General features: G+C 72.7%; 50 protein-coding genes (1 of these 50 cut by a window edge). 33 read left to right on the top strand and 17 right to left on the bottom strand.

Annotation, left to right across the window (positions count from 1 at the left end; genetic code table 11):
• The 5 genes in view from AB0J53_RS35075 to AB0J53_RS35055 are tightly spaced (at most 49 nt apart) and all read left to right on the top strand, a layout consistent with a single transcriptional unit that may run on beyond the window.
• On the top strand, positions 1-323 hold the 3' portion of the coding sequence (locus AB0J53_RS35075) for an ABC transporter ATP-binding protein (RefSeq protein WP_364180303.1). It extends 748 nt beyond the left edge of the window; the window shows 323 of its 1,071 coding nt (coding positions 749-1,071); its start codon lies beyond the left edge, outside the window; its stop codon occupies positions 321-323.
• Entirely contained in the window at positions 320-1,501 is a 1,182-nt protein-coding gene (locus tag AB0J53_RS35070; protein ID WP_364180301.1) for a CehA/McbA family metallohydrolase, read from the top strand. The genes AB0J53_RS35075 and AB0J53_RS35070 overlap by 4 nt, the downstream gene beginning before the upstream one ends.
• The gene (locus AB0J53_RS35065; RefSeq protein ID WP_364180299.1) at positions 1,492-2,385 is read left to right on the top strand and encodes a TIM barrel protein; all 894 of its coding nucleotides are present in this window, start codon (positions 1,492-1,494) and stop codon (positions 2,383-2,385) included. Before AB0J53_RS35070 ends, AB0J53_RS35065 begins: the two co-directional genes overlap by 10 nt.
• 49 nt (positions 2,386-2,434) lie before the next feature.
• On the top strand, positions 2,435-3,514 hold the full coding sequence (locus AB0J53_RS35060; protein WP_364180297.1) for a Gfo/Idh/MocA family oxidoreductase: 1,080 nt from the start codon (positions 2,435-2,437) through the stop codon (positions 3,512-3,514).
• Positions 3,511-6,195, top strand: coding sequence for an alpha-mannosidase (locus AB0J53_RS35055; protein WP_364180295.1), 2,685 nt, complete (start codon positions 3,511-3,513; stop codon positions 6,193-6,195). The genes AB0J53_RS35060 and AB0J53_RS35055 overlap by 4 nt, the downstream gene beginning before the upstream one ends.
• On the opposite strand, the gene AB0J53_RS35050 is transcribed toward AB0J53_RS35055, so the two are convergent.
• The gene (locus AB0J53_RS35050; RefSeq protein ID WP_364180293.1) at positions 6,192-7,649 is read right to left on the bottom strand and encodes a PucR family transcriptional regulator ligand-binding domain-containing protein; all 1,458 of its coding nucleotides are present in this window, start codon (positions 7,647-7,649) and stop codon (positions 6,192-6,194) included. The two genes, AB0J53_RS35055 and AB0J53_RS35050, sit on opposite strands and share 4 nt — an antisense overlap.
• A 69-nt stretch (positions 7,650-7,718) precedes the next feature.
• On the opposite strand from AB0J53_RS35050, the gene speB reads away from it, so the two are divergent.
• From speB to AB0J53_RS35035, 3 genes are read left to right on the top strand one after another with little or no spacing between them, the layout of a single operon-like run.
• Complete coding sequence (gene speB, locus AB0J53_RS35045) at positions 7,719-8,651, top strand: agmatinase (protein WP_357590396.1); 933 nt, start codon at positions 7,719-7,721, stop codon at positions 8,649-8,651.
• The gene (locus AB0J53_RS35040) at positions 8,648-10,156 is read left to right on the top strand and encodes a cytosine permease (protein ID WP_364180291.1); all 1,509 of its coding nucleotides are present in this window, start codon (positions 8,648-8,650) and stop codon (positions 10,154-10,156) included. Before speB ends, AB0J53_RS35040 begins: the two co-directional genes overlap by 4 nt.
• Positions 10,153-10,821: a cyclase family protein gene (locus AB0J53_RS35035; RefSeq protein ID WP_364180289.1), complete on the top strand. Its 669-nt coding sequence runs from the start codon at positions 10,153-10,155 to the stop codon at positions 10,819-10,821. Before AB0J53_RS35040 ends, AB0J53_RS35035 begins: the two co-directional genes overlap by 4 nt.
• Here the strand turns inward: AB0J53_RS35035 and AB0J53_RS35030 are convergent.
• Positions 10,800-11,294, bottom strand: a complete 495-nt coding sequence (locus AB0J53_RS35030) for an Lrp/AsnC family transcriptional regulator (protein ID WP_219509977.1) — start codon at positions 11,292-11,294, stop codon at positions 10,800-10,802. The genes AB0J53_RS35035 and AB0J53_RS35030 overlap by 22 nt on opposite strands.
• 202 nt (positions 11,295-11,496) lie before the next feature.
• Here AB0J53_RS35030 and AB0J53_RS35025 point away from each other — a divergent pair, with 202 nt between their 5' ends.
• From AB0J53_RS35025 to AB0J53_RS34985, 9 genes are all read left to right on the top strand, one after another.
• Positions 11,497-12,930, top strand: coding sequence for a gamma-aminobutyraldehyde dehydrogenase (locus tag AB0J53_RS35025; RefSeq protein WP_364180286.1), 1,434 nt, complete (start codon positions 11,497-11,499; stop codon positions 12,928-12,930).
• A gap of 38 nt (positions 12,931-12,968) precedes the next feature.
• Positions 12,969-14,039: an ABC transporter ATP-binding protein gene (locus AB0J53_RS35020; protein ID WP_364180284.1), complete on the top strand. Its 1,071-nt coding sequence runs from the start codon at positions 12,969-12,971 to the stop codon at positions 14,037-14,039.
• A 6-nt stretch (positions 14,040-14,045) separates the two neighbouring features.
• Entirely contained in the window at positions 14,046-15,275 is a 1,230-nt protein-coding gene (locus AB0J53_RS35015; protein ID WP_364180282.1) for a spermidine/putrescine ABC transporter substrate-binding protein, read from the top strand.
• Positions 15,276-15,279: 4 nt separating this feature from the next.
• Positions 15,280-16,131: an ABC transporter permease gene (locus AB0J53_RS35010; protein WP_219509973.1), complete on the top strand. Its 852-nt coding sequence runs from the start codon at positions 15,280-15,282 to the stop codon at positions 16,129-16,131.
• The gene (locus AB0J53_RS35005; RefSeq protein WP_219509971.1) at positions 16,128-16,913 is read left to right on the top strand and encodes an ABC transporter permease; all 786 of its coding nucleotides are present in this window, start codon (positions 16,128-16,130) and stop codon (positions 16,911-16,913) included. Before AB0J53_RS35010 ends, AB0J53_RS35005 begins: the two co-directional genes overlap by 4 nt.
• A gap of 139 nt (positions 16,914-17,052) precedes the next feature.
• Positions 17,053-18,447: an FAD-dependent oxidoreductase gene (locus tag AB0J53_RS35000; protein ID WP_364180494.1), complete on the top strand. Its 1,395-nt coding sequence runs from the start codon at positions 17,053-17,055 to the stop codon at positions 18,445-18,447.
• A 51-nt stretch (positions 18,448-18,498) separates the two neighbouring features.
• A complete protein-coding gene (locus tag AB0J53_RS34995; protein WP_364180279.1) occupies positions 18,499-19,371 on the top strand; it encodes an alpha/beta hydrolase in 873 nt (290 codons plus the stop codon).
• Between the two features lie 90 nt (positions 19,372-19,461).
• Positions 19,462-20,361 (top strand): serine hydrolase, encoded by a 900-nt coding sequence (locus tag AB0J53_RS34990; RefSeq protein ID WP_357590384.1) that lies wholly within the window; start codon positions 19,462-19,464, stop codon positions 20,359-20,361.
• Positions 20,362-20,500: 139 nt separating this feature from the next.
• Entirely contained in the window at positions 20,501-21,733 is a 1,233-nt protein-coding gene (locus AB0J53_RS34985) for an MFS transporter (RefSeq protein ID WP_364180276.1), read from the top strand.
• On the opposite strand, the gene AB0J53_RS34980 is transcribed toward AB0J53_RS34985, so the two are convergent.
• From AB0J53_RS34980 to AB0J53_RS34945, 8 genes are all read right to left on the bottom strand, one after another.
• On the bottom strand, positions 21,696-23,204 hold the full coding sequence (locus AB0J53_RS34980; protein ID WP_364180274.1) for a DHA2 family efflux MFS transporter permease subunit: 1,509 nt from the start codon (positions 23,202-23,204) through the stop codon (positions 21,696-21,698). The genes AB0J53_RS34985 and AB0J53_RS34980 overlap by 38 nt on opposite strands.
• A 34-nt stretch (positions 23,205-23,238) precedes the next feature.
• A complete protein-coding gene (locus tag AB0J53_RS34975; RefSeq protein WP_364180272.1) occupies positions 23,239-26,049 on the bottom strand; it encodes a BTAD domain-containing putative transcriptional regulator in 2,811 nt (936 codons plus the stop codon).
• A 7-nt stretch (positions 26,050-26,056) separates the two neighbouring features.
• A complete protein-coding gene (locus AB0J53_RS34970) occupies positions 26,057-26,809 on the bottom strand; it encodes an isocitrate lyase/phosphoenolpyruvate mutase family protein (RefSeq protein WP_364180270.1) in 753 nt (250 codons plus the stop codon).
• Positions 26,806-27,603 (bottom strand): cytochrome P450, encoded by a 798-nt coding sequence (locus AB0J53_RS34965; protein WP_364180268.1) that lies wholly within the window; start codon positions 27,601-27,603, stop codon positions 26,806-26,808. Before AB0J53_RS34965 ends, AB0J53_RS34970 begins: the two co-directional genes overlap by 4 nt.
• Before the next feature lie 62 nt (positions 27,604-27,665).
• A complete protein-coding gene (locus AB0J53_RS34960; protein WP_364180266.1) occupies positions 27,666-28,373 on the bottom strand; it encodes a DUF998 domain-containing protein in 708 nt (235 codons plus the stop codon).
• Positions 28,370-29,575, bottom strand: a complete 1,206-nt coding sequence (locus AB0J53_RS34955) for a glycosyltransferase (RefSeq protein ID WP_364180492.1) — start codon at positions 29,573-29,575, stop codon at positions 28,370-28,372. The genes AB0J53_RS34960 and AB0J53_RS34955 overlap by 4 nt, the downstream gene beginning before the upstream one ends.
• A gap of 68 nt (positions 29,576-29,643) precedes the next feature.
• Complete coding sequence (locus tag AB0J53_RS34950) at positions 29,644-30,447, bottom strand: DMT family transporter (RefSeq protein ID WP_364180264.1); 804 nt, start codon at positions 30,445-30,447, stop codon at positions 29,644-29,646.
• A gap of 37 nt (positions 30,448-30,484) precedes the next feature.
• Complete coding sequence (locus AB0J53_RS34945) at positions 30,485-31,102, bottom strand: DedA family protein (RefSeq protein ID WP_364180262.1); 618 nt, start codon at positions 31,100-31,102, stop codon at positions 30,485-30,487.
• 383 nt (positions 31,103-31,485) lie between these two features.
• Here AB0J53_RS34945 and AB0J53_RS34940 point away from each other — a divergent pair, with 383 nt between their 5' ends.
• Together AB0J53_RS34940 and AB0J53_RS34935 are read left to right on the top strand one after the other, a co-directional pair.
• The gene (locus AB0J53_RS34940; RefSeq protein ID WP_364180260.1) at positions 31,486-32,619 is read left to right on the top strand and encodes a histidine kinase; all 1,134 of its coding nucleotides are present in this window, start codon (positions 31,486-31,488) and stop codon (positions 32,617-32,619) included.
• Between the two features lie 205 nt (positions 32,620-32,824).
• Positions 32,825-33,805, top strand: a complete 981-nt coding sequence (locus AB0J53_RS34935) for a hypothetical protein (RefSeq protein ID WP_364180258.1) — start codon at positions 32,825-32,827, stop codon at positions 33,803-33,805.
• On the opposite strand, the gene AB0J53_RS34930 is transcribed toward AB0J53_RS34935, so the two are convergent.
• The 4 genes from AB0J53_RS34930 to AB0J53_RS34915 all read right to left on the bottom strand — a co-directional run bounded on the left by AB0J53_RS34930 (position 33,713) and on the right by AB0J53_RS34915 (position 36,694).
• Entirely contained in the window at positions 33,713-34,339 is a 627-nt protein-coding gene (locus tag AB0J53_RS34930) for a VC0807 family protein (RefSeq protein ID WP_219517247.1), read from the bottom strand. The genes AB0J53_RS34935 and AB0J53_RS34930 overlap by 93 nt on opposite strands.
• Before the next feature lie 269 nt (positions 34,340-34,608).
• Positions 34,609-35,262 (bottom strand): leucine efflux protein LeuE, encoded by a 654-nt coding sequence (gene leuE / locus AB0J53_RS34925; RefSeq protein WP_364180256.1) that lies wholly within the window; start codon positions 35,260-35,262, stop codon positions 34,609-34,611.
• A gap of 55 nt (positions 35,263-35,317) precedes the next feature.
• On the bottom strand, positions 35,318-36,181 hold the full coding sequence (locus AB0J53_RS34920) for a hypothetical protein (RefSeq protein WP_364180254.1): 864 nt from the start codon (positions 36,179-36,181) through the stop codon (positions 35,318-35,320).
• Positions 36,182-36,199: 18 nt separating this feature from the next.
• Complete coding sequence (locus AB0J53_RS34915; protein ID WP_364180252.1) at positions 36,200-36,694, bottom strand: Lrp/AsnC family transcriptional regulator; 495 nt, start codon at positions 36,692-36,694, stop codon at positions 36,200-36,202.
• Between the two features lie 94 nt (positions 36,695-36,788).
• Here AB0J53_RS34915 and AB0J53_RS34910 point away from each other — a divergent pair, with 94 nt between their 5' ends.
• The 5 genes from AB0J53_RS34910 (at position 36,789) to AB0J53_RS34890 (ending at position 44,510) form a co-directional block, all read left to right on the top strand.
• Positions 36,789-37,475 carry a nitroreductase family protein gene (locus tag AB0J53_RS34910; RefSeq protein ID WP_364180250.1) on the top strand — a complete coding sequence of 229 codons (687 nt, stop codon included), beginning with the start codon at positions 36,789-36,791 and terminating at the stop codon, positions 37,473-37,475.
• A 70-nt stretch (positions 37,476-37,545) separates the two neighbouring features.
• The gene (locus AB0J53_RS34905; protein ID WP_364180248.1) at positions 37,546-39,372 is read left to right on the top strand and encodes a M14 family zinc carboxypeptidase; all 1,827 of its coding nucleotides are present in this window, start codon (positions 37,546-37,548) and stop codon (positions 39,370-39,372) included.
• Positions 39,373-39,615: 243 nt separating this feature from the next.
• Complete coding sequence (locus AB0J53_RS34900) at positions 39,616-41,190, top strand: cellulose binding domain-containing protein (protein WP_364180246.1); 1,575 nt, start codon at positions 39,616-39,618, stop codon at positions 41,188-41,190.
• A complete protein-coding gene (locus AB0J53_RS34895; protein ID WP_364180244.1) occupies positions 41,187-42,635 on the top strand; it encodes a carbohydrate-binding protein in 1,449 nt (482 codons plus the stop codon). Before AB0J53_RS34900 ends, AB0J53_RS34895 begins: the two co-directional genes overlap by 4 nt.
• A 78-nt stretch (positions 42,636-42,713) precedes the next feature.
• The gene (locus AB0J53_RS34890) at positions 42,714-44,510 is read left to right on the top strand and encodes a glycosyl hydrolase family 18 protein (protein WP_364180242.1); all 1,797 of its coding nucleotides are present in this window, start codon (positions 42,714-42,716) and stop codon (positions 44,508-44,510) included.
• Positions 44,511-44,513: 3 nt separating this feature from the next.
• Here AB0J53_RS34890 and AB0J53_RS34885 read toward each other — a convergent pair whose 3' ends face one another.
• Entirely contained in the window at positions 44,514-46,133 is a 1,620-nt protein-coding gene (locus tag AB0J53_RS34885; RefSeq protein ID WP_364180240.1) for a molybdopterin-dependent oxidoreductase, read from the bottom strand.
• 106 nt (positions 46,134-46,239) lie between these two features.
• On the opposite strand from AB0J53_RS34885, the gene AB0J53_RS34880 reads away from it, so the two are divergent.
• A complete protein-coding gene (locus AB0J53_RS34880; RefSeq protein WP_364180238.1) occupies positions 46,240-47,622 on the top strand; it encodes a hypothetical protein in 1,383 nt (460 codons plus the stop codon).
• Here the strand turns inward: AB0J53_RS34880 and erm are convergent.
• Positions 47,597-48,418 carry an ErmE/ErmH/ErmO/ErmR family 23S rRNA (adenine(2058)-N(6))-methyltransferase gene (gene erm, locus AB0J53_RS34875; RefSeq protein WP_364180236.1) on the bottom strand — a complete coding sequence of 274 codons (822 nt, stop codon included), beginning with the start codon at positions 48,416-48,418 and terminating at the stop codon, positions 47,597-47,599. The genes AB0J53_RS34880 and erm overlap by 26 nt on opposite strands.
• Positions 48,419-48,643: 225 nt before the next feature.
• On the opposite strand from erm, the gene AB0J53_RS34870 reads away from it, so the two are divergent.
• From AB0J53_RS34870 to AB0J53_RS34835, 8 genes are read left to right on the top strand one after another with little or no spacing between them, the layout of a single operon-like run.
• Positions 48,644-49,324 carry a response regulator transcription factor gene (locus AB0J53_RS34870; protein WP_219517227.1) on the top strand — a complete coding sequence of 227 codons (681 nt, stop codon included), beginning with the start codon at positions 48,644-48,646 and terminating at the stop codon, positions 49,322-49,324.
• Positions 49,321-50,712, top strand: coding sequence for an ATP-binding protein (locus AB0J53_RS34865; protein WP_364180234.1), 1,392 nt, complete (start codon positions 49,321-49,323; stop codon positions 50,710-50,712). The genes AB0J53_RS34870 and AB0J53_RS34865 overlap by 4 nt, the downstream gene beginning before the upstream one ends.
• 24 nt (positions 50,713-50,736) lie before the next feature.
• Positions 50,737-51,252 carry a hypothetical protein gene (locus tag AB0J53_RS34860; protein WP_357590351.1) on the top strand — a complete coding sequence of 172 codons (516 nt, stop codon included), beginning with the start codon at positions 50,737-50,739 and terminating at the stop codon, positions 51,250-51,252.
• A gap of 5 nt (positions 51,253-51,257) precedes the next feature.
• The gene (locus AB0J53_RS34855) at positions 51,258-52,331 is read left to right on the top strand and encodes a peptidoglycan-binding protein (RefSeq protein WP_364180231.1); all 1,074 of its coding nucleotides are present in this window, start codon (positions 51,258-51,260) and stop codon (positions 52,329-52,331) included.
• Positions 52,331-52,993 carry an ABC transporter ATP-binding protein gene (locus AB0J53_RS34850; RefSeq protein WP_308126161.1) on the top strand — a complete coding sequence of 221 codons (663 nt, stop codon included), beginning with the start codon at positions 52,331-52,333 and terminating at the stop codon, positions 52,991-52,993. The genes AB0J53_RS34855 and AB0J53_RS34850 overlap by 1 nt, the downstream gene beginning before the upstream one ends.
• The gene (locus AB0J53_RS34845) at positions 52,990-54,186 is read left to right on the top strand and encodes an ABC transporter permease (protein ID WP_364180229.1); all 1,197 of its coding nucleotides are present in this window, start codon (positions 52,990-52,992) and stop codon (positions 54,184-54,186) included. Before AB0J53_RS34850 ends, AB0J53_RS34845 begins: the two co-directional genes overlap by 4 nt.
• Positions 54,187-54,240: 54 nt before the next feature.
• The gene (locus AB0J53_RS34840; protein WP_364180227.1) at positions 54,241-55,086 is read left to right on the top strand and encodes a hypothetical protein; all 846 of its coding nucleotides are present in this window, start codon (positions 54,241-54,243) and stop codon (positions 55,084-55,086) included.
• Between the two features lie 33 nt (positions 55,087-55,119).
• Positions 55,120-55,806, top strand: a complete 687-nt coding sequence (locus AB0J53_RS34835; protein ID WP_364180225.1) for a helix-turn-helix transcriptional regulator — start codon at positions 55,120-55,122, stop codon at positions 55,804-55,806.
• A gap of 13 nt (positions 55,807-55,819) precedes the next feature.
• Here the strand turns inward: AB0J53_RS34835 and AB0J53_RS34830 are convergent, their stop codons facing one another.
• A complete protein-coding gene (locus AB0J53_RS34830; protein WP_308126160.1) occupies positions 55,820-56,866 on the bottom strand; it encodes an AI-2E family transporter in 1,047 nt (348 codons plus the stop codon).
• Positions 56,867-57,196 lie beyond the last annotated feature (330 nt).

The raw sequence follows: 57,196 nt of genomic DNA, 5'->3' as shown, positions 1-57,196 counted from the left end.
ACACGCTGGAGGTGGCCGGGTGCAAGCTGCCCGTCCCCGCCTCCGCGGAAGGACTCCTGACCGAGGGGGAGAAACTGGTGTACGGGGTGCGTCCCGAATACATGACCTACTCGGCGCAGCCGGTCGACGGGTCGCTGACCGGCGGCGTCGTCATCCTGGAGAACCTGGGGGCCTCCCATCTGGTCACCCTGGACGTGTCGGGCGTGCTCGTGCAGGCCGTCGTCCCCGAGGGGCACGAGCCGGCGCTGGGCGAGCAGGGCTACGCGGTGCCCCGGGGCGACCGGGCGCTGGTCTACCGTGACGGCGAGCTGGTGACGGCATGAGCGTGATCCGCGGGCACTGGAGCCTGGACGACCGGCTGGAGCGCATCCTGCGCGAGGTGCCCTTCGAGGTGCCCGAGGGCGCCCCGGCGGTCACCGTACGGCTGTCCTACGACCGGTCGCAGGGCGTGCTCGACCTCGGCTGCGGCGGCCCCGGCGGGTTCCGCGGCTGGTCGGGCGGCGCCCGCGACTCCTACACGATCACCCCGGGCTGGGCCACGCCCGGCTACCTGCCCGGCGCGCTCGAAGCGGGCCAGTGGCGGGTGTGGCTGCGGCTGCACCGCGTCCCGCCGCAGGGCCTCGACTACACGCTGGAGATCGACACCGCGCCCGTGCCCGAGCCGGAGAGCGCCGAGCCGCCGCACGGGGAGCGCCCGCCGCGCCGCGACATCCCGGACGTCGGCGGGCTGCGCTGGTTCGCCGGCGACTTCCACGCCCACACGCTGCACAGCGACGGGGCGCTCACCGTCGCCGAGCTGGCGGAGCTGGCCCTGGGGCGCGGCCTGGACTTCCTCGCCGTCACCGACCACAACACCGTCAGCCACCACCCCGAGCTGGCCAAGGCCGGCCGGGCCATCACGCTGCTGCCCGGCCAGGAGGTCACCACCGACCGGGGGCACGCCAACGTGTTCGGCGACGTCGGCTGGGTCGACTTCCGTCAGCCCGCCGACTCCTGGGTCGAGCACGCCGATCGGGCGGGCGGGCTGATCTCCATCAACCACCCGCTCGGCGGCGACTGCGCCTGGCTGCAGCCGCTCACCGAACGGCCCAGGATCGCCGAGGTCTGGCACTCCGGCTGGTGGGACCGCCGCTGGGGCGCGCCCCTGGCCTGGGCCGACGCCTGGCACCCCGACCTGGTGGCGATCGGCGCCAGCGACTTCCACCGGCCCGGCTCCGACGGGCTGCCCGGCTCGCCCACCACGTGGGTGCTGGCCGAGGACCCCGGCGCGGCGTTCGACGCCGTAGCGGCGGGCCGTACGGCGATCTCCGCCGGGCCCGGCGCGCCGCTGCTCCTGCGGCTGGGCGACGAACTGCTCGCCCTGGACGCCGACGGGCTCATCCTGGTCCGCCCCGGCGGCGCCCGCCAGGTGATCCGCGGCGACCGCGTGCTGCTGCCCGCCGCCGAAGGGCGGCACCGACTCGAAACCTACGAGAACGAGGTGATGGCTCTATGCGCCTGATCAGTGTCGCCAACGCCCCGGTGAGCTTCGGCGTGTTCGAGCTGAGCGACGCCCCGCCGCCGCTGACCGCCGCCGAGATGGTCGGCGCGATCGCCGGCGCCGGCTACGCGGGCATCGACCTCGGCCCCATCGGCTACCTCGGCACCAAGGACGACCTGGCCGAGCGGCTGGGCGGGCTGCTGCTCGCGGGCGGCTGGGCCGACCTGCGCTACAGCGACGCCGAGGCGTTCAAGCAGGGGCTGGCCGCGCTCGACGCGACGCTCGACGTGTTCGACGCCGCCCCGGCCGCGCCCGCGCACCTGGCGCCCCGGCCCACGCTCGGCTGCTCCGGCTCGCCCGCGCGCTTCGCCCGCCCCGGCGGGAACGCGCCCGGGCTGGAGGCGTCCGAATGGGCCGGTTACGCCTCCCGCGTCCAAGAAGCGGCCCAGCGCTGCCGCGACCGCGGCTACGAGCCCGCCTTCCACCACCACCTCGGCACGTACGTCGAGACGCCCGAGGACGTCGAGCGGCTGCTGGAGCTGACCGACGTGCAGCTCTGCCTCGACACCGGCCACCTGCTGCTGGCCGGCGGCGACCCGGTGACCGCGCTGCGCGACTGGTCGGGCCGCGTCGGCCACGTCCACGTCAAGGACGGCGACCGCGCGATCCTCGCCCAGGCCCTGGCCGACGGCGTGGACCTGCGCGAGCTGATGGGCCGCGGCGGCTTCGCGCCGCTCGGCGAGGGCGAGCTCGACCTGCCCGGAGTGATCAGCACGCTCGGCGAGATCGGCTACCAGGGCTGGGTCATCATCGAGCAGGACACGCTGCCCGGACGCCGGTCAGTTGAGCGGAACATCGCCGATCAAGCTGCCAATCGCGAGAAGCTACGGGAACTCGGACTTTGAGGCCACGCCGGAGGGGCTGGCTGGTTGAGACCATGCTGGAGGAGCGGGTTTGAAGATCGCGCTTGTCGGGTGCGGAGCCGTCACGCAAGCGGTGTACGTGCCGTTGCTGTCGCGCCGCCGAGATCTGTTCGAGGTGACGGCCGTCTGCGACCTGTCGCGGACGCTCGCCGACGCCGTGGGTGACCGGCTCGGCGCCCCCGGCCGCTACACCGAACTCGCCCGGATGCTGGAGGCCGGCGGCTTCGACGCCGTGCTCGTGCTCGCCTCCGGCTCCCACGGCGAGACCGTGCGGCAGGCGCTCGCGGCCGGCTACGCCGTGCTGTGCGAGAAGCCGCTGGCGCTGACCCGCGCCGAGGTGGACGCGCTGCCCGAGGGGCGGCTCATGGTCGGCTACATGAAGCAGTACGACCCGGCCGTGCGCCGGGCTGAGGAGTTGCTGGCCGAGCTCGGCGGCCCGGGGCGGATCCGGTCGGTCGAGGTGACCGTGCTGCACCCGAGCGGGGAGTCGCAGCTCGCCTTCGCCAACCTGACCCAGGCCCGCGACGTGTCCCCGGAGCTGCTCGCCTCGCTGCGGGCGGCCGAGGACGGCCTGGTGTCGAAGGCGCTCGGCGAGTCCGCGCCCGCCGCCGTGCGCTCCCTGTACGGGGTGGCGCTCGGGTCGATCTGTCACGACCTGTCGCTGCTGCGCCGCTTCACCGGCTCCCCCCACGAGATCGCGTACGTCGAGACGTGGGGGGAGGCGCCCGGGTCGATCGAGATCTCCGGGCCGCTGCCCGCCGCCGGCCGGTTCGCCATCCGCTGGCACTACCTGGAGGACTACCCGGCCTACCGCGAGAGCGTGGTCATCCACCACGACAGCGGCTCGCTGGAGCTGGTCTTCCCCTCGCCCTACCTGATGAACGCGCCCACCACGCTCACCGTCGTGTCCGGCGGCGAGAGCCGCACCGAGTGGCGTGACGTGACCGAGGCGTTCGAGGTGCAGCTGGCCGCCTTCCACGCGTTCGTCAACGACGGCAAGCCGCCGCTGACCGACGCCGCCGGAGCGCTGGAGGACATCGTCACCGCCCAGCGCATCGCCGCCCGCTACGCCGTCCAGCACGACCTGCCGATCGGAGGCGAAGCCGCATGACCGCGGAGATCGTCGTCGTCCCGCACACCCACTGGGACCGCGAGTGGTACGAGCCCTTCCAGCGTTTCCGGCTGCGGCTGGTGGCGCTGCTGGACGAGGTGCTCGACACGATGGAGAAGGACCCCGACTACCACTTCACGCTCGACGGGCAGCTCGCCTGCGTGGACGACTACCTGGAGGTGCGCCCGGAGAACCGCGACCGGATCGCCGCCCTGGTCGAGTCCGGGCGGCTGGCGGTGGGGCCGTGGCAGATCCTGCTCGACGAGTTCCTGTGCTCCGGCGAGAACATCGTGCGCAACCTGGAGCTCGGCATGGCCAGGGCGGACAAGCTCGGCGGCGCGATGGCCGTCGGCTACCTGCCGGACATGTTCGGGCACACCGCGCAGATGCCGCAGATCCTCAGGCGGGCCGGGCTGCTGCACGCCTGCGTCTACCGGGGCGTGCCCGCGTCCGTCACCACCGACGCCTTCGCCTGGGTCGCGCCCGACGGCACCGCCATCCGGGCCCAGTACCTGCCCGCAGGCGGCTACGGCAACGGCGCCCACCTGTTCGAGGACCCCGCCCAGCTCGGCGAGCGCGGCGCCGCGTTCGTCCGCACCATGCGCGGCTGGCACGGTCCCGACGGGCCGCTGCTGGCCATGTACGGCACCGACCACTCGGCCCCGGTGCGCGGCCTGCCCGACATGGTCAAGCAGCTCGGCGCCCGCATGGACACCCTGTCCGGCTACATCGAGGCGCACTCCGCCGACGTTACCGGGCTGCCCCGCGTCACCGGCGAGCTGCGCTCGCACGCCCGGGCCAACATCCTGCCGGGCGTGATCTCCGTACGCGCCCACGTCAAGCAGGCGATGGGCCGCGCCGAGCGGATGGTCGAGCGCTACGCCGAGCCGCTGGCCGCGCTCTGGGGCGGCGAGTGGCCCGGCCGCTTCCTCGACATGGCCTGGTGGCGGCTGGTCGACGCCAGCGGCCACGACTCGGTCACCGGCTGCGGCGTGGACGAGACCGCCCAGCAGGTGGCGGCCCGCATCGCCGAGGCCGAGCACCTGGGCCAGGCCGTGCGCGACATGGTGACGGCCCGGCTGGCCGGAACGGTGCCGTCCGGCGCCGTGCTCGTCGTCAACCCGACGCCCGCCCCGAGACGCGGCGTCGTGGCGATCAACGTGGCCGGCAGCGACCCGCTGCTCGACGCCGACGGGGTCAAGGTCCCGCTCCAGCCGCTGGAGTACGCCCCGACACTGCTGCTCGACGAGGAGATGGACCCGGCCACCGCGCTGACCTTCATCCACGGCACCGAGCTGTACGGCCAGCACATCACCGGCTGGTCGGTCGACGACGGCGTGCTGACCTTCACCGTCGCCCGCGAGTCGAGCGCGGCCTTCAACGTGGGCCAGGTGCGCGGCGCGCTGGAGGGCGTGACCCGCGTCCGCATCCTCGCCGAGGCCCGCCGCACGCTGGCCGCGTACGTGAGCACGCCGCCGCTCGGCCACGCCGCGGTGCGCACCGCCCCCTACTCGGAGGTGGCCGGGGCCCCGTCCGGCGACCCGTTCGTGCCGGTGCGCGCCGAGGAGCGGATGCTCGACAACGGGCTGCTCAACGTCGAGGTGGCGCGTGACGGCACGCTCACGCTGACCAGCGCCGACGGCGTCACGCTGACCGGGGCGGGGCGGATCGTCGACGGCGGCGACGTGGGCGACAGCTACAACTACGCGCCTCCGGCCCACGACCGCGTCGTGCAGGACCCGGAGTCGGTGCACGTGTCGAAGGTGTGCTCGGGGCCGCTGGTGGCGGCGTTCGACGTGTGGCGCACCTACCAGTGGCCGGCCGCCGGCGACGGGATCGACGGCACCCCGGAGATCCCGGCGCAGTCGCGTACCGAGGTCACCGAGGAGATCGCCGTGCGCACCCGGGTCGAGCTGCGCGCGGGCGAGCCGTTCGCGCGGCTGACCGTGGAGTTCGACAACCGGTGCGCCGACCACCGGGTGCGGCTGCACGTGCCGCTGCCCGAGCGGGCGACGCGGTCGCACGCCGAGGGGCAGTTCGCCGTCGTCACGCGCGGCCTGGACGCCGAGGGCGGCTGTGGCGAGGAGCCGCTGCCGACGTTCCCCGCCTCCTCGTGGGTGGCGGCCGGGGGAGTGGCGGCGCTGCTGGAGCACGTCACCGAGTACGAGCTGGTCGACGACGGGAAGGAGCTGGCGCTCACGCTGCTGCGCTCGATCGGCTTCCTGTCGCGCAACCGTCACGTGCTGCGCCCCGAGCCCGCCGGGCCGCAGCTGCCGACCCCGGCGGCGCAGTCGCGCGGGCTGCGCTCGGTGGAGCTGGCGCTGATGCCCTACAGCGGCACCTGGAAGGCGGTGCCGGAGGCGGCCGAGACGTTCCGGCACGACCTGCTGGCCGTGGCGGGCACCGGCGACCCGGCGCTGCCGCTGCCCGCGCCCGCCGCGGGGCTGTCGGTGGCCGGTGACGGCGTCGTCATGACGTCGCTGCGGGTCCGCGACGGGTGGCAGGAGCTGCGCGTGGTCGCGCTCACGGACGAGGCGACCGAGGCGGTCGTCGAGGGCGGGTTCACCCGGGCGCGCCTCGCCGACCTGCGCGGGCGTCCCGGCGCGGAGGTGCCGGTGACCGGCGGGGTGCTGCGGCTGCCGCTGTCTGCCTGGGAGATCGCGACGGTGCAGCTCTCCTAGTCGTGCAGGCCGAGCTGGCGGGCCGCCTGGAGGGCCAGCCAGACCTCGGCGAAGGCGGCGCTGGACGACAGGTCGCGGCCCGTCAGGGCGGCGAAGCGGCGCAGCCGGTAGGCGAGCGTGTTGGGGTGGACGTGCAGGGCGGCCGCCGCGTCCTCGGTGCGGCGGTCGCGTTCCATCCAGGTGCGCACCGAGGCGAGCAGCCGTGAGTCGTGCGCCTCGTCGTAGGCGAGCACCTCGCCCAGCACGTCGTCCACCAGCGCGGTGAGCGTGTCGGCGTCGTCGGGCAGCCACCGGCCGGTGGTGTCGTCGCCGTAGTGGACGAGCGGCCGGCCTGACGCGGCGGCCCGGTCGGCGGCCCAGACGGCCTCGCGCCTGGCCACCCGGGTGGAGCCGCCCGCCGCGAACGGCCTGCTCACCCCGGTGCGCGCCCCGGCCGGCGCCGTGAGCGCGTCGCCCAGCCCGGGGGCGCCGAGCACGTAGTGGTCGCTGCCGCGCCGCAGCATCAGGTGCGGATGGTCGGCCAGCGCCCGGCGCAGCGCGTCGTCGGCCGCGCCCCGTACGACTATCAGGACCGTCTCCCCGTCGGCGGCCAGGCCGAGCCGGGCCAGGCGGCGGCGGGCCGTGGCCGGGTCGAGCACGTCCTGCAGCAGCTCGGCCAGCGTCTCGGCGCCCTCGCGGCGCAGCGTCTCGCGCTCGTGCCTGGCCATCGCCACCTGGAGGGCCGCGACCGTGGCGATGTGCTGCACCACGGCCAGCCCGGCGGGCCTGGCGCCCTCCCGCTCGAAGGCCACCAGGAACCCGGCCGGGCCGCCGGGCGCGGGCACCGGCAGCGCGAAGCCGCCCGGGATCGTGGGCGGCGCGTCGGGGGCCGACGGCAGCGCGTCGAGCGACGGCACGGGCACCCCGGGCAGCAGCGGACGCCCCTGCGGCGTGCACAGGTAGACGTCGTAGCCCGACAGCCGCTCCAGCCGTTTGAACAGCGTGGCCGTGTCCAGGTCCTCGGCGGCCAGCCAGCGCAGCGCGCCGAACACCTGCAACTGCGCGCCCAGCCGGTGCCGGGCGTCCTCCTGCACGGCCGCGGCCACCTCCTGGGCGATCGCGATGAACGGCACCGCCAGCGGCACCTCCAGCACCGGCATCCCGCGCGCCTCGGCCGCCTCGAAGAACGCCTCGTGCAGCGGCGGCACGTGGAGCTGCGCCGACAGCGCCAGCGCCGAGACGCCCGCGTCGTCCAGCCGCTCCAGGTAGGCGCGCTGCCGGGCCGCCGCGCGTGGCACGCCGATGCCCGTCGTCATGATCACCTCGGCGCCGAGCAGCCACGGCGTCGGGTCGTCCAGCTCGCTCACGTGCGCCCACGACACCGACCGCCCCACCCCGGCCTCGCCGGCGAGCAGGCGGAGCTGGAGCGCGGGCGAGCGCAGCAGATCCTCGACCGTCACCTTGTGCTCAGCCACAACCCCCACCGTAGTACTTCGTGAATCGCCCAATTGCCGCAGGTCAGCGGCGTGACGTTGACTGCGTGCATGCACACAGGCCCCGTCGACTCCGCCCGGGTCCCGCGTTTCGCCGGACCCGCCACCTTCGCCCGTCTGCCCCGCCTCGACGAGGTGGGCCGCGCCGACGTGGCCGTGGTCGGAGTGCCGTTCGACAGCGGCGTCTCCTACCGGCCCGGCGCCCGGTTCGGCCCGTCGGCCGTGCGCGAGGCGTCGCGGCTGCTGCGGCCCTACCACCCCGGCCTGGACGTCTCCCCGTTCGAGCGGGTCCAGGTGGCCGACGCCGGTGACATCGCGGCCAACCCGTTCCACATCGGCGAGGCCATCGAGAGCATCGAGGCCGCCGCCGACGCGCTGGACGCCCGGCTGGTGACGATCGGCGGCGACCACACGATCGCGCTGCCGCTGCTGCGCTCGGCCGCCAGGAAGCACGGGCCGGTGGCGCTGCTGCACTTCGACGCCCACCTCGACACGTGGGACACCTACTTCGGCGCCGAGTACACGCACGGCACCCCGTTCCGGCGGGCCGTCGAGGAGGGCATCGTCGACACCGAGGCGCTCAGCCACGTCGGCATCCGCGGCCCCCTCTACGGCAAGAAGGATCTGGAGGAGGACCGGCGGCTCGGCTTCGGCATCCTCACCGCCGCCGACGTGCTGCGGCGCGGCCTCGACGAGGTGATCGACGCGCTGCGGCAGCGGATCGGCGACCGGCCGCTGTACGTGTCCGTCGACATCGACGTGCTCGACCCGGCGCACGCCCCCGGCACCGGCACCCCGGAGGCGGGCGGCCTGACCAGCCGCGAGCTGCTGGAAATCCTGCGCGGCCTGGCCGGGACGAACCTCGTCGGCGCGGACGTGGTCGAGGTGGCCCCCGCCTACGACCACGCCGAGATCACCTCCGTCGCCGCCTCCCACGTCGCCTACGACCTGGTCAGCCTGCTCGCCCTGCGGGAGAAGCCATGAGCACGAGCATCACCGAGATCGAGACGTACGGCGTCGAGCGCATCCCCGACGCCGAGCGCACCGCCCGGCCGGTCGACCTGTTCCGGGTCGCGTTCGGCGGCGCGAACACCTTCGCCACCTGCGTGCTGGGCGCCTTCCCGATCCTGTTTGGGCTGTCGTTCTGGCAGGGGCTGGCCGCGACCGTGCTCGGGCTGGCCGTCGGGGCGCTCATCCTGGCGCCGCTGTCGCTGTTCGGGCCGCTGAACGGGACCAACAACGCGGTGTCGTCCTCGGCGCATCTGGGCGTGCACGGCCGGATCGTCGGCTCGTTCCTGTCGCTGCTGACGGCGATCGCGTTCTTCTCCATCTCCGTGTGGTCCTCCGGCGACGCGCTCGTCGGCGGTGCGCACCGGCTGGTGGGGCTGCCCGACACCGACGTCACCTACGGCGTCGCCTACGCGCTGTTCGCCGGGCTCGTGCTGGTGGTGTGCGTGTACGGGTTCCGCTTCATGCTGTTCGTCAACAAGATCGCGGTGGCGGCGGCGTCGCTGCTGTTCGTGCTGGGCGCGGTCGCGTTCGCCGGCGACTTCGACCCGTCCTACCCGGGGACGCTGGCCGCCGGTGACCCGCTGTTCTGGCCGTCGTTCATCGGGGCGGCGCTCATCGTGCTGTCGAACCCCGTGTCGTTCGGCGCGTTCCTGGGCGACTGGTCCCGCTACATCCCGGCCTCGACGCCGCGCTCGAAGGTGATGGCCGCCGCGTTCCTGTCGCAGATCGCCACCATCCTGCCGTTCTTCTTCGGCCTGGCCACCGCGTCGATCATCGCCGCCAAGGCCGCCGAGTACATGGACCCGGCCGCGCCCAACTACGTCGGCGGGCTGCTGGCCATCGCGCCGGCCTGGTACTTCGTGCCCGTCTGCCTCATCGCGCTGATCGGCGGCATGTCCACCGGCACCACGTCCCTCTACGGCACCGGGCTGGACTTCTCCAGCGTCTTCCCGCGCTTCTCGCGGGTGCGGGCGACGGTGTTCATCGGGACGCTGTCGATCGTGTTCATCTTCGTCGGCCGCTTCGCGGCCAACCTCACGCAGAGCATCTCCACGTTCGCCACCCTCATCATCACCTGCACCGCGCCGTGGATGGTGATCATGATGCTGGGGTACGTGACCCGCCGGGGCTGGTACGACCCGGAGGCGTTGCAGGTGTTCAACCGGAGGCAGACAGGCGGCCGCTACTGGTTCGCCCACGGCTGGAACGCGCGGGGGCTGGCCGCCTGGCTCGTCTCGGCGGCGCTGGCGCTGGCGTTCGTCAACCTGCCCGGCCAGTTCGTCGGGCCGCTCGGCGGGCTGGCGGGCGGGATCGACATCTCGCTGCCGGTCGGCCTGGGCACGGCGGCGGTGCTCTACCTGGCGCTGCTGGCCGCCTTCCCGGAGCCGCGCGAGGTCTACGGCCCCGACGGGCCGCGCCTGGTGCGCTCGGCCGACACCCCGGTGCCGCCGATCGCGGGGGCCGAGGCGGCGGCGTGAGCGGGGAGCTCGTCGACCTGTCGGTGCCGCTGGCCACCGGGATGCCGGTCTACCCGGGCGACCCCGAGGTGAGCGTCGAGCCCGCGCTGACCACCGGCCGCGACGGCGTCAACGTGCTGCGGCTGCACCTGGGCTCGCAGTCGGGCACCCACGTCGACGCGCCCTACCACGTCGACGACACGCTGCCCCGGCTCGACGCCCTGCCGCTGGACCGCTTCGCCGGGCCCGCCGTGGTGGTGGACGCGCGCGGGCTGGGACCGCGGGCCGCCATCACGCCGGAGCGCCTGGGGGCCGTGCCCGCCGGGGCGCCGATCGTGCTGGTGGCGACCGGCTGGTCGGCCCACTGGGGGAGCGAGGCGTACCAGGCGCACCCGTACCTGACCGAGGAGGCGGCGGAGCTGCTGGTCGCGGCGGGGACGCGGACGGTGGGGATCGACGCGCTGAGCGTCGACCCGACGCCGGCGGCGGACTTCCCTGCGCACCGGGTGCTGTGCGGCGCCCACGCGGTGATCGCCGAGAACCTCACCGGGCTCGACCGGCTGCTGGAGGCGCAGGCGGCGGGCCTGGCGGTCGAGGTGTGGCTGATGCCGATCCGGCTCGACGGCGCCGACGGGGCGCCGGTGCGGGCGGTGGCCCGCCTGGGTCAGCGCGTGCCCCAGGAGTAGGTCTGCTTGCGCAGCTTCAGGTAGACGAACGACTCGGTGGCGCGCACCGCCGGGATGGCGCGGATCTTGCTCAGGATCTCCAGCAGGTGACTGTCGCCCTCGCACACCACTTCCACGATGACGTCGAAGGAGCCCGCCGTGAGCACCACGTAGTCGATCTCCGCGATCGCCGAGAGCTCGTCGGCCACGGCCTCCAGGTCGCCCTCGCAGGTGACGCCGATCATGGCCTGGCGGGGGAAGCCGAGCGTCAGCGGGTCGGTCACCGCGACGATCTGCATGACCCCGGCGTCCTGGAGGCGCTGGACCCGCTGCCGCACGGCCGCCTCGGACAGGCCGACCGCCTTGCCGATCGCGGCGTAGGGTTTGCGGCCGTCCGCCTGGAGCTGCTCGATGATCTGCTTGGCCAGGTCGTCGAGAACGACCGGACCCGGCGAGGCGCCGGAGCCGCGGCGCACCCGAGGCGGCGTCGTCATGGCGAGGAATCCTCCTAGCGGTCCGGCGTTACGGGGGCGTTCCCGCCGGGTTGCCGTCCTGGTGCGACATGTTGTCAGTTCTCGGCGCTCTGTCAAGCGAATTCGTAGCAATTTGATATCTTCACCACGAAATCCCTTGTCCTGATGCAAGTGCTCTGTAAGAGTCGCGGCATCTCAGCCACCCCACCAGGAGGTCATCACCTTGACCACCCGTCTGCAGAACTACGTCAACGGTGAGTTCGTGGACGCCAAGAGCGGCCGTTTCTCCGACGTCGTCGACCCGTGCACCGGGGAGGCCTACCTCCAGGCCCCGATCTCCGGCGCTGAGGACGTCGACGCGGCGTACGCCGCCGCGGCAGCCGCGTTCGAGTCGTGGGGGCGGACGACCCCGGGGGAGCGGGCGAACCTGCTGCTCAAGGTCGCTGACGCGATCGAGGCGCGGGCCGACGAGATCAACGAGGCCGAGTGCCTCAACACCGGCAAGCCGCGCGCCCGCATGGCCGAGGACGAGACCCCGGTCGCCGCCGACCACTTCCGCTTCTTCGCCGGCGCCGCCCGCACCCTGGAGGGCCCGACGGCCGGGGAGTTCCTGGCCGAGCACACCAGCGTCATCAGGCACGAGCCGATCGGCGTCATCGGCCAGGTCACGCCGTGGAACTACCCGATGATGATGGCGGTCTGGAAGATCGCCCCCGCGCTGGCGGCCGGCAACACGATCGTGCTCAAGCCGTCCGACACCACCCCGGCCTCCACGCTGAAGCTGGCCGAGATCCTGGGCAGCGTGCTGCCCGCGGGCGTGTTCAACGTCGTCACCGGTGACCGCGAGACCGGCGCCCTGGTCGTCGGTCACCCGACCGCCGCCATGGTCGCCATCACCGGCTCTGTCGGCGCGGGCATGTCGGTGGCCAGGAGCGCCGCCGACGACCTCAAGCGCGTCCACCTGGAGCTCGGCGGCAAGGCGCCCGTCGTGGTCTTCGACGACGTCAAGGACCTGCGCAAGGCCGCCGCCGACATCGCCGTCGCCGGCCTCTACAACGCCGGCCAGGACTGCACCGCCGCCTGCCGCGTGCTCGTGCAGGAGAGCGTCCACGACGAGTTCGCCGCCGCGCTCGCCGAGGCCGCCGCCGCGACCGTGACCGGCGACCTGTCCAACGAGGACGCGCTGTACGGCCCGCTCAACAACGAGCAGCAGCTCGCCCGCGTGCAGGGCTTCGTCGAGCGCGCCCCCGCGCACGCCAAGGTGCTCACCGGCGGTCACCGCGTGGGCGAGAAGGGCTACTTCTTCGCCCCGACCGTCATCGACGGCCTCAAGCAGGACGACGAGATGGTGCAGAACGAGGTCTTCGGCCCCGTCATCACCGTCCAGACGTTCACCGACGAGGCCGACGCCCTGGCCAAGGCCAACGACGTCCGCTACGGGCTGAGCAGCTCGGTGTGGACCTCCGACCACGGCCGGGCCATGCGGATGTCGAACCGGCTCGACTTCGGCGTCGTGTGGGTCAACACGCACATCCCGTTCGTCTCGGAGATGCCGCACGGCGGCTTCAAGCACTCCGGCTACGGCAAGGACCTCTCGGTGTTCGGCCTGCACGACTACACGAGGGTCAAGCACGTCATGCACTACATCGGCGAATAACGTACAAGGGACGAAACCTGGATATGGCCGAGCAAGGTTTGATCGAGCGGAGTGCGATCGAGCTTGAGGGGGTTGTCAAGGAATACCTCTCACATGGCGAGGTCGTCCAGGCGGTCAAGGGCGTGACGCTGGACATCGCCGAGGGGGAGTTCTTCTCCCTCCTCGGCCCGTCCGGGTGCGGCAAGACCACGACGATGCGCATGATCGCGGGCTTCGAGGAGCCCTCCAAGGGCGTGGTCCGGCTGCACGGCCAGGACGTCACGAACGTCCCGCCGAACCGGCGTGACGTGAACATGGTCTTCCAGTCCTACGCGCTGTTCCCGCACATGAGCGTGTGGGACAACGTGGCCTTCGGGCTGAAGCAGAAGAAGACGCCGCAGGAGGAGATCCGGCGGCGGGTCGGCGAGATGCTGGAGATCGTCGACCTCGGCGGCCGGGAGAAGCGCCGCCCGCGCGAGCTGTCCGGCGGGCAGCAGCAGCGGGTCGCGCTGGCCCGGGCGCTGGTCAACCGGCCGCGCGCGCTGCTGCTCGACGAGCCGCTCGGCGCGCTCGACCTCAAGCTCCGCCAGGCGATGCAACTGGAGCTCAAGCGCATCCAGCGCGAGGTCGGCATCACGTTCGTGTACGTGACGCACGACCAGAGCGAGGCGCTGACCATGAGCGACCGCATCGCGGTCATGAACGACGGCCTCGTCGAGCAGCTCGCCGGGCCGCGCGAGATCTACGAGCGGCCCGCCAGCACCTTCGTGGCGGGCTTCATCGGCACCTCCAACCTGCTGTCCGGCACCGCGGCCGGCGGCGTGCTGGAGACCGGCGGCGGCCGGGTGCTGGTGCCCGGCCACGACGGCGTGGTGTCGGTGACGATCCGGCCCGAGAAGATCCGCATCTCCGCGGACAAGCCCGACGGCGAGCTGAGCGCGCTGCCGGGCACCGTGGCGGAGGTCGTCTACCTGGGCACCTACACCAGCTATGCCGTGACCCTCGCCGACGGGGCCGAGATCACGGTGTTCCAGCAGAACGCGCAGGACGCGACCACCACCGCGGAGCGGGGCGACTCCGTGTGGCTGTCGTGGCAGGCGCGCCACTCCTACGTGATGGAGAGTCGATAGCACATCATGGACCGCCTGCACACCCCCGCCCTCGTCAGAGGGATGACCCAGCCCCGCACCCGCCGCGACGCGTTCAGGCTGGCCGGCCTGTCCGCCGCCGGGCTCGCGCTGGCCGCCTGCGGCGTTCAGGGCCAGAAGGCCGCGCCCCCCAAGCCCGACGCCGTCAAGGACTTCTGGGCCAAGCAGAAGAAGAACGGCAAGGTCGTCTTCGCCAACTGGCCCGAGTACATGCCCGAGGACCACGGGCCGCTGAAGAAGTTCCAGCAGGAGACCGGCATCTCCTACGAGTACAAAGAGGACATCAACGAGAACGCGGAGTTCTTCGGCAAGGCCGACCCGGTGCTGCGGGCGGGCCAGTCGCTGGGCTACGACATCGTCGTGATGACCAACGGCATCCAGCTCCAGCACATGATCGAGCTCGGCTACGCGGTGGCGCTCGACCAGAGCAGGATGCCGAACTTCCAGGCCAACGCGGGCGCCAAGTACAAGGAGCGCTCCTACGACCCCGGCAACGTCTACACGATGCCCTACGCCTCCGGCGTGACCGGGATCGCGTACAACACCAAGTACGTCAAGGACGAGCTGACCAGCATCGAGGCGCTGTTCGACGCCAAGTACGAGGGCCGGGTCGGCATGATGGCCGACGCCCAGGAGATCGGCAACTTCGGCATGATCGCCCTCGGCGTCGACCCGGAGAAGTCCACCGAGGACGACTGGAAGCGGGCCGGCGAGAAGCTCAAGGCGCAGCGCGAGGCCGGGATCGTGCGCAAGTACTACGACCAGAACTACATCGACGCCGTCTCCCGGGGCGACGTGTGGCTGACCATGGCCTGGTCGGGCGACGTGTTCCAGCGGCAGCTCGCGGGTGAGCCGGTCAAGTTCTACGTGCCCGAGGAGGGCGGCACGATCTGGACCGACAACATGCTCATCCCCAAGAACGCCGCCAACCCGGTCGACGCCATGACGCTGATGGACTACTTCTACAAGCCGGAGATCGCCGCCGAGCTGGATGAGTTCATCCAGTTCGTCACGCCGGTGCCCGCCGTGCAGGACCTGCTGCGCAAGAAGGCCGGGACCGCCTCGGGCGAGGACAAGCAGGCGCTGCTCGACATGGCCGACAGCCCGCTGATGTTCCCCACCGAGGCCGACTACGCCAAGCTGCGCAACTACACCAAGCTGACCACGGCGCAGGAGCAGGTGTTCAACCCGATCTTCCAGTCGATCACCCAGGCCTAGGCCGATGCGACGTCTCACCCCCTACCTGCTCGCGCTGCCGGGCTGGATGTGGCTGGCGATCTTCCTGGTGGTGCCGCTGGCCGCGATGGCATCGGTGTCGCTGCAGACCGGCAACGTGATCGACGGCTTCGTCATGACGTTCAGCGTCTCCAACTACGGCGACGCCATCGGCGGCTACAGCACCCAGCTCGTCCGCTCCCTCGTGTACGGGGCGTGCGCCACGGTGGCGATGCTGGTCATCGGCTACCCGGTGGCGTACTGGATCGCGTTCAAGGGCGGCAGCCGCAAGTCGGTCTACCTGTTCCTGCTGCTGCTGCCGTTCTTCGTGTCGTTCGTGCTGCGCACGATCTCGTGGGGCTTCCTGCTGGCCGACGACGGCGTCCTGCTCGGCACGCTGAAGTCGTGGGGGCTGCTGCCGGCCGGCTTCCACGTGCTCGCCACGGCGTTCGCGGTGGTGGCGGGGCTGACGTACAACTGGCTGCCGTTCATGATCCTGCCCATCTACGTGGCGCTGGAGCGGGTCGACCCGCGCGTGGTGGAGGCGGCCCAGGACCTGTACGCGACGCGCGGGGCGGCCTTCCGCAAGGTGGTGCTGCCGCTGTCGCTGCCGGGCGTGTTCGCCGGGGTGCTGATGACGTTCGTGCCGGCGACGGCCGACCCGGTCAACGCGCAGGTGCTCGGCGGCACCGGCAACACCATGATCGGCAACATCATCCAGACCGAGTACCTGGTCAACAACGACTACCCGACGGCCTCGGCGCTGTCGTTCACGCTGATGGCGGTGCTGCTGGTGGGCATCTTCGCGTACGCCAGGGTGCTGGGCACCGAGAACGTCCTCGAGGCGGCGGCCCGATGAGGGGCGGCAGGCTGGGCGACCGGCTGCTGCACGCCTACACCTGGCTCATCATCGCCTGGCTGTCGGCGCCGATCGCGGTCATGGTGCTGTTCGGCTTCAACGACAAGCAGAGCAAGTCCAACGCGAGCTGGCAGGGCTTCACGCTGCGCTGGTACGAGGAGCTGTTCGCGATCGAGGGCCTGACCGAGGCGCTCGCGAACTCGCTGAAGATCGCGCTGGCCAGCACCGTCATCACCGTGGTGCTCGGCACGACGCTGGGGCTGGCGCTCGGCAGGCACCGCTTCCGCGGCCGGGGCGCGACGAACTTCCTGGTGTTCGCCGCGATCTCCACGCCCGAGCTGGTCATGGGCGCGTCGCTGCTGTCGCTGTTCGTCTCGGCCGGCGTCTGGCGTGACGCGATGACGATCACGATCGCGCACGTGCTGTTCTCGCTGTCGTTCGTGACCGTGACGGTCCGGGCCAGGGTCGTCACGCTGGACCCGGCGCTGGAGGAGGCGGCCAAGGACCTCGGCGCGTCCGCGTGGGGCACGTTCCGGCAGGTCACGCTGCCGTCGATCATGCCCGGCGTGCTGGCCGGGGCGATGCTGGCGTTCGCGCTGTCCATCGACGACTATGTCGTCACGAGCTTCGTCAACGGCTCCACCCCGACGTTCCCGCTGTGGATCATCGGGTCGGTGAAGACGGGCATTCCTCCGCAGGTGAACGTGATGGGTACGCTGATCTTCGGCATCGGCGTGCTGATCGCGATCGTCAACGCGGTCGCCGCCCGCCGCCGGATGTGACACGTACTTCTCGGCCACGAGCAGTTTCCGACCCAGAACAGGGAGGCGAGATCGGATTCCGGCGGGGGGAACCCGCGCGTGATCACCAATTTGGTCCCGCAATTTCACAAATTAAGACACCGTAAGGGAAGTGGGATTTGTGGATCCGCTGAAGGCGCTGGCTGACGCGGAGCGCAAGCCGTACTGGCTGGACAGCCCGGCCAGACCCGAGCCGCGACCGCGGCTCGACAGCAACACCACCGCCGACCTCGTCGTCGTCGGCGGAGGCTTCTCGGGGCTGTGGACGGCCCTGATGGCCAAGGAACGCGACCCCGGCCAGGACGTCGTCCTGCTGGAGGGCCGCCGCATCGGCTGGGCGGCATCCGGCCGCAACGGCGGATTCTGCATGGCGACCCTCACCCACGGCCTGTCCAACGGGCTGGAGCGCTGGCCGGACGAGATCGACCGGCTGGAGCGCATGGGCGCCGACAACCTCGACGAGATCGAGCGGACGCTGGAGCGCTACGGCGTCGACTGCTCCTTCGAACGCACCGGAGAGCTCAACGTCGCCACCGAGCCGTGGCAGCTCGACGCTCTCCAGGAGAACCTCGACGTCATCGACCGGCTCGGCCTCGACTACGTGCCCCTCGACCAGGACCAGGTCCGGGCCGAGGTCAACTCGCCCACCTACCTGGGCGGGCTGTGGGAGCGCAGCGGCTGCGCCATGCTCGACCCGGCCCGGCTCGCCTGGGGACTGCGCGACGCGTGCGTGCGCCTCGGCGTGCGGGTGTACGAGCGCAGCCCGGTCCGCTCGATGCACGACGACGGCGTCACGATCGAGCTGCGCACCCCCCGGGGCGCCGTGTCCGGCCGCCGGGTGGCGCTCGGCACCGGCGTCTTCCCGCCGCTGCTGCGCCGGCTCAAGCACTTCGTGGTGCCGGTGTACGACTACGCGCTGATGACCGAGCCGCTCAGCGACGCCCAGCTCGCCGAGATCGGCTGGCGCAACCGGCAGGGCGTCGGCGACTCGGCCAACCAGTTCCACTACTACCGGCTGACCGACGACAACCGCATCCTGTGGGGCGGCTACGACGCCGTCTACTACAACGGCGGCCAGGTCAAGGCCGAGTACGACCAGCGCGACGAGACGTTCGTCAAGCTCGCCGGGCACTTCTACACCACGTTCCCGCAGCTCGACGAGGTGCGCTTCACCCACCGGTGGGGCGGCGTGATCGACACGTGCAGCCGGTTCAGCGCCTTCTACGGGCAGGCGCACGGCGGCAGGCTCGCCTACGCCACCGGCTACACCGGCATGGGCGTCGGCGCCACCCGCTTCGGCGCCAACGTCATGCTCGACCTGCTCTCCGGCGAGCGGACCGAGCGGACCGAGCTGCGCATGGTCAAGGAGAAGCCCGTCCCGTTCCCGCCCGAGCCGGTGCGGTCGGGGGTGATCCAGTTCACCCGCTGGTCCATCGCCCAGGCTGACCAGCACCAGGGCAGGCGCAACCTGTGGCTGCGCACCCTGGACCGGATGGGGCTCGGCTTCGACTCCTGATCGCGACGCCCGCGGCCCCGCGCCGCGGGCGTTCCGCGTCACACTGGGAGCATGAGAGTCGAGTTCGCCGTCGACGGCGTCGTGCTGGTGGGAGACCTGCGGGTGCCCGGCGGGCCGGGGCCGCACCCCGCCCTCGTGTTCACCGGCCCCTTCACGGGCGTGCGTGACCAGGTCACCGGGCTCTACGCCGAGCGCCTGGCCGCCGAGGGCTTCGTCACGCTCGCCTTCGACCACCGCAACTGGGGCGAGTCGGGCGGCGAGCCGCGCTGCCACGAGGACCCCCAGGGCAAGCTGCACGACCTGCGCGCGGCGGTGTCGTTCCTGCGCGCCCGGCCCGAGGTCGACCCCGGCCGGATCGGGGCCGTGGGCATCTGCCTGGGCGGCGGCTACGCGCTCAAGTTCGCCGCCTTCGACCCCCGCGTCAAGGCGTTCGCGGGCATCGCCGGGGCCTACAACAACCCGTACGCGATGCGGTCGGGCATGGACTACGCGGCGGTGCTGGCTTCGTTCGCCGAGGTGCTGGAGCGCCAGGACCAGGGCGGGCCGGTCGCCTACCTGCCCGCGGTGGCCGAGGAGGGCGAGGCCGCCATGCCCGGCGACGAGCCGTACGCCTACTACGGGACCGACCGCTCCGCGTCCCCCCACTGGGAGAACCGGGTCACCCGGGCGAGCGTCCGCGAGCTGGTCACGATGGACAACATGATGGGCGCCGACTTCCTGTCGCCCCGCCCGGCGCTGATCGTGCACGGCGTCGTGGACCGGTTCTGCTCGCCGGAGGGCGCCGAGGAGGCGTACAAGCGGCTCGACGAGCCCAAGCGGCTCGTCTGGATCGACGCCAAGCAGCACGTCGACCTCTACGACCGCGAGCCGTACGTGACGCAGGCCGTCGAGGCGACGGCCGGGTTCCTGCGCGAGCACCTCTAGGGTTGGCGCGCGCGGCGGCTGGGCAGGAGATCGGCTGACCCCCGGTGAGATCACGGGGGGTAGGGCGTGCGTGCGCGATCATGGGCCGCGGTGGCGGTTCTGCTGCTGGTGACGGGGTGCGAGAGCGAGGCCGCGGCGCCCGTGCGGGGCTCGGCGGGCGTGGCGGCGCGGCTGCCCGCCGCGGCGGCCCGGTGCGTGCTGACGCTGCCCGACGCGAAGGCGGGCCGGACGGCCAAGGCCAGGCTGACACGCCAGGTGGCCCGCTACCTCGACCGCAGGCCGGGGCGCGTCGCCTACAGCGCGCTCGACCTGGTCTCCGGCGTGACGATCGGCCACCGCGCGCACGAACGGGGCATGATCACCGCCAGCGGGTCCAAGGTCGACATCCTCATGGCCCTGCTGGCCCGCCGGAAGCAGCCGCTGCGCGGCAGCGAACGCGACCTGGCCGCGCGCATGATCAGGGAGAGCGACAACCAGGCCGCCGACACGCTGTGGTGGCGGGCCGGCGGCGGCCCCGGGCTGGCCGCCTTCTACCGCAAGCTCGGCCTGCGCGAGACGACGCCCGGAGCGGGCCGCTACTGGGGCGGTACCACCACCACGCCCGCCGACCGCGTCAAGCTGCTCAAACTGCTCGCCGAAGGCGGCAGAGGACTGCGGGCCGCCGACCGGGAGCACGTGCTCGGGCTGATGGGCCGCGTCCACCGCGACCAGGACTGGGGCGTCAGCGCCGCCGCCAGGCCCGGCGACCGGGTGGCGCTCAAGAACGGCTGGACGCCCCGGCCGTTCGTGCACAACACCTGGGCCGTCACCAGCTACGGCCGCGTCACCGGGCCGGGGCGCGACCTGCTGCTGTCGGTCCAGACCGACCACCAGCCCGGCGAGAGCCACGGCATCGCCACCATCGAGGGCCTGGCCAAGCTCGTCGGCGACCGCCTGGACGCCCTCGCGCCCAGCAGGACCCGGGCCTGCGAGGCCGGGCCGACCGCGTAGGATGACTCCGTCGCGTCTCGCACGCGCCTGATTGACCGCTCGGCGGCCGGCCCTCCTGCCGGTATCACCCCGGTCGAAGCCCACCAGACGGTGCGCTCCTCCGGGACGGCTCCGTCTTGACCTGGACGGAGACCCCCCTTTGAAGAGCTACCTCCCGGTGCTGGCCACGCCCGGCGCCTGGCGCTTCCTGCTGCCCGCGCTCGTGGCCCGGCTGCCGTTCGCGATGACCCAGCTCGGCGTCCTGCTGCTGGTGGAATGGTCCACCGGCGCCTACGGGCCGGCGGGCGTCGCCGCCGCGGCGGCCGCCGTGTCCCAGGCCCTCGCCGGGCCCCGCTTCGGCCGGCTCGCCGACCGCCACGGCCAGGCCAGGGTCCTCGTCCCGCAGGTCGCCGCGCACGCGCTGGCACTCGGCGGGCTGGTGGCGCTGGCCGCCGCCCACGCCGCCGTGCCGCTGCTGGTCGCCGCCGCCGCGCTGACCGGCGCGAGCGCGCCCCAGGTGGGCGCGATGGTCAGGGCCCGATGGGCGCACCGGCTCAGCGGCCCGGAGCTCAACACCGCCTTCGCCGTCGAGTCCGTCACCGACGAGCTCACCTTCACCCTCGCCCCGGTCGTCCTCGTCGCCCTGTCGACGTCGTACTCGCCGGTGGTGGCGCTGCTGGTGGCGCTCGTGCTCGTCGTCACCGGCACGCTCACGTTCGCCGCCGTGCGCACCGCCGCCCCGCCGGGCTCGGCCCGCTCGGCGGCCTCGCCCGGCCCGGGGCGGGCGGCCGGGGTGCTGCGCCTGCGCGGCGTGGCGCTGCTGGCGACCGCCTTCCTCGCGATGGGGTCGGTGTTCGGCAGCCTCCAGGTCGGCATCACCTCGCTCACCGAGGCCCTGGGCACCGCCGCCTCCGCCGGACCCGTCTACGGCGCGTTCTCCGGCGCGAGCCTGGCCGGCGGGCTGCTGTACGGGGCCGTGCGCTGGCGCGTCCCCGCGACCGTCCGGCTCGGCTGCGGGCTCGTCCTGCTCGCCGCCGCGACCAGCGCCCTCGTCCTCGCCGGCTCCCTGCCCCTGCTGTACGGCGCGGCGGCGCTGGCCGGGCTGGTGATCGCGCCCGTCGTGATCACCGGCTACACCATCATCGACGGACTGGTGCCCGCCACCGCCCGCACCGAGGCGTTCACCTGGCTCAACGGCGCCATCGGGCTGGGCATCGCCGTCGGCTCGTCGGCGGCCGGGCAGCTCGTGGACCGGTTCGGCCCGTCGCTCGCCTTCGTCGTGCCGCCGCTGATCACCGGCCTGGCGGCGGCCCTCGTCCTGGCCCGCCGCCGCGCCCTGCTGCCCCGCCCGGCCGTCACGAGTGAGCGCGTGCCAGCACTTCCTCGGGGATGACCTTCGGCACGCCGCGCAACCCGACCAGCGCCAGCAGAGCCACCAGCGCCAGCATGCCGGCCGTGGCGAGCGAGGTGACGTGCACCGCCTCCACGAACGCCGTCCGCGCCGCCTGCACGAGCTGCCCGGCCTGCTCGGCGGGCAGCGTCTCGGCCAGCGCCATCGCCCCGGCGATCGACTCCCTGGCCGGCTCCGCCGGCACCCCGGCGGGCACCCGCACCCCGCTCGTGTAGGTGCTGTTGAGCACCGTGCCGAGAATCGCGATGCCCAGCGCGCCGCCCAGCTCGAACGACGTCTCCGACACCGCCGCGGCCGCCCCCGCCCGCCGCGCCGGCGCCGTGGCCAGCACGTTGTCGTTGTTGACGGTGAACGCCAGGCCGATCCCCATGCCGCCCAGCATCATCACGGCGGCGATGGCCAGGTAGTTCACCTCCATGCCGAGCGTGCTGTAGTAGAGGAACGACAGCGCGTTCATCGCCAGCCCCAGCGCGACCACGCCGTTCCTGCCGATGACGCCGATGAGCTTGCCGGCCAGGATGCCGCCGATGGCGCCGCTCAGGCCGCCCGGCAGCCCCGCGAGCCCCGCCTGCAGCGGCGACCAGCCCAGCACGAGCTGGAAGTACCAGGCGAAGATCAGCGACATCGCCATCATCGTGAAGATGGCCAGCAGGTTCGTGCTGATGGACGCGGTGAACGCGCGCCTGCGGAAGAGCCGCACGTCGATCAGCGGCTCGGCCAGCCGCGTCTGCCGCCACACGAAGACCACCAGGCAGAGCACGCCCAGCGCGGCGGCGACGAGCACGTCCGCGTCGGGACCCCGGTGCGCCACCTCCTTGACCGCGTAGATGACCGCCACGACCCCGGCGAACGAGAGCACCACGCTCGGCAGGTCGATCCGCCCGGCCTCCGGGTTGCGCGACTCCGGCAGCACCAGGAAGCCCCACACCAGCACCACGGCCATGATCGGCAGGTTGATCAGGAAGACCGAGCCCCACCAGAAGTGGTCGAGCAGCAGCCCGCCCACCACCGGCCCCACCGCGAACCCGGCGGCGCTCATGCCGCTCCAGATCCCGATGGCCGTGGTCCGCTCGGCGGCGTCGGTGAACACGTTGCGGATGATCGACAGCGTGGACGGCATGATCGTGGCCCCGGCCACGCCCAGCAGCGCCCTGGCCACGATCAGCAGCTCGGGGCTGGGCGCGTACGCGGTGACCGCCGAGGCCGCGCTGAACGCCACCGCCCCGATCAGCAGCAGCCGCTTGCGGCCGATCCGGTCACCGAGGTTGCCCATCGTGATGAGCAGGCCGGCCAGCGCGAACCCGTAGATGTCGCCGATCCACAGGAGCTCGGTCGAGCTCGCGCCCAGGTCGCCGACCAGCCGGGGCAGTGCGAGATGCAGGACCGTCATGTCCAGCGAGAGCAGGAGCGTGGCCAGGCAGGCGACAGCCAGACTGGCCCATTTCTTCGTCATGCCGCCACTGTCGCGGCAGGCGCTGACCGCCCGCCTACCGCCGGCTGACGGCCCCGCCGGCCCGCGTCAGCAGGGCGGCGACGCGCTCGCGCACGTCGGCGGTGCTGTGCCACTCCTCCGGGCACTCCTGGCTCGCCTGCTCGGCCCACCGTCGCGCCGTGGCGAGATCGCCCGCGGCCAGCGCCAGCTCGCCCAGCCCGCAGTGCGCCCGGGCCAGCGTGTCGGACGCGCCGATCCGCCGCGACAGGCGCGCGGCCTCCCGGTAGTCGGCACGCGCCCCCTCCAGGTCGCCGACCCGCGCCCGGGTGTCGGCCCGGCGGCACAGGTTGTCGCTGGTGTCGGCCAGCGCGCCCAGCTCGCGCGACAGCCGCAGCGCCTCGTCGGCCATCGCCGCCGAGGCCGCGTAGTCGCCCTGCATGAACGCCACGTCGCCGAGCCCCGACACCACGAGCATGGCGCCCCACCGCTCGCCCATCGCCCGGAAGATGTCCAGCGACTGCTCGAACTGCGCCTTGGCCTCCTCCAGCCGGCCCTCGAACTGCATGATGAACGCCTCGCCGCTGTGCATGAGCGCCCGCTGCCAGGGCGGCAGCCGATCGACGAGCTGCCGGGCGACGTCCACCGACCGGTAGTCGGTGGGCGGGCCGGTGAACATCGGCAGCAGCAGCGTCAGGAACTCCAGCCGCCGCAGCAGGTACTCCTCCGGCAGCAGCCCGTGCAGCGCCTCCAGCCGCGCCGCCATCTGGTCGTCGATCGCCCGCCCGGTCCAGGCGGCGACGAGCACGCACATCGCGTACTCCTCGTCCATGCCCTCCGGGACCGTGTCGTCCAGCCGCCCCAGCAGGTCGGCCGCCAGCGTCGCGCTGGTGACCCGGTGCCCGCGCATCCACCAGTAGCAGGCGGAGTAGGCCACCAGGCGCAGCGCCAGCTCGGTCCGGCCCGACTCCGTCGCCCACCGCACCGCCGCGTTCAGGTCGTCGCCGGCGGAGTCCAGCCGGGCCAGCCACTCCAGCTGCTCGCTCCGCCGCAGGTGGGCGTCGGCGGTGCGGACCAGCTCCAGGTGGTAGGCGGCATGCCTGTCGCGCAGCTCGTGGCTCTCGCCCGACTCCTCCAGCCGCTCCGCGCAGAACGCCCGGATCGTCTCCAGCATCCGGTAATGGCCGCCGACGGACTCGACCAGAGACTTCTCCGCGAGCGAGAACAGCACCTCCTCCGGCTCCCCGCACACCCGCTCGGCGGCCTCCGCCGTCGCCCCGCCCACGAACACCGTCAGCCGCCTGGCCAGCCGCTGCTCCGCCTCGTCCAGCAGGTCCCAGCTCCACGCCACCACCGCGCGCAGCGTCTGGTGCCGGGGCAGCGCCGTCCGGCTCCCGCGCGCCAGCAGCCGGAACCTGTCGTCCAGCCGCGCCGCCACCTCCCGCACCGTCAGCGTGCGCAGCCGGGCCGCGGCCAGCTCGATGGCCAGCGGCAGCCCGTCGAGCGCCCGGCAGATGCGCGTCACGTCCGCGGCGTTGCCGTCGCCGACCGTGAACCCCTGCCGCACCGCCGCCGCCCGGTCGGCGAACAGCCGCACCGCCGGATAGCCGAGCGGGTCGGCGGCGTCCGGCGGCGGCAGCCGCAGCGGCGGCACCGGCAGGATGCGCTCGCCGATGATGCCGAGCGCCTCCCTGCTGGTCGCCAGCACGCGCAGCCCCGGGCAGGAGGCCAGCAGCAGGTCGGCCAGGTCCGCCGCGGCCTCGACCAGGTGCTCGCAGTTGTCCAGGACGAGCAGCAGCGTGCGGTCGGCGAGCGCGGTGACCAGCCGCTCGGCCGGCTCGACGGCGGGCAGCTCGGCGCCGTGCGTGCGGTCGCGGATGTCCAGCGCGGCCAGCACCGCCGCCGCCACCTCCGCGCCGTCGGACACCGGCGCGAGCTGCACGAAGCACACGTCGCCCTCGGCCCGCCCGGCCACCTCACCCGCCAGCCGCGTCTTGCCGGAGCCGCCCGGGCCGATCAGCGTGACGAGCCTGGCCTCGGCCAGCTCGGCGCGCACCTGAGCGAGCTCCTCGGCCCGGCCTACGAAGCTGGTGAGCTGGGCGCGCAGCCCCTGCCGGGTCGAGCCCGCCGCCGGCGCGCCCAGGGACGGATCGGCCCGCAGCACCGCCAGGTGGGCGGCGGCCAGCTCCGGGCCCGGCTCGACGCCCAGCTCCTCGTCCAGGATGCGCCGCCCCTCCTCGAACGCGGCCAGCGCCTCCGCCTGCCGGCCGCTGCCGTACAGGGCGCGCATGAGCTGGGCGCGCGGCCGCTCGCGCAGCGGATGGTCGGCGGTCAGCCGTCTCAGCTCGGCGACGACCTCGCGGTGGCCGCCCAGCGCCAGGTCGGCCTGGACGCGGTCCTCGACGGCGGCCAGGCGCAGCTCCGACAGCCGGGCCGCCGCCGCCTCCGCGTGCGGCGCGTCGGCCAGCGCCGCCCCGCGCCACAGCTCCAGCGCCTCGCGCAGCAGCGCCGCCGCCCGGCGCGCGTCACCGGCCGCCAGCGCCTCCCGGCCCTGACCGGCCAGCCGCTCGAACCGGTGCGCGTCGACGTCCAGCGGATCGGCCACCAGCCGGTAGCCCGCAGGGTGGAACTCCACCCGGTCCCGCCCCAGCACCCGGCGCAGCCTCGACACCTGCGACTGCAGCGCGTTGGCGACCCCCTCCGGCGGGCGCGACCCGTACAGGCCGTCGACGAGCTGCTCGGCGCCCACCACCCGGCCGGCCTCCAGCGCCAGCAGCGCGAGCAGCGCGCGCACCCGGGGCCCGCCCAGCGGCACCGGGGTGCCGTCGTCGCCCAGCGCGGCGCTGGGGCCCAGGATCTCGAAGCGCATGCCCCGATTATCGTGGCTCGGGCAGCATGGCGGTGATGTCCGCGTAGGAGGGCAGCTCCGGCTCGTCCTGTCCGCGTACGGCCCGCAGCGCCGACAGGGCGCCGCGCAGGCTCGCCCGGTAGAGCAGCGAGCCGGTGCTCACCCGGGCGACGCCCACCCCGGCCAGCTCGGCGAGCGACGGGCCGCCCGGCTGGTAGAGCACGTTCACCGGCAGCGGCGTGCTCTCTACCAGCCGGGCGATCTCCCCCAGATCGCTCAGACCGGGCACGAAGATGCCGTCCGCGTGCCCGTACGCGCGCACCCGCTCCAGCGTGTCGCCGGTCCCCAGCCAGCGGGTGTCGGTCCGCGCGTTGACGAACACGCCGTGCCCACGGGCCGCCTCGATGATCGCCTGGTGGACGCCGATCGGCCGCAGCGTGCCGTCGGCCCGGCCGTCCTCCAGGTTGACCCCGGCCACGCCCAGCCCCGCCAGGGTCGCGATCAGCTCGGCCACCTCGCCGGGGTCGTCGCTGAACCCGCCCTCGACGTCGACGCTGACCAGCACGTCCAGCGTCCGCAGCGTCGCGGCGAGTGCCACCGTCTCGTCCCTGGTCGCGCCGCCCGCGTCAGGCTTGCCGTACACGGCCGACACGCCCAGGCTGGTGGTGCCGACGGCCGCGTACCCCTCCCCGGCCAGCACCGCGGCCGACCCGTAGTCCCACGCGTTGGGCAGCAGCAGCGGCTCGCCCGGCCGGTGCAGCGCCCGGAACCTCTCGCTCATCGTCCCTCCCCGATCTCCACCAGCGCGTCGAGCACCCCGGCGGCCAGCGCCAGCGCGTGCCGCGACGCCGGGCAGGGCCGCAGCCCGGCGCCGAACGTCAGATGCGGCGCCTCCCCGCGAGCCGGGTCGAACCGCTCCGGCGACGCGAACACCTCAGGGTCGCGATTGGCGGCCACCAGGTCGATCACCACCTCGTCCCCGCTCTCGCGGTCCACCCGCCGCGTCACCTTCAGCGGCGGGTCGTGCCGCAGCGTCTCGTGCAGCAGGTCGTCCACCGCGACGCCGGGCGCCGCGTGGGCCAGCGCGTTGCCGATCAGCCCCTCGACGGAGGCGTGCGCCTGCAGCAGCAGCGTGACCAGGGCGATCCGCTCGTCCTCCGGCCCGGCCGCCCGCTCGGCGAGCTTCACCAGCTCGGCCACGGCCGCGTCGGCCGCGCCGGACTCCTCGCCGGACAGGTAGCCGGGCGCCGCCGCCCGGACGGCCTCGGCCAGGCGGCCGGGCTCCGCGAACCCGAGCGCCTCGCCCAGCACCTCCGTGGGCACGTCCCGCCACTCGCCCCGCCGGGCCGCCGTCAGCGCCCGGGCCGCCTCCCGCAGCACCGCCGGGCCGAACCGGGCGAGCGGCGCCGACAGCGTCGCCCGGCGGCGCGCGTGCTCCTCCCCGGAGCTGAACCTGGACACCCGGGCGCGCAGCCAGGCGAGCGTCCCCACCGGCGCGCCCTGCCGCACGGGCGGCGGCACGTACCGGGAGTCGGCGAGCACGGAACAGGCTTCGGAATGACGTGTGACGAGCATGTGATCACGCTAGCCCGGCAACGGTTCGCCGCCCGTCTAACCATGCCGGTCGTCCGCGCTGATCAGGCGACCAGCCGCTCGCTCTCCTGCGGCGGACGCACCGGCTCGGCCGCCGGGACGGGAAGCGGCGTCCGGGCGGCGACGGCGCGCCCGCCCGCGGCCACCGCCATGGCGACGATCAGCGCGATCTCGGCCACCACCAGCGCCCGCTCCAGCAGGCCGTAGTAGCCGGCGCCGCCGATCCACGCCGAGGTGAACGAGGCGGGGTGCGCCGCCAGGTAGACGGCCAGCGCGACCACGGACGTCAGGCTCAGCGCCCGGACCGCGTTCCAGCGCGGCAGCGCCTCCCGGCCCCGCGCCAGCGACCACCCGGCCACCGGCAGCGTGGTGAAGACGACGGCGGCGGCCCACCGGTGGATCTCCCCGGTCAGCGTGCCGATCTCCGACCCGCCCGGATCGGTGGGGAAGACCGCGCTCATCATCAGCCCGGCCGCCGCCGCCAGCAGCAGCACCCTGGTCGCCGCCGTGCGCCCCGGCTCCCGTACGGCCAGCCCGTACGCCAGCGTCAGGCACGCCCCCGCGAGCGCCAGCATGCCGGCCAGCACGGGCAGCAGCCCCCCGGCCACCAGCGCGTAGTCGCTCAGCAGCGGCTGCGACGGCAGCGCGAGCTGCGCGTAACCGAGGGCGAGCACGGCGACCAGCGCCCCCGCCACCGTCCCGCCGACGGCGAACCCGATCGCGCCCTGCGGGGCGCCCTGCCTGGATGTCATCGCGTGACCTCGTCATAGATCTGCTCGAACCGGGCGAGCGACGTCTGGTGATCGTGGGTGAGCGCCAGCTCGCGGCTGGCCTTGCCCAGCCGCTCCCGGAGCGCGTCGTCCGAGAGGATGCCGGACAGGTGCCGGGCCAGCGCCATCACGTCGCCCGGCTCGTACAGGTAGCCGTTGCCCGCCACCAGGTGCGGCAGCGCCATCGCGTCGGCCGCCACCACCGGCAGCCCCGACGCCATCGCCTCCAGCGTGGCGATGCTCTGCAGCTCGGCGACGCCCGGCATGGCGAACACGTCGGCCGCGGCGAACGCCTGCGGCATGCTCTCGTCCGGCACGAAGCCGAGGAAGAACGTCCGCTCGCCCACCCCGATGCGCCGGGCCAGCCGCTCCAGCACCTCGCGCTGGTTGCCCTTGCCGACGAACGCCACCTGCGCGTCGGTGTCGTTCAGCACGTACGGGAGCGCGCGGACGATCTCGTCGAGCCGCTTCTCCTCGTCGAGCCGGCCGACGAACAGGACCGTGGGCCGGTCCGGCAGCCCGAACGCCTTGCGCGCCCACGCCTTCGGCTCCGCCCGAGGCTGGAACCGGGCCAGGTCGATGCCGCACGACACCGCCTCCACCTCGCGGGTGAAGCCCTGGTCGCTCAGCAGCTTGGCGGCCAGCGGCGTCGGCGTCGTGATGTGGTCGGCCTTGCCGAAGATGCGGCCGAAGTCGCGCCAGGCCAGCCGCCCGGCCTTGGCCCGCAGCCGCGCCGGGATGTGGCCGAACTGGAAGAGGTTGTCCGGCATGAAGTGGTTGGTCGCCACCACCGGGATGTCGCGGCGGCGGGCTGCGGCGATGGCCGCCCGGCCGACGACGAAGTGGCCCTGCGTGTGCAGCACGTCCGGCTCGATCGCGGCGACGAGCCGGTCCAGCCGCGTCGGGACGGTCACCCGCATGGTCGGGTGGACCAGGACCGGAGCCGAGCGCAGCCGGTGCACGATCACCCCGTCGACCACGTCCGCGCTGGCCGGGCCCAGGTCCGACTGGCACACCACGTGCACCTCGTTGCCGCGCTCGGCCAGGCCGGTGGCCAGCCGGTGGGTGAAGTAGGCGGCGCCGTTCACGTCGGGCGGGTAGGTGTCGGTGGAGATCAGGATGCGGCGCGGGCGGGCGGGGACCGGGACGAGGGCGGCCGAATCGTCGACCGCGTGCAGGGGCATGGCCATGGTGGTGACTCCGTTGTGTCGAGGTTGGAGGAGCTTCACGTGTGTGGTGCGCGCTGTGGCGGTCATGTCCTGGCCTCCAGCGGCGTGGTGCGGGCCAGGGCGACGGTTCCGGCGGCGGTCAGCGCCGCCGCCGCGATCGGCAGGACCCCCGTCGGCACCGGCTCACCGAGCAGCAGCGCGCCGAACGCGACGGCGGTGAGCGGGTCGGCGATCTGCAGCGAGGCGAAGGACACCCCGAAGTGGCCGACGGCGTAGGCGCGCTGCAGCATCATCAGCGCCAGCAGCGCCGGGACGGGCAGCGCCAGCAGGTACCACCAGTTCCAGCCGCCGTCGACGAGCACCCGCAGGAGCGTGGCGGTGGCGCCGTAGAGGACCCCCGAGGCCGTCGCCAGGAGCGCGGCCCGGCCCGCGTGGGAGGCGGCCTTCGACCCCGCCCACAGCAGCACCGCCGCCACCCCGGCGACGCCGAGCAGCGTGAGCACGCCGGTCGGGTCGAGCCTGGTCGGGCCGTCGGACTCCGGCACCAGCAGCACCAGCCCGATCAGCCCCGCGGCCACCACGCCCGCCGCGGCCAGTTCCCGCCGCTCCGGCCTGCGGCCGTGCAGCGTGGCGGCGATCGGCAGCGCGAACAGCAGGCTCGCCACGCCCATCGGCTGGACGACCGTCAGCGGGCCGAGGCCGAGCGCCACGATGTGCAACCCGCCTCCCACCAGGATCGACGCGCCGCCGATGAGCCAGCGCGGCCGCCGGAGCAGGGCGAGCAGGCCGGGCTTGGCCGTGCCGACCGCTTCGAACTGCTGCAACGCGGCTCCGAGCGCGAAGAACAGCGAACCGATCAGGGCGATCACCGCGGCCAGCACAGTCATGCCCACTCCTTTCAACCTGGATAGTCGCCAAAAAGGGTCAAACGGACGTGTCCGCCGGAAGGCGCTCGGGAGAAGCCTTGATGGCGCGCCGCTTCCTGATCCACCGGACGATCTCCACGACGGCCGTGACCGACAGCGCGATGCCCAGGCCGAGCAGCAGACCCTTGATCGGGTCGTTCTCGAACGCCATCCCGCCGAAGAACCCGATCAGCCCCGAATAGACGCCCCACGAGACCGCCGCGATCGAGTCGAAGAACGTGAACGACCGCAGCGGATAGCGCACCGCGCCCATCGTGAGCGTCGTCGCCGTCCGCCCGCCCGGGACGTACCGGGCCACGACCAGCACCAGCCCGCCACGCTCCGCCAGCGCGCCGCGCGCCCACACGAACGCCTTGCGCTCCCGCAGCCTGCCGCCGCCCTTGTGGCCCAGCAGGTAGGAGATGTGGTCGCCGCAGAACGCGCCGAGCGCCGCCACCACGATGACCAGCGCCAGGTTCGTCTGCCCGCTCGCCGCGAACACCCCGGCCGTGATGACCGAGGTCTCCGCCGGCACGACGGGGAAGAACCCGTCGAGCAGGGCCAGCGCGAACAGCGCGACGTACAGCCACGGTGACGACATCACCTGCTGGAGCCACTCCAGGATGGTGTGGGACATCAGTGTGTTCTCCGATCAGTCAGGAGCGCTCTCAAGCCTGGTGGCGTGAGGGACGACGGGACATCGGGGATGCCCCCGGTCGAACGCGGGCCCTTCCCCGAGCCGGGTCAGGGCCAGCGCACTCCGAAACTAGGAACCCCGCGGGTGCCGGCACATCGGCCGATCGGCATGCACCACCCCCGACTTTCGTCAGGGGCGGCCTGCGACCTGCTTCGATCAAACCGGTTCAGGAAGCCCGGCACAGGAGTGGAGGTATCCGCCTTTGTGGTGGTGCTAGCCCCACCAGCGCCGGGGGACGGCGCACCACCCCTGACTTTCGTCAGGGTCCCGCACCGACCATCGGCGGCACCGGCCGGTCGTGCGCCGCCGGTAGCTTCGGACCCGTGAAACGACTGCGCCGCGCGAACCGTCAACAGGTGATCCGGGACGTGCTCCTCTGGTTCCTGCTGTCCGTCGCGGTCTCCATCATGGGCCCCGACCCGCTCGACGGGCTGCCCACCTTCGCCCTGGTCACCGTGCCCCGCATCGCGCTGATGGGCGTGGTCGTCCTCGTCGGCCGGCCGTGGCCGCTCGCCGCCGTCGCGCTGCTGCTGCCGTTCGGGCCGTGGGACTTCCGCGAAGGCTTCGCCACCACCGACCTCACCTGGCTCTCGCCGCCGTCCAGCGGGGTCAAGATCCTCCCGCTCCTGCCGGTCTCGGTGTTCGTCATGTGGTACGCGTACCTGACCGGACGGCGGCTGCCCCGCGTCTGGCCCGCCCTCGCCCTGGCCGCCGTCGCCACCGGCATCGGCGTCGTCCTCGTCCTGACCAGAGGCGGCACCCTCGCCCTCTGGGTCACCATGACCTCCGGCCTCGCCGGCACCTACGCCGTGCCGTACCTGCTCGGGCTCCTGCGCCGCCGCCTCCTCCAGCAACGCGCCCAGGCCCGCCACTCCACCGCCGAACAGGCCCGCCTGCGCGAACGCGCCAGGATCGCCCGCGACATGCACGACTCCCTCGGCCACGATCTCGCCCTCATCGCCGTGCGCGCCGCCGGGCTCGAAATGTCGCCCAACCTCGACCCCGCCCAGGTCAAGGCCGCCGGCGAACTCCGCCTCGCCGCCGCCGACGCCACCGAACGGCTCCACCAGATCATCGGCGTGCTCCGCGACGACGCCGACACCGCGCCGCTCGTCCCCGTCCACGAGGACGTCACCGCCCTGGTCGAACGCGCCCGCGCCTCCGGCATGCGCATCACCCTCGACGTCACCGGCCCCGTCCCCGACCTCGCCCACGCCGTCGTCCAGGAAGGCCTCACCAACGCGGCCAAACACGCCCCGGGCGCCGCCGTCACCGTCGAGATCGGCCCCCACCGCGTCACCGTCCGCAACGGCCCCGCCACCGCCCCCCGCCCGGCCCTCCCGGCCGGCGGCGGCCTCGGTCTCGCCGGCCTCCGCGAACGCGTCCGCCTCGCCGACGGCACCCTCACCGCCGGCCCCACCCCCCAAGGCTGGACCCTGACCACCACCCTCCCCTGACCTTCCTCCGTACGCGACCTCCCACCGCCGAGCGGCACCCCGCCGGCCACCGCCCCGTAGGCCCCTACGGCGGGGGCCGCGTCCGCCGCTGGGGACGGCGGCGCTCACGCCGAGCGGCCCGGTACATGCGGGGTCCCCCGGAGGGGGGAGGGGGGTCCCCTGGGGGCGGGAGGTGCGGGGGGCGGGGCCGGGGGAGGGTCGGGGTATGACGACTCCGAGGGCCGGAATCGGCCGGATCACCGCGGCGCTCGTGGCGATCGCCGCCATGCTCCCCTACCTCACCATCAAGATCCTCTGGCTGACCGGCAGTTCGCTGGGCGTCACGGACCCGAACCTCATGGGCACCTCCACCATGCTCGGCATGAACGCGCTGACGTTCGGCATGGACGCCGTGGCCCTGGTGCTGGCGCTGGCGTTCACGATGCGGTGGGGGATGCGGCTGCCCGCCTGGCTGGTGCTGCTGCCGCTGTGGGTGGGCACGGGCCTGCTGTCGGTGGTGATGATGACCGCGCCGCTGGGCCTGGGGCTGGAGGGCGTGGGGGTGTTCGCGAACGGCGGCCCGATCGAGCCGTGGGTCTACCTGGCCGTCTACACCGGTTTCTTCGGCCAAGGCGCGGGCCTGCTGACGGCGTTCGTGCTGTACGCGCGCGACCGCTGGCCCGCCCTCTTCTCCACCCCGATCGGGTACGGTCCCGCGCCGGCGACCAAGCCGTTCCAGCTCGTCGTCGGGTGGGGCGCGCTGCTGGTGGTCGCGCTGCTCGGCGGGACGCGGATCGTCTGGGCGCTGGGCGGCGGGCTGTCGGCGGTGGCGGCCGCGCAGGGCGTGCTGAAGGGCGGGCTGGCGATCGCGGCCGGGGCGGCGCTGCTGGTCGTCGTGCGGGGGAGCGGGCGCAGGCCGTTCTGGCAGCCGCTGGCGGCGGGCTGGCTGGGCTCGGGGGCGATGTTCGGCTGGGGCATGTACGCGCTGATCGTGATGATCGTGGGCGGCCCGCTCGGCGTCGAGATCGAGGCGGCGGCGGGGCTGGTGGAGCTGTTCACCACGCTGACGGGGCTGGTGATCGGGATGTGCGGGGGATTCGTGCTGGTGGAGAGGCTAGCCGTGGGCGACGTGCAGCCGCCGCAGCACCCGCTTGAAGGCGAAGACCGAGACGGCGATCGCCAGGCCGCTCATCACGGCCACCGCTGACGTGCGCAGCAGCATGAACCCGCCGAGCGATCCCGCCAGCGACTCGTACACGGCCAGCGCGATGCTCACCGTCGAGTTGGCCAGCAGCACGAACGCCCACAGCAGCGTGATCCTGGCGAAGAAGCGGCGTACCCGCTCGTGCTTGAGCACCGCGTTCGGCAGGTGGATGTAGTCGAGGGTGAGCTTCTGCACGAGCGGCCGGTTGAGCCGTACGGAGGCGAGGAAGGCCATGCTGATGCAGATCGTGCCGAGCTCGGGCTGGATGAAGTACCACATCCAGGTGCCGGTCCACAGGCCGACGATCGTCCGCAACGTGATCGCGGCGGCGGCCAGCAGCATCGTCGCCGGCACCGGGATCCGCCTGATCAGCCGCCACGCCACGCCCCCGTACACCCAGGCGCACGTCAGGATGAGCGCCCACTGCAGCCCCAGCACGACCATCGCCAGGTAGAACACCGCCATCGGCGCCACCACGGCTTCGAGCAGCCGGGGCGCCGCCTGGCGGGCGAGGGCGGTGAGACGGGGCAGGGTCACGGGTGGATGATTCAACGCTGACTCCGCTGATAGGCCGATGGCCGGGGCACTACCCGGGCTTACGGGCTGGCAGGCTTGCCGGATGGGCCGCTCGATGTCACCTGGCGGTCACCCTGACGCCTGAGACGATCGCACCGGCGGGTTGCCGGTCACTTACCGGTGGCTTACCGTACCTGAGGTCCCGGGCCGCGACGGCCTGTTTTGCCGCGTTCCATCGGACGCCCGGCCGTTACCGCATGTCGGAGCCGCCATACCGCTTGGGAAAGAGTTCAGCCGAGCGACGTCGTGGCCAGCTTGGCCCCGAACCCGACGAACAGCGCCCCCACGCCGGACGTCAGCCCGGCGCTCAGCCGCCTGCGCGAGCGGAACTGCGCCGCCAGGAAGCTCCCGCCGAAGATCAGCGCCGTCAGGTAGAGCAGGCTGAACACCTGGATGATCGCCCCGAGGATGAGGAACGACAGCGCCGGGGTCGCGTAGCCGGGGTCCACGAACTGCACGAAGAACGAGATGAAGAACAGGATGGCCTTCGGGTTGAGCAGGCTGATGGCGAGCGCCTTGCGGAACGGCCGAGGGTCGCGCACCGGCCGCGCCTCCGCCGCGGCCTCGGCGGGCGACGGGTCACGCCAGGCCCGCCACGCCCCGCGCAGCATCTGGAAGCCGATCCACATCAGGTAGCCGGCGCCGGCGTACTTCACGACGGAGAACAGCAGCGGCGACGACTGCAGCAGCGAGGCCGCCCCGACGGCGGCGAGCGCCATGAGCACCGTGTCGCCCACGAACACCCCGGCCGCGGCCCGATACCCCTCGCGCACCCCCCGCTGCGCGGCCAGCGTCAGCACGAACAGCGAGTTGGGCCCCGGCAGCAGGATGATGAAGAAGGCGCCGATGACGTAGGTCCACAGGTCGGTGATACCGAAGAACATGCCGCTGCACTCCAGGTGAAACGTGGTGACACATCACGGTATCGCCTGGCGGGACTCAGCCGAAGAGCTCCTCCGCCGAGCTGACCTTCAACGACCGCACGAGCAGCTCGTCGAGCAGGTCGGTGTCCGTACAGGCCATCACCCGCTCCCGCACCGCATCGGGCACCTGAACCCCCCGCTGCTCCAGCACCTTCAGCACCGACTTCGCCTCTCCTTCGGCGAGACCCTCGGCGCGGAGCTGCTGAGCGAATTCGGACTGGTAGCGGTACGTCTTGGTGGACATCAGCTCTCTCCAAAGTCGTCGGGCCTTGGTGTCACCGAGACCCACCTCGGTGAACTCGGCGAGGAACCCAGCATGGTCGCTGTCGATGGTGTCCAGGGCGGCTGCCAGCGCATCCAGTATGACATTCACCCTGCGTGAGGTCCCGTGCGTGATGGCGGAGAACGCCGCCAGCACCACGTCCTTGGCCGCCTCGGACCGGTCCGTGATCGCCGGGACGTTGTCGGGCCCGAGCACGACCGGGTAGAGGACCGAGGTGGGCCTGCCGGGCAGGCCGATGGTCTTGGGCTCGCGGGCCCACCGGGCGGTGCCCGGCTTCTGGCAGATGACGATCAGCACGACCTGGTGGCCGTACTTGGCCTTGAGGTAACTGACGTAATAGGCCCAGGCGTCGCCCTTGGCGGCGTCCTCCTCCAGCTGGGATTCGATGATCATCGTGTACGGCCCGTCGGGGCACCTGACGTCGAGCAGCGTGTCGCAACGGCGCTCGACCGGCACGATCTCGGTGAGATCGGCGTTGATCACTGTTACCTCGCACTCATCCGGAAAGGGGATATCCAGGATCTGGAGCGTGCGGGGAAGCAGCGAGGGTTCTGCCTGGAACAGGCGGTGAAGTGCCTCGTGTCTCGCGGTCACCATGTACGGAACGTTACCGAATCATCGCACAGAGTTTCCGGGGAATCGGTGGGCGGCGAGGGGGTGGACGCGGTGGGGGACGACGGTGGAGAGGGTGATGACGGTGGTGCTGCGGCGGACGCCCGGGATGGCGAGCATGCCGTCGATGACCTGCTGGACGTGTTCGTTGTCGCGGCCGGCGATGCGGCACCAGACGTCGCCGGGGCCGGTGACGATGTGGGCTTCCAGGAGTTCGGGCATGGCGTGGAGCGCTTCGGAGATGTGCGCGCGGGCGGCCTGTTCGACCTCCAGGGTGGTGAACGCCTGGACGGGGTAGCCGAGGGCGGCGGGGGAGAGGGCAGGGCCGAAGCCGGTCACGACGCCGTCGGCGGTGAGGCGGTCGAGGCGCGCCTGGACGGTGCCGCGGGCGACGCCGAGCAGGCGGGCGATCTCCAGGAGCCCGGCGCGGGGCCGCTCGGCGAGGAGGCGCAGCAGCCGAAGGTCCAGTTCGTCCAGTCCGTGACGCCGTGCTGGCATATTTGCCTCCTTAAACCGAAATTTCGTGTCGAAACGTGCAGCATAGACGGCCCCCTGTTGTCACAGAAGCGAGGCGTGCGGAGACTGCGGGGTCATGGAGCACCCTTTCATCCCTTATGCCCCACCCCGCTACACCCCCGAAGAGATGATCAGGCGCGGCGAGGAGTTCTACGCGTTCGCCGACTCCCGGCGCAGCGTCCGCATGTTCAGCGACGAGCCGGTCCCGTACGAGGCCGTGGAGCTGGCCGTGCGGGCGGCCGGGACCGCGCCGTCGGGCGCGCACCAGCAGCCGTGGACGTTCGTGGTGATCGGCGACCGGGAGACCAGGAAGCGCATCCGCGAGGCCGCCGAGGTGGAGGAGCGCCAGAACTACGAGGGCGGCCGGCTGCCCCCGGAGTGGCGTGAGGCGCTGGCCCCGCTGGAGACGAACTCCGACAAGGGCTACCTGGAGGTGGCGCCCTGGCTGGTGGTGTGCTTCGCGCAGAAGTACGGGGTCCGCCCCGACGGCTCCCGGGTCAAGCACTACTACGTCAACGAGAGCGTGGGCATCGCCTGCGGCCTGTTCATCGCGGCGCTGCACTCCATGGGCCTGTCGACGCTGACGCACACGCCGAACCCGATGGCGTTCCTGACGGAGATCTGCGAGCGCCCGGCCAGCGAGCGGCCCTACATCCTGTTCCCGGTGGGCTACGCGGCCCCCGGCGTGCGGGTCCCCGACCTGGCGCGCAAGCCGCTGGAGGAGACACTGGTGCCGTTCCCGCCGGATTTGGGCCTTTCCTAGCCGGGCCGTCGTCTTCACTCTCAGTTCAGGCGCGTGTCAACACCGAGCCCACGCGCCTGGGAGGACGAAGGTGAAACGCCGATTAGTCATCCTGCTCGCCGTCCTGGGTCTGATCTGCCTGACCGGCGCGACCGGGGCGGGAGCGACCGCGGAGCCGCCGGCGAACAAGCAGTACCGGGTGCAGGGCCCGGCGGACGCGCGGGAGCGCAGCGCGGTCGCCGCGACCGGGGCCGCGATCGACGAGGTGACGAAGGACTCGGTCCTGGTCACCGCCACGGAAGCCGAGGTGTCCGCGATCCGGAAGCTCGGCTACCGGGTGACGGAGGCGCCCGGCCCGTTACCCCCGGCCCGTGCGCGGGTGGCTGACTTCCCGCCCGCGGACTCCGGCTACCACACGTACGCGGAGATGATCGCGTTCATCCAGGACCTGGCGGCCGACCATCCCGGGCTGGTCAGCACGTTCACGTACGGGACCTCGTACCAGGGCCGGCAGCTCGTGGGCGTCAAGATCAGCGACAACGCCGGGACGGACGAGGCGGAGCCGGAGGTGCTGTTCACCGCGCACCAGCACGCGCGCGAGCACCTCACCGTCGAGATGGCCCTGTACATGATGGACCTGCTGACCGACGGGTACGGCACGGACTCGCGGATCACGAACCTGGTGAACACGCGGGAGATCTGGATCATGCCGGACCTCAACCCGGACGGCGGCGAGTACGACATCGCCACCGGCAGCTACCGGTCCTGGCGCAAGAACAGGCAGCCGAACAGCGGCTCCTCGGCCGTCGGCACCGACCTGAACCGCAACTGGGCCTACCAGTGGGGCTGCTGCGGCGGCTCGTCCGGCTCGACGTCGAGCGAGACGTACCGGGGCCCGTCGGCCGAGTCGGCGCCCGAGGTGAGCGCGGCGGCGAACTGGGTGCGCGGCCGGGTCGTGGGCGGCGTGCAGCAGATCAAGGCGCACCTCGACTGGCACACCTACAGCGAGCTGGTGCTGTGGCCGTACGGCTACACCTACAACGACACGGCGCCGGGCCTGACGCAGGACGACCGGGACGCGCACGCGACGCTGGGGCAGAGCATGGCCGCCAGCAACGGTTACACGCCCGAGCAGTCCAGTGACCTCTACATCACCGACGGCACGATCAACGACTGGATGTGGGGCGTCTACAAGATCTTCAGCTACACCTTCGAGATGTACCCGAGGGGCGCCAGCCCCGGCTTCTACCCGCCGGACGAGCAGATCGTGCCGCAGACGACGCGCAACCGGGAGGCGGTGCTGCTGTTCCTGGAGAGCGCCGACTGCGTCTACCGGGTGATCGGCAAGGAGGCCCAGTACTGCGGCACCGGCACCCCGCCGGTGACCGTCTACTCCGACACGTTCGAGTCGGCCACGGGCTGGACGGCGAATCCGGGCGGCACGGACACGGCGACGGCCGGGCAGTGGGAGCGCGGCGACCCGGAGCAGACCGACTCCTCGGGCGTCAAGCAGCTCGGCACCACGGTCAGCGGCTCGAACGACCTGGTGACGGGCCGGTTGGGCGGCTCGGCCGGGACGTACGACATCGACGGCGGCGTGACGTCGATCCAGTCGCCGCCGATCACGCTGCCGGCCTCGGGCACGCTCGGCCTGTCCCTTTCCTGGTATCTCGCGCACGGCTCGAACGCGTCGAGCGCGGACTACTTCCGGGTCAGGGTGGTGGGCGCCACCACGGCCACGGTGGTGAACCAGGCGGGCGCGGCCACCGACCGTGACGCCGCCTGGAGCGTGACGACCGCGAACCTGAACGCCTTCGCCGGGCAGACGGTCCGCATCGTCGTCGAAGCGGCCGACGCGGGAACCGCCTCCCTGGTGGAGGCGGCTGTGGACGACGTCCGCATCACCCAGCAGCCGTAATACCGGAAAGGCCGATTCAGGCATTATCGGCGTCCTTAACCTGGGGAACTGCTTTGGGTCTTGTAAGGCATCGGTGTCAAAGCTACGATCACGGCAACTCTTAGGAAACTTTCCTAAAAGAAATCATGGCCCGCGTGACACCCCCCCAGGAGCCCGCGCCTCGCCGCTGCGGGCTGTGCCGTACGGCTCGCGTTCTCACCCCCCGGCGCGAGCCGTACGGCACATCATCCAGAAGGACGACATGTGAAACCTCGCGTCATCCTCGTAGCCCTCGCGACTCTCGCCGTCAGCCTCATCGCGCTCCCCGCCCAGGCTGCCTCGGCCACCGCCACCTTCGCCAAGGTCTCCGACTGGGGCTCCGGCTTCGAAGGCAAGGTGACCATCACCAACGGCACCACCACCGCCATGAACGGCTGGAACGTCCAGTTCGACGTGCCGGCCGGCTTCACGATCCCGTCCGCCTGGAACGCCAACATGTCCAGGAACGGCCAGCACTACACGTTCACGAACCCGGGCTGGGCAGGCAACCTGGCCGCCGGGGCGAGCGCCAGCTTCGGCTTCAACGGCACGCCCGGCAACTTCCCCGGCATCACCAACTGCACGCTCAACGGCGCGCCGTGCGGCGGCGGCGACAACGAGCCCGGCGCGCCCGGCAAGCCCGGCGCCGTCCAGGCCACCAGCACCGACAACAGCATCGCGCTGACGTGGGGCGCCTCCAGCGGAACCGTCACCGGCTACCGCGTGTACGAGGGCACCGCTGTCAAGGCCACAGTCAGCTCCACCAGCGCCACGATCAGCGGCCTGGGCACCTGCGAGCCGCACACCTACACGGTCAAGGCGTACAACGACCAGGGTGAGTCGGCGGCCAGCGACCCCGTCACCGCCACCACGACCGGCTGCGACACCGGCAACCCCGGCCCGCTGCCCAAGCACTTCCTCACCGGCTACTGGCACAACTTCGTCAACGCCGCCACCGAGCTGAAGCTCTCCCAGGTGCCGGACGACTACGACCTGATCGCGATCGCGTTCGGCGAGGCCACCTCCACGGCCGGCGAGGTCGTCTTCTCGCTCGACCCGGCCCTGGCCAGCGCCGTCGGAGGCTACACCGACGCCCAGTTCAGGGCCGACGTGCAGGCGCTGCACCAGCGAGGCAAGAAGGTCATCCTGTCCGTCGGCGGCGAGGCCGGCCGGGTGCAGGTCGCCAGCGCGGCCGCCGCCACCAGGTTCGCCGACTCGGTGTACGGGCTCATGCAGAGCTACGGGTTCGACGGCGTCGACATCGACCTGGAGAACGGCCTCAACGCCACCTACATGGGCCAGGCCCTGCGCTCGCTGCGCGCCAAGGCCGGCGCGGACCTCATCATCACGATGGCCCCCCAGACCATCGACATGCAGTCGACCGGGATGGAGTACTTCAAGCTCGCGCTGAACATCAAGGACATCCTCACCGTCGTCCACACGCAGTTCTACAACTCCGGCTCCATGCTCGGCTGCGACCAGTCGCAGGCGTACTCGCAGGGCTCGGTCAACTTCATGACCGCGCTCGCCTGCATCCAGCTGGAGAACGGCCTGCGCCCCGACCAGGTGGCCCTGGGGCTGCCCGCCGGGCCGGGTGCGGCGGGCGGCGGCATCGTGTCGCCCACGCTCGTCAACCAGGCGCTCGACTGCCTGGCCAAGCTGACCAATTGCGGGACCTTCCGGCCGCCGCGCGCCTACCCGGGCATCCGGGGCGCGATGACCTGGTCCATCAACTGGGACGCCAGCCACAACTGGAACTTCTCCAGGACCGTCAAGCCGCACCTCCGGGGAATGCCATGAGAATCCGTCGCCTGTCCCTCGCCCTGCTCACCTCAGCGGCGCTGACCGCGTCCGGGGTGGCCGCGATCAGCCCGGCCGCCTACGGCGCCACCGGCAGCGCCACGAGCGCCGCCACCGCCGCCTACCCGGCCTGGGCCGCGTGGACGGCCTACACCGCCGGCACCCGCGTCACCCACAACGGCGCCGACTACGAGGCGATCCAGAGCCACACCTCCCTGCCCGGCTGGGAGCCGCCGAACGTGCCCGCGCTGTGGAAGACGGCCACCGGAGGCGGCAACGACACCCAGGCGCCGTCGGTGCCGGCCAACCTGCGCTCGACCGGCACCACCACGACCAGCGTCTCGCTGGCCTGGAACGCCTCCACGGACAACGTGGCCGTCAGCGGCTACGACGTCTACCGGGGCAGCACGCTGGTGTCGACCGCGACGGGCACGTCGTTCACCGACACCGGCCGCACCCCGAACACCTCCTACACCTACACGGTCCGGGCCCGCGACGCCGCCGGCAACGTGTCGGCAGCCAGCAACGCGGTCACCGTCACCACGCCCGACGGTCCCGGCCAGCCGGACCCGACCAGGATGCCCGGCGCGCCCTACCTCTACATGGGCTGGGGCAGCCCGCCCAACCCGGGCACCGTCATGGACGCCACCGGCGTCAAGTCGTTCACCATGGCCTTCATCCTGGCCAGCGGCGGCTGCAACCCGGCGTGGGACGGCAACCGGCCGCTGACCGGCGGCGCCGACGCCCAGGCGATCTCCACGATCAAGTCCAAGGGCGGCAGCGTCCAGATCTCCTTCGGCGGGTGGTCGGGCAACAAGCTCGGCCCTAACTGCTCGACCCCGCAGGCGTTCGCCGGCGCGGTGCAGCGGGTCATCGACGCCGTCGGCCCGGCCGTGGTGGACTTCGACATCGAGAACACCGACGAGTTCGAGAACTACACCGTCCAGGACCGCATCCTCAACGGCCTCAAGATCGTCAAGCAGAGCAACCCGAACGTCAAGATCGTCGTCACGTTCCCCACGAACAGGAGCGGCCCGAACTCGCACGGCGTCCGGCTGATCAACCAGGCCAAGGCGCTGAACGTGCCGATCGACAACTTCACGATCATGCCGTTCAACTTCAGCGGCTCCAACATGTACCAGGACACGGTCAACGCCTCCGAGGGCCTGAAGACCGCGCTCAAGAACGCCTACGGCTGGACCGACGCGCAGGCGTACGCGCACATGGGCATCTCCGGCATGAACGGCCTGTCCGACCAGCAGGAGCTGACCTCGCCGGCGATGTGGACGCAGATCCGCGACTGGGCCCTGTCCAAGGGCCTGACCAGGCTCGCCTACTGGGCCGTCAACCGCGACCGCCCCTGCCCGGGCGGCGGCGTCACCGCTCACTGCAGCGGCATCGCCCAGACGGAGTGGGAGTTCACGAAGACCACCGCCGGCTTCTGACCGGCAGGTGATCGACGGGGGAGGGCGCCACACCTGCCGGCGCCCTCCCTTTCTCATGCCAGACAAGGAAGGATCACCATGAAGTTCCGAGGGTTCGCGGCGGCGGCCGCCCTCGCGCTGGGCCTGACCGCCCTCCACCCCACCTCCGCCCTGGCCGCGAACATCGTGCTGAACCCCGGCTTCGAGTCGGGCCTGTCCGGCTGGACCTGCTCGTCGGCCGAGGCCGTCTCCTCCCCGGTGCACGGCGGCGCCGGCGCCGTCCGCGGCACCCCCGCCGGCGCCGACTTCGCCCGCTGCCAGCAGACGATCACCGTCCAGCCCAGCACCGCCTACCAGCTCTCCGCCTGGGTCCAGGGCGGCTACGTCTTCCTGGGCGCGACCGGCACCGGCGTGAACGCCAGCACCTGGGGCCAGCCCGGCGCCCAGTGGCAGCAGCTGAAGACCTCCTTCACCACCGGCGCGACGACCACCAGCGTCGCCATCCACGTCAACGGCTGGTACGGCACCGGCGCGTACCTGCTCGACGACGTGATCCTCGACGGCCCCGGCGGCCAGCCCGACACCGAGGCGCCGAGCACGCCCGGCAACCTCGCCGTCGGCAACGCCACCAGCACGAGCCTCACCGCCACCTGGAGCGCCTCGACCGACAACTCCGGGAGCGTCGCCCGCTACGAGGTCTCACGCAACGGCGGCGCCCCCGCCGCCACGACCGGCACCACCCACACGGCCACCGGCCTGACCCCCCAGACGGCCTACCGCTTCAAGGTCCGCGCCTGCGACGCCGCCGGCAACTGTTCCCCGTACACCGGCGAGGTGACCGGAACCACCACGGTGGGCGGTGGCGACGGCGGCGACCTGCCCGAACGGGTCATGGTCGGCTACCTGCACGCCTCGTTCGCCAACGGCTCCGGCTACATCCGCATGAGCGACGTCCCCGCCGAATGGGACATCATCAACCTGGCCTTCGGCGAGCCCACCTCGGTGACCTCCGGCGACATCCGCTTCAGCCAGTGCCCGGTGGCCGAGTGCCCCAACGTCGAGTCCGAGGCCGACTTCATCGCCGCCATCGACGCCAAGCAGGCCCAGGGCAAGAAGGTGCTGATCTCCATCGGCGGCCAGAACGGCCAGGTCCAGCTCACCACCACGGCCGCCCGCGACAAGTTCGTCCAGTCGGTCAGCGCCATCATCGACCGCTACGGCCTCGACGGCCTCGACATCGACTTCGAGGGCCACTCCCTCTACCTCAACCAGGGCGACACCAGCCTCGCCAACCCCACCACCCCGGTGATCGTCAACCTCATCCAGGCGCTCAAGACCCTCAAGAGCAGGTACGGGCCCGACTTCGTGCTGACGATGGCCCCGGAGACGTTCTTCGTCCAGCTCGGCTACCAGTTCTACGGCCCCGGCCCGAACGGCACGGCCGACCGCAGGAGCGCCTCCTACCTGCCGGTCATCCACGCCATGCGCGACGACCTGACCCTGCTGCACGTGCAGGACTACAACTCCGGGCCGATCACCGGGCTCGACAACCAGTACCACACGATGGGCGGCCACGACTTCCACGTGGCCATGACGGACATGCTGCTGGCCGGCTTCCCCATCATGGGCAACGCGGCCAACGTGTTCCCGGCGCTGCCGCCGGAGAAGGTCGCCATCGGCCTGCCCGCCTCGCCCAACGCGGGCAACGGCTTCACCACGGTCGGGGAGGTGCAGAAGGCGTTCGACTGCCTGTCCAAGGGCACGAACTGCGGGCCGTACAAGCCGCGCGGGGTCTACCCGGGGCTGCGCGGCCTGATGACCTGGTCCATCAACTGGGACAAGTACAACGGTTACGAGTTCTCCCGCAGCCACCGGGCCTACCTGGACCGCCAGTAGGGCTCACCGCACCAGGTGCGTCGGCTTGATCGGCAGGCCGGCGCCCGGCGGGCGGTAGACGGGCAGGGCCTCGCCGTACTCGTGCATCCAGGCGTGGTCGATCAGCAGCCGCATCCGCCGCCCGCCGGGCTCCGGCACGTCCGGCCGCCCGGCGTGCCCCGCATGACCCGTGTGCCCCGCATGACCGGCGTGCCCGGCCGACAGCTTGGCCACCGCGTCGGCGACCAGGCCGGGGTCGGGCGGCGCCAGGTCGCACCGGTCGTCCGGCCCGATCAGCAGGTCCACCTCGGGCGGCAGCGGGTAGATCCACCTCGGCAGGCAGAGCACGCGGGGCGGCGGCGCCATCGGCAGCCCGTCGCCCACCGCCTCCAGCAGCATCGACCGCGCCGTCCGCCGCTCGAACAGCCCGTCGCCGAGCGCCCAGCTCAGCGCCCCCACGTCCGCCCGGTCCTCGCCGCAGGCGTGCAGGCACAGGTACGGCACCAGCGGGATGTCCGTCCCGCCCGCCGGCTGCGCCCACCCCTCACGGCACCCGGTCAGCACCAGCAGCGCCAGCATCGCCCGGTAGGCCGTGTCGGCGTGCGGCGTCTCCAGCCGGCCGGGCACCACCATGCACCGCCCGCCCGTCTTCTCCGCCGTCACCCCCAGCTCGCGCGCGATCTTCAGCGCCCGCGACGCGGCCACGCCCGTGCACGCCTCCTGCCAGCCCGGCGTGTACGGCTCGTCCCGGTCGTCGTACCCCGACGGCCACCGGCCCGGCAGCCCCGGCCTGACCACCCCGTACACCGCCAGCAGCAGGTCGAACACCGTCGTCACCAGCTGCCCGCCCTCGGACGTCGCCGGCACCCCGCGCCGCAGCACGTCCGGGCCCGCGTCGAACCGCGGCAGCGCCACCTCGACGCCGTCCGCACCCTCCTCGCCGTACAGGCTCAGCCGCCCCGCCGAGCCGCCGTGCAGCCCGCCGGGCACCAGCGCGCCGCCGCGCTCGCGCAGCCGCACCAGCAGCGGCAGGTCCGTGCCCGCCAGCGCCTGCGCGGCGAACGCGGGCCGGTCCAGGTAGAACTCCTTGAGCAGCACGTGCCCGACCGCCATGGCCAGCGCCCCGTCGGCGCCCGGCCGCACCACCACCGTCTCGTCCGACAGGCGCGTCGGGTGCGGGCCGATCGCCACCACCTTCTGCCCCTTGTAGCGCCCGGCGATCACCCACGGGGTGTCGGGGGAGCGTACGGTCCGGTTGTTCTCACCCCACAGCAGCACGTACGACGCGCGCGCCCAGTCCTCCGGGCGCGGCCCGCGATAGCCCGGCCCGAGCATCTGCGCGGGCGCGTTCGACTGCTCGGTCAGCACCGCGCCGCCGAGCCCCGCCACCAGCCCGGCCAGCGGCGCGGTCGCCAGCGCCGCCACCTGGTCCGCGCCGTGCTCGGACGCGGTGTGCACGATCGCGGCGGCGGCCAGCTCGGCGGCCGTGCCGTCGTCCAGCGGCACCCGCCGCCCGCCGCGCGCCCGGCGGTAAACCTCCGAGTTGGCTGTGAGTTCCGCCCAGGCGGCCACCGGGTCCCCCGGCCCCTCCCGTGCCTCGAAATAGAGCCTGACCAGCGCCTGGTTGACCTGCGATCCCCCCATGGAAAAAGTTCAGCACAGACAGTCATGTTCTGACGCCGTACGACCCGGCATGTCGGGGATAAGAATGTGGCAGCATGCGGGCGCGTACGGCACTCTAGATTCCGCCATGGAACACGCAGTCCTCACGGGGGTCGTCCTCGTCACCGGTGTCGTCCTCGCCCTGATCGCCCAGTGGCGAGACTGGCGGCCGTCCCTGCTCGTCGCGATCCTCGTCGGGATCGCGGTGCGGGTCCTGCTGCTCTTCACAGCGGCGACCGACACCCAGTGGCAGCCGGTCGACTACGTCAACAGCTTCCGCCCGGCCGGCGAGGCCGTGCTGCGCGGCGAGGATCCGGTGCTGGCCAGCAACGGCGGCTGGCACTTCCTGCCCACGATCCCCTACGTCTACGGCATCCTGCTCTGGCTCGGCATCCCGTGGGACTACGCCGGCCGCCTGGTCACCGTGGTGGCCGACATCGTGCTGATCCCGCTCGTGGCCAAGCTCGCCGGCGGCCCGAAGGCGTCGCTGCGCGCCTTCCAGTACGCGCTCAACCCGCTGGCCCTGCTGGTCGCCTCCATCCACGGGCAGGTCGAGCCGGTGGCGCTGGTGTTCGGCGTGGCCGCGTTCGTCGTCGCGCGCGGCCCCGGCTCGCCGCACCGGGTCGGCATCACCGACGCCGCCGTCGGCCGGGTGCGCCAGGCCGTCTCCGAAGGCGGGCTGCGGGTCCTGCCGCGCATGGTGCTCCAGGCGCTGCGGCCCGGCCCCACGGACCGGGCCGACCTCAAACGGGCCGCGCTGGCCGGCGTCCTCATGGGGCTCGCCCTGTGCGCCAAGAGCTGGCCCATCTGGCTGATCCCGGGCTTCCTGCTGCTGCTGCCCCACCTGCGCTCCCGGATCGTGGCGCTGTTCACGACCGGCGCGGTGCCGCTGTTCTTCCTGGTGACGCTGCCGGTGTTCGCCGGCACCGCGTTCGACCAGATCCCCGAGGTCATCCGCACCATCCAGTCGATCCGCCCGATCGTCGGCGAGTGGGGCTGGACCCCGCACTTCACCGGCGGCCACTGGGACCTGCGGCCCGACCTGGCGACGTTCGGCACTTACCTGATCTACGCGTGCGTGGTGGCCGCGATCCTGGTCTGGCGGCGCGCCGACCCGATCGACATGACGATCGCGATCCTGCTCGTCTTCATGGTCGTCACGCCCCGGCTCGGCGCCCAGTACCTGCTGTGGTTCATGCCGTTCCTGGTCGCCAGGCCGACCCGGTTCGCCTGGCCGGCGATCCTCGGCGTCTCGCTCTGGTCGGCCTACGGCTACATCTACATGACGCAGTACCGGGGCGAGGCGTGGGGCGTGCTGCACGCCGACTGGTCGCGGGCCTCGATCGTGCTGCTGCCGGTGCTGCTGCTGGCCATGCCGTGGGGCCGGCGCAAGCCGCAGGTGCCCGGCCTGACCGGGCCCGCCACTCCGGCGGGCCCGGGCGGCCTCACCTCAGCCGGTCGTACAGGGTGATCCACTGGTCGGGCCGCACGTACCCGACCACGGTGTCGCGGGCCACGCCCGCGGCGGCGAGCGCCGCGTCCACGCCCTCGTAGCGCGTCCGCAGCGAGGCGCGCAGCGACCCGCCGACCCCGCTGAAGCCCAGCTCGACCAGCGCCTGATAGTCGCGGCGCGAGCTGGCCAGCGGCTCCGGCCTGCGCTCGACGCGCAGGATCGCCGAGTCGACCGACGGGATCGGCCGGAAGCTCTCCCGGCCGATCCGCTCGCCCAGCCGCCAGTCGAACCACGGCCACGACTCGACCGTGACCAGGCTCCAGCGGCCGTAGTCGCCCGTGCGTTTACGGGCGTACTCCAGCTGGGTGAGCAGGGTCGCCGAGGTCAGCCCCGGCGCCCGCAGGCACCAGTCGACGATCCTCGACGTGACCGCGTAGGGGATGTTGCCCGCGACCGCGAACGGCTCGCGTGGCGCGCGGGCCGCCGTGAAGTCGCCCCGGACCACGTCGATCCGCGGATCGTCGCGCGTCCGGGAGGCCAGCCTGCCGGCCAGCCGGGGGTCGATCTCGTAGGCCGTGACCTGGGCCCCGGCCTCGGCCAGCGCCAGCGTGAGCGCGCCCTCGCCCGCCCCGGGCTCCAGCACGGGCCCGGCCGGTGCGGCGGCCTTGACCACCAGCTCCAGGGCATGCCTGTCGACCAGGAAGTTCTGCGACAGCTCGCGCCGCGCCCGATCCCGGGGCGTGCGGCCACCGCCGGAGCTCCTGGCCTTCTTCTGGGTGTGTGAATAGTTTCCGTGCGCGAAGTTCTGCGCCACAGCTTTCGCCCTCTCGGGTCTTCGAGTCGATGGGAAGCTCGAAGGGCCCCGGGCGCGCCGCGGACGCGCTCAGTCGTCCGCTAGCGGGCCAGAGGCCGGCTGCGGCGCAGGCGCATGTAGACGGTGCCGAACATGCGGCTGATGCTAGGAAGAGCCGCCCCGGCGCGGCAACCGATTAAATCCGCTTTGAGCTGGCATTGAAGTCCCTGAGGTATTCCTTGGCTTATGGACCGTCCGGCCAGGGTGCTCGTCGTCGACGACGAACCCAACATCCGCGCCCTGCTCTCGCAAACGCTGCGCCTGGTCTCCTTCGAGGTCAGGACCGCCGAGACCGGCGCCGAGGCGGTGGCGGCCGCCCGCGAGTTCGACCCCGACCTGGTGGTGCTCGACGTCATGCTGGCGGACATCGACGGGTTCGAGGTCGCCGGGCGGCTCGGCGAGCGCGTCCCGGTGCTGTTCCTGACCGCCCGCGACGCCGTCGAGGACCGGGTGCGCGGGCTGACGCTCGGCGCCGACGACTACGTGACCAAGCCGTTCAGCCTGGAGGAGGTCGTGCTGCGGATCCGCGCCATCCTGCGCCGCAGCCGCACCCCGGCCCCGCCGGACGACGTCCTGCGCTACGCCGACCTGGAGCTCGACGCGGCCGCCCACGAGGTGCGGCGCGGCGGCGTCCCGGTCGAGCTGTCGCCCACCGAGTTCAACCTGCTGCAGTATCTGATGGCCAACGCCGGCCGCGTCGTCAGCAAGGCGCAGATCCTCGACAGCGTCTGGCGCTACGACTTCGACGGCGACTCCAGCATCGTCGAGTCGTACGTCTACTACCTGCGCAAGAAGATCGACCGGTGGGAGCCGCAGCTCATCCACACCGTGCGCGGCTTCGGCTACACGCTCAGGACGCCCCGGTGAGACCCGCCACCTGGACGCTGCGCACCCGCCTCGTCATGGCCGTCCTCGCCCTCACCGCCGTCGCGCTCGTGCTGGCCAACGTGTTCGGCATCACGCTGCTGCACAACACCATGGTCGGCCGGGTGGACAAGGAGCTCACCGGCCTCAGCAAGATCAGCGGCGAGCGGGTCCAGCCCACAGGGGCGGTCGTGAAGAGCGGCGTGCTGGCCAAACGGTTCGCCAGCCAGCTCCGCATCCTCGTCTTCGCCGCCGACGGCGGCATCATCGCCCAGACGCCCGGCGCGGGCAGCCCCGGCCCCGCGATCGAGACCTTGCGGGCGGGCGCCCCGTACACCGTGCCCGGCACCACCGGCGCGTCCTGGCGGGTGCTCGTCACCCCGTCGCCCGACGGCACCGTGTGGGTGGTCGCCCAGTCACTCGCCGAGGCCGAGCAGGTCAGAACCTCCAGCATCGCCATCGCCACCGCCGTCAGCGCGCTCGTGCTGCTCCTGCTCGGCCTCGCCGGCGACGCCCTGGTACGCCTCGGCCTGCGCCCCCTGACCCGCATGGAGCGCACCGCCGGCCACATCACCCGGGGCGACTTCGCCAGCCGCGTGCCCGCCCCCGACCCGCACACCGAGGCCGGCCGCCTCGGCGCCGCCATGAACGTCATGCTCGACCGCGTCGAGTCCGAGATCGCCGCCCGCACCGCCTCCGAGGCCCGCATGCGCCGCTTCCTCGCCGACGCCTCCCACGAGCTGCGCACCCCCCTCACCTCCGTACGCGGCTTCGCCGAGCTCTACCGCCGGGGCGGCGGCGACACCGGCGAGATGATGGGCCGCATCGAGGACGAGGCCGCCAGGATGAGCGTCCTGGTCAACGACCTGCTCACGCTCGCCCAGCTCGACGAGGAACGGCCGCTGGACCGGAAGCCGGTCGACCTGCTGGCGGTGGCCGCCGACTCCATCCGCGACGCCCGCGCCCGCGTCCCCGACCGGCAGGTCAGGCTGGCCGGCCTGGGCGGCGCGCTGGCCCCCGTCTCCGCCCTGGGCGACGAGGCCCGGCTGCGGCAGGTCGCGGCCAACCTCATCGGCAACGCCCTCACCCACACCCCGCCCGAGGCCGCCGTCACCGTCCGCGTCGGCAGCCGGGCCGGGCGGGCCGTGCTGGAGGTCGCCGACACCGGCCCCGGCATCGCGCCCGAGCACGTCCCCCACCTGTTCGACCGCCTCTACCGGATCAGCCAGGGCAGATCCAGGTCCGACGGCGGCAACGGCCTGGGCCTGGCCATCGTCGCCGCCATCGTGCGTGCCCACGGCGGCAGCGTGGACATCGACACCGCGCCGGGCCGGGGCGCCACGTTCTCGGTGCTCCTACCTGGTTCCCAGGCGGCTCCCAGCCCGCTCTGATCCGCGCCCGCCACCGTCAGGGGCATGAGACGAACACTTCTCACCGCGGCCCTGCTCGCGCTGGCCGCGGGATGCGGGACGCAGCAGCCCGCCACCGGCGTCGCCTCGGTGTCGAGCGCCTCGGCCGCGCCGACGGCCTCCGCCTCCCCGGCCGCCACGGCGGACCCGGAGGAGCAGGGCAGGAAGTTCGCCGCGTGCATGCGCGAGCACGGCGTCGACATGCCCGACCCCGAGCCGGGCGGGAACGTGCGCGTGATCGGCAAGGCCCAGGCCGGCAAGGCGGAGTTCGAGAAGGCCATGGCCGCCTGCCGCTCGCTGGCCCCGTTCAAGGACCGCGGCGAGCTCACCCCCGAGGACGAGGAGCGGATGCGCGCCTTCGCCAAGTGCATGCGCGACAACGGCGTGGACATGCCGGACCCGGAGCCCGGCAGTGGCCTCAGGCTCAAGGCCGACGGCCGGATCGACCCGGAGGACCCCGCGTTCCGGAAGGCGATGGACACGTGCCAGGACCGGCTGCCCCGCAACGGGAAGCGGAAGTGACCAGGATGGCCCGCACACCGGAACCCCTGCCGAGGCCCCGGCGGTCGCTGGTGCGCCCGGTCGCCTGGACCGCCGGCGCCGCCCTGCTCGCCGCCGCCGTCACGGCCGCCGCGCTCGGCTTCGGCGGCGACGCCACCGGCCCGGCCGCCGCCGTCCGTACCCCGCCCGCCACCGCCACCGTCACCAGGACGACCCTGACCGAGACCAAGACCGTCGACGGCGCCCTCGGCCACGGCCCCGCCACGACCGTCACCGCCAAGGCGCAGGGCACGATCACCTGGCTGCCCGCCGAGGGCGCCACCGTCACCCGGGGCCGCGCCGTCTACAGCGTCGACGCCGACCGCCGCCCCCTCCTCTACGGCGCCATGCCCCTCTACCGCACCCTCCAGGACGGCGTCGAGGGCGCCGACGTCAAGCTCCTGGAACGCAACCTGGCCAAGCTCGGCTACACCGGGTTCGACGTCGACGACGCCTACACCTGGGCCACCCGCGAGGCCGTCGAGAACTGGCAGGAGGACCTCGGCCTCGACGTCACCGGCCGCGTCGAGCCCGGCGACGTCGTCGTGGCCGGCGGCCCCCTGCGCGTCGCCGAGCTCAAGAAGGCGCTCGGCGACAGCGCGGCCGGCCCCGTGCTCACCGCCACGGGCACTGCCCGCCGGGTGCTCGTCGACCTCGACGTGGCCGACAGCCACCTGGTGCGCAAGGGCATGCCCGCCACCGTCGAGCTGCCCGACGGCACCGAGGTCGACGGCGAGGTCACCGCCGTCGGCCGCGTCGCCGAGCAGAGCGGCGACGCAGATGACACCGCGACCACGGTCGAGGTCGAGGTGTCGGTGTCCGGGCTGAAGAAGACCTACGACAGCGCCCCCGTCGAGGTCACCGTCGTCGCCCGGCAGCGCGAGAACGTCCTGGCCGTCCCCGTCGGCGCCCTGGTCGCCCTCGCCGAGGGCGGCTACGGCGTCCAGGTCGTCGAGGGCCCCGCCACCCGCTACGCCGCCGTGGAGACCGGCATGTTCGCCGACGGCCAGGTCGAGGTCACCGGCATCGCCGAGGGCGTCACCGTGGCGGTGCCCACGTGATCGCCGAGCTGACCGACGTGCGCAAGGAGTACGGCGACGTCGCCGCCCTGCGCGGCGTCACCATGAGCATCGGGCACGGCGAGCTCGTCGGCATCGTCGGGCCGTCCGGATCCGGCAAGTCGACCATGCTCAACATGCTCGGCACCCTGGACCGGCCCTCAGCCGGAACCGTCCGCATCGCCGGGCACGACGTCGGCACGCTCGGCGACAGGCAGCTGTCGGCCCTGCGCGCCAACGTCATCGGCTTCGTCTTCCAGCAGTTCCACCTGGCCGCCGGGGTCCCGGCACTGGACAACGTCGCCGACGGACTGCTCTACAACGGGCCCGCGCTGCGCGAACGCCGCGACCGGGCCGCCGAGGCGCTGGAGCGCGTCGGGCTCGGCCACCGGCTCGGCCACCGCCCGCACGAGCTGTCCGGCGGCGAACGGCAGCGGGTCGCCATCGCCCGCGCCGTCGTCGGCGACCCGGGCCTGCTGCTGGCCGACGAGCCCACCGGCAACCTCGACTCCCGCTCCGGCGCCGGCGTCATGGACCTGCTGCGCGAGCTCAACGCCACGGGCACCACCGTCGTCGTCATCACCCACGACCGCGACATCGCCGCCTCGCTGCCCCGCCAGGTGGAGATGCTCGACGGCCGGATGCTCGACGGGGCACGCCGGTGAACGTCCTGGAAAGCCCACGCATGCGCCCCCGCGACGTGATCAGGACGGGCGGCTCCGGCCTGCGCGCCAGACCGTTGCGCGTGTTCCTGTCGGCGCTCGGCATCGCCATCGGCATCGCCGCCATGCTCGGCGTCGTCGGCATCTCCGCCTCCAGCAGGGAGGACCTGAACCGGCAGCTCGCCGCGCTCGGCACCAACCTGCTCACCGTCGCCCCCGGCCAGACGCTCTTCGGCGCCGACGCCCACCTGCCCGCCGAGGCCGAAGGCATGATCGGCCAGATAGGCCCGGTCACCTCGGTCACCGCCACCGGCCGCACCCCGGCCAAGGTCTACCGCAACGAGCACATCCCGGAGAGCGAGTCGGGCAGCATCTCCGTCCTGGCCGCCCGCCTCGACCTGCCCGCGGACGTGAACGCCACCCTCACCACCGGCGTCTGGCTCAACGAGGCCACCCACCGCTACCCGGCCGTCGTGCTCGGCGCCAAGGCCGCCGACCGGCTCGGCGTCGTCCAGGCCGGCCCCGACCAGCGGGTCCGGCTCGGCGGGCAGTGGTTCACGGTCGTCGGCGTGCTCGCCCACGTCCCGCTCGCCCCCGAGCTCGACACCGCGGCCCTGGTCGGCTGGCCCGTCGCCGATGAGCGGCTGGACTTCGACGGCTACCCGACCACGATCTACGCCAGGGCCGGCGAGCCGTCGGTGACCGCGGTGCGCGACGTGCTCGCCGCCACCGCCAACCCGCGGGCGCCGAACGAGGTCGAGGTGTCCAGGCCGTCGGACGTGCTCGCCGCCAAGCAGGCCACCGACGCCACGCTCAACGCCCTCCTGCTCGGCCTCGGCGGCGTCGCCCTCCTGGTCGGCGGCGTCGGCGTGGCCAACACGATGGTCATCTCGGTGCTCGAACGCCGCGCGGAGATCGGCCTGCGCCGCTCGCTCGGCGCCACCCGGGGCCAGATCAGGCTGCAGTTCCTCGCCGAGTCGCTGCTGCTGTCGGCCATCGGCGGCGTCGGCGGCGTGGCGCTCGGCATCCTCGTCACCGCCGCCTACGCGAGCCTGCAGGGCTGGCCCGCGACCGTGCCCGCGTGGGCGATGGCCGGGGGAGTGCTGGCCACGCTCGTCATCGGCGGCGTCGCCGGCTTCTACCCGGCGGTCCGCGCCGCCCGCATGTCCCCCACGGAAGCGCTGGCCGCCCCCTGACGAGGGCCGATTCGTACAAGAGAACCATGCGGCCGGTGGCGTACCGTCGGCCGCATGGACGTTCTCGACCGTGCGGCCGGCTACCTGCGGCTGCACGCCAGACTCATCGACAGGCTCAGGTTCGAGGCACTGTTCGCCGACGGCTCGCGCGAGCGGGTGGCCGGCGCGCTGCGCGCCTACCAGAACCCCGACGGCGGCTTCGGCCACGCGCTGGAGCCCGACCTGCGCGGCGCGGGCAGCCAGCCGCAGCCCGTCGAGGTCGCCTTCCGGCTGCTGGACGAGCTCGACGCGTTCGGCGACCCGATGGTGGCCGCCGCCTGCGACTACCTCGCCGCCGTCAGCACCCCCGAGGGCGGTGTCCCGTTCATGCTGCCCACCGGCGAGCCGCGCGCCCCCTGGTGGCAGACGCCCGACGACCCGCCCGCCGACCTCAACCCCACCGCCCCGCTCGCGGGCCTGCTCCACAAGCACGGCGTCACCCACCCGTGGCTCGGCCCCGCCACCGACTTCTGCTGGTCGCGGATGGCCCGGATCACCGACAAGACCGAGCAGTACGAGGCCCGCGCCGTGCTCACCTTCCTCGAACACGTACCCGACAGGGAGCGGGCGCTCGCCGAGTTCGCCCGGCTCAAGCCCGCGCTGCTGGCGGCGGTCTCCCTCGAACCCGACCAGCCCGGCCACGTGCACTACCCGCTCGACTTCGCGCCGGAGCCGCTCACGCTGCCCCTGTTCGAGGCCGCCGTGCTGGAGCGCCACCTGGACGTGATGCTGCGCGACCAGGACGACGAGGGCGGCTGGGCGCCCAACTGGGAGATGTGGACGCCGCTGGTGCGGCACGAGTGGGGCGGCTACATCACGGTGGCCAACCTCAACACCCTGCGGGCGTACGGACGCCTCTGAAGTTCTGTCGGTGCCCGTGCGTAGCCTGGGGGCATGTACGCGGAACGGGGTCCGGAGCCGGCGCTGGCCGATCGCGTGGCCTGCCTGTGGCGGCAGGTCAGCGACGACGACCGGGCACAGCTCGTGGTGCCCGACGGCTGCGTCGACCTGATCTGGGGCCCCCGGGGGCCGTTCGTGGCCGGGCCCGACACCCGGCCCGCCCCGGTCGCGATGCGGGCCGGCGACCGGTTCGCCGGCGTCCGCTTCAAGCCGGGCGCCGCCGGCGACGTGTTCGGCGTGCCGCTGTCAGAGCTGCGCGACCAGCGCGTCCCGGCAGCCGCGCTCGACGCCCTCGCCGGGCTGCCCGCCGACCCGCCGGACGACCCCCTGCGGGCGCTGCTCGCGGTGGTGGAGACGCGGCTGCGCCGCACCGCCGCCCCCGACCCGTCCGTCACCGCCATCGCCGCCCGCCTGCGCACCGGCCGCACGGTCGCCGAGACGGCGTGGGACCTGGGGCTCAGCGTCCGCCAGCTCCACCGCCGCTCCCTGACCAGCTTCGGCTACGCGCCCAAGACCCTCCAACGCGTCGTACGGTTCCAGCGCGCGCTCAGGCTGACCCGGGCCGGGGTCCCGCTCGCCGACGTCGCCGCCCGCGCCGGCTACGCCGACCAGGCCCACCTGGCCAACGACGTCAAACGGCTGAGCGGCGTCACGCTGCGCCGCCTGGTGCCCACCGGCTGACCGGGCTACCGGGCTACCGGGGGAGGCTCGCGGGCTTGCTGGAGATGAGCGCACCCGCCCACTCCGCCCGCGGGTCGCTGTCGATCAGCAGCGCCCTGACCAGCAGGCTCAGCGGGATCGCGAGGATCGCGCCCAGCGGCCCCAGCACGAACGTCCACAGGATCAGCGACAGGAACGTCATCGTCGTCGACAGCCCCACCGCGTCGCCGAGGAACTTGGGCAGGATGAACGACTGTGTCACCACGTTGATGGCCCCGTAGGCGGCGACGACCAGCAGCATCTCCTTCACCCCGCCGTGCAGCAGCGCCAGCAGCGCGGGCGGGATCAGGCTCAGCACGAAGCCGATGTTGGGGATGTACATGCCGATCATCGCCAGCACCCCCCACAGGAGCGGCAGCGGCACCCCGATGAGCGTGAGCGCGATGACGTCCAGCACGGCGTTGAGCAGGCCGAACACCGTCGAGACGATCAGGTAGCGGCGCGTCTTGTGGGTGAACCCGGCCAGCGCGATCACCAGCCCCCGCCGGCGCCCCTCGCCTGCCGCGAGGATGCGAGAGGTGATCGGCGCGTCCAGGCACATCGCCAGCAGCAGCACCACGATGAGGAACAGGCTCGACAGCACCCCGATCACGCCGCCCAGCAGGCTCTGCGCGATGCCGAGCAGCCGCTCGGGGTCGAAGCTGTCGAAGGCGCGGTCGATCTGCGCGTCGCTGATGCCGTGCGAGACCGCGAACCGTTCGGCGTCGCCCAGCAACTGGCTGAACTTCCCCGCGTACGAGCTGATCAGGGTGGTGAGCTGCACCGCCGACACCGTCAGCACCGCGGCCATCCCGAGCAGCACCAGCACGAGGATGAGGAACGGCACCGCCACCTGGATCCAGACGGGCGCGCCGTGCCGGGCGAGCCACCCGCGCAGTGGTGACACCGCGATGACGAGAACCAGGGCCAGGATGACCGGCCCGGCGATGGAGGCCACTTCGCGGATCCCGAACAGTGCGATCACCGCGCCGGCGATCCCCATCAGGACGATGAGCGCTCTGGGCACCGGCTGATCATTCACGCGGGGGTTCCTACCCCTGCCCTCGGGAACACACCGCCGCGCGCCGCCGATTTGACGGTTGCGGGAGCCGTACATAGAGTTCACCAGTCCCGCGAGGACGGTGTGATCACCGGACTCGCCCAGGGCACCTCCTCCAACCACCTCCGGTCCGTGGATGCTTCACGTCCACGGGGCGCCGATTCGACAAGAGTCGGAGTTCGGAGTAAGTTAGAAGGGTTGCTCCGGAGACGGGGCGGTCGAAATTCCAGCAGGTCGAGCGAGTCCGGTCAATTTGACAGAGACTTGAACGGCTGAAAGAATTAAGACACAACGAAATGAGCGCCTCTCGCA

The organism is Nonomuraea sp. NPDC049725 (assembly GCF_040674795.1).
Taxonomy (GTDB): Bacteria; Actinomycetota; Actinomycetes; order Streptosporangiales; family Streptosporangiaceae; genus Nonomuraea; species Nonomuraea ceibae.
This window is presented reverse-complemented; position numbering and strand designations above follow the sequence as displayed.

Bases quoted from the DNA above. Each gene is read 5' to 3' on its own strand.
- AB0J53_RS34970 (WP_364180270.1), bottom strand. From the start codon at position 26,809: ATGAGCGAGAGGTTCCGGGCGCTGCACCGGCCGGGCGAGCCGCTGCTG.
- AB0J53_RS34910 (WP_364180250.1), top strand. From the start codon at position 36,789: ATGGAGCACCCTTTCATCCCTTATGCCCCACCCCGCTACACCCCCGAA.
- AB0J53_RS34880 (WP_364180238.1), top strand. From the start codon at position 46,240: ATGGAACACGCAGTCCTCACGGGGGTCGTCCTCGTCACCGGTGTCGTC.
- AB0J53_RS35010 (WP_219509973.1), top strand. From the start codon at position 15,280: ATGCGACGTCTCACCCCCTACCTGCTCGCGCTGCCGGGCTGGATGTGG.
- AB0J53_RS34975 (WP_364180272.1), bottom strand. From the start codon at position 26,049: ATGCGCTTCGAGATCCTGGGCCCCAGCGCCGCGCTGGGCGACGACGGC.
- AB0J53_RS35015 (WP_364180282.1), top strand. From the start codon at position 14,046: ATGGACCGCCTGCACACCCCCGCCCTCGTCAGAGGGATGACCCAGCCC.
- AB0J53_RS34895 (WP_364180244.1), top strand. From the start codon at position 41,187: ATGAGAATCCGTCGCCTGTCCCTCGCCCTGCTCACCTCAGCGGCGCTG.
- AB0J53_RS34915 (WP_364180252.1), bottom strand. From the start codon at position 36,694: ATGCCAGCACGGCGTCACGGACTGGACGAACTGGACCTTCGGCTGCTG.
- AB0J53_RS34995 (WP_364180279.1), top strand. From the start codon at position 18,499: ATGAGAGTCGAGTTCGCCGTCGACGGCGTCGTGCTGGTGGGAGACCTG.
- AB0J53_RS35055 (WP_364180295.1), top strand. From the start codon at position 3,511: ATGACCGCGGAGATCGTCGTCGTCCCGCACACCCACTGGGACCGCGAG.
- AB0J53_RS35030 (WP_219509977.1), bottom strand. From the start codon at position 11,294: ATGACGACGCCGCCTCGGGTGCGCCGCGGCTCCGGCGCCTCGCCGGGT.
- AB0J53_RS35040 (WP_364180291.1), top strand. From the start codon at position 8,648: ATGAGCACGAGCATCACCGAGATCGAGACGTACGGCGTCGAGCGCATC.
- AB0J53_RS34920 (WP_364180254.1), bottom strand. From the start codon at position 36,181: ATGGTGACCGCGAGACACGAGGCACTTCACCGCCTGTTCCAGGCAGAA.
- AB0J53_RS34840 (WP_364180227.1), top strand. From the start codon at position 54,241: ATGGACGTTCTCGACCGTGCGGCCGGCTACCTGCGGCTGCACGCCAGA.
- AB0J53_RS34955 (WP_364180492.1), bottom strand. From the start codon at position 29,575: ATGCCCCTGCACGCGGTCGACGATTCGGCCGCCCTCGTCCCGGTCCCC.
- AB0J53_RS34870 (WP_219517227.1), top strand. From the start codon at position 48,644: ATGGACCGTCCGGCCAGGGTGCTCGTCGTCGACGACGAACCCAACATC.
- AB0J53_RS34890 (WP_364180242.1), top strand. From the start codon at position 42,714: ATGAAGTTCCGAGGGTTCGCGGCGGCGGCCGCCCTCGCGCTGGGCCTG.
- AB0J53_RS34980 (WP_364180274.1), bottom strand. From the start codon at position 23,204: ATGACGAAGAAATGGGCCAGTCTGGCTGTCGCCTGCCTGGCCACGCTC.
- AB0J53_RS34960 (WP_364180266.1), bottom strand. From the start codon at position 28,373: ATGACATCCAGGCAGGGCGCCCCGCAGGGCGCGATCGGGTTCGCCGTC.
- speB (WP_357590396.1), top strand. From the start codon at position 7,719: ATGCACACAGGCCCCGTCGACTCCGCCCGGGTCCCGCGTTTCGCCGGA.
- AB0J53_RS34835 (WP_364180225.1), top strand. From the start codon at position 55,120: ATGTACGCGGAACGGGGTCCGGAGCCGGCGCTGGCCGATCGCGTGGCC.
- AB0J53_RS34885 (WP_364180240.1), bottom strand. From the start codon at position 46,133: ATGGGGGGATCGCAGGTCAACCAGGCGCTGGTCAGGCTCTATTTCGAG.
- AB0J53_RS35005 (WP_219509971.1), top strand. From the start codon at position 16,128: ATGAGGGGCGGCAGGCTGGGCGACCGGCTGCTGCACGCCTACACCTGG.
- AB0J53_RS35070 (WP_364180301.1), top strand. From the start codon at position 320: ATGAGCGTGATCCGCGGGCACTGGAGCCTGGACGACCGGCTGGAGCGC.
- AB0J53_RS34855 (WP_364180231.1), top strand. From the start codon at position 51,258: ATGGCCCGCACACCGGAACCCCTGCCGAGGCCCCGGCGGTCGCTGGTG.
- AB0J53_RS34860 (WP_357590351.1), top strand. From the start codon at position 50,737: ATGAGACGAACACTTCTCACCGCGGCCCTGCTCGCGCTGGCCGCGGGA.
- AB0J53_RS34950 (WP_364180264.1), bottom strand. From the start codon at position 30,447: ATGACTGTGCTGGCCGCGGTGATCGCCCTGATCGGTTCGCTGTTCTTC.
- AB0J53_RS35065 (WP_364180299.1), top strand. From the start codon at position 1,492: ATGCGCCTGATCAGTGTCGCCAACGCCCCGGTGAGCTTCGGCGTGTTC.
- AB0J53_RS34965 (WP_364180268.1), bottom strand. From the start codon at position 27,603: ATGCTCGTCACACGTCATTCCGAAGCCTGTTCCGTGCTCGCCGACTCC.
- AB0J53_RS34935 (WP_364180258.1), top strand. From the start codon at position 32,825: ATGACGACTCCGAGGGCCGGAATCGGCCGGATCACCGCGGCGCTCGTG.
- AB0J53_RS34945 (WP_364180262.1), bottom strand. From the start codon at position 31,102: ATGTCCCACACCATCCTGGAGTGGCTCCAGCAGGTGATGTCGTCACCG.
- leuE (WP_364180256.1), bottom strand. From the start codon at position 35,262: ATGTTCTTCGGTATCACCGACCTGTGGACCTACGTCATCGGCGCCTTC.